Source organism: Achromobacter sp. 46006 (genome assembly GCF_059761975.1).
In genome coordinates, this window is sequence record NZ_JCBANN010000011.1 from 1 (window position 1) to 54,104 (window position 54,104).

The 54,104-nt window shown below is 66.8% G+C and carries 53 protein-coding genes and 1 pseudogene (1 of these 54 running past the window's edge); 15 read left to right on the plus strand and 39 right to left on the minus strand.

Going from position 1 to position 54,104, the window contains the following annotated elements:
* Nucleotides 1–44: 44 nt before the first annotated feature.
* From AC6LKG_RS08310 to petA, 5 genes are all read right to left on the minus strand, one after another.
* Complete coding sequence (locus tag AC6LKG_RS08310) at nt 45–491, minus strand: ClpXP protease specificity-enhancing factor (protein WP_498163878.1); 447 nt, start codon at nt 489–491, stop codon at nt 45–47.
* Between the two features lie 12 nt (nt 492–503).
* A complete protein-coding gene (locus AC6LKG_RS08315) occupies nt 504–1,115 on the minus strand; it encodes a glutathione S-transferase N-terminal domain-containing protein (protein ID WP_006388039.1) in 612 nt (203 codons plus the stop codon).
* Between the two features lie 153 nt (nt 1,116–1,268).
* Nucleotides 1,269–2,120, minus strand: coding sequence for a cytochrome c1 (locus AC6LKG_RS08320; protein ID WP_498163879.1), 852 nt, complete (start codon nt 2,118–2,120; stop codon nt 1,269–1,271).
* A gap of 24 nt (nt 2,121–2,144) precedes the next feature.
* Nucleotides 2,145–3,533 carry a cytochrome b gene (locus AC6LKG_RS08325; RefSeq protein WP_049070550.1) on the minus strand — a complete coding sequence of 463 codons (1,389 nt, stop codon included), beginning with the start codon at nt 3,531–3,533 and terminating at the stop codon, nt 2,145–2,147.
* Nucleotides 3,534–3,608: 75 nt separating this feature from the next.
* Nucleotides 3,609–4,250: a ubiquinol-cytochrome c reductase iron-sulfur subunit gene (gene petA / locus AC6LKG_RS08330; RefSeq protein ID WP_498163880.1), complete on the minus strand. Its 642-nt coding sequence runs from the start codon at nt 4,248–4,250 to the stop codon at nt 3,609–3,611.
* A 140-nt stretch (nt 4,251–4,390) separates the two neighbouring features.
* Between petA and mscL the strand changes: the two genes are divergently transcribed.
* Nucleotides 4,391–4,849, plus strand: coding sequence for a large conductance mechanosensitive channel protein MscL (gene mscL, locus AC6LKG_RS08335; RefSeq protein WP_498163881.1), 459 nt, complete (start codon nt 4,391–4,393; stop codon nt 4,847–4,849).
* A 77-nt stretch (nt 4,850–4,926) separates the two neighbouring features.
* Here the strand turns inward: mscL and AC6LKG_RS08340 are convergent, their stop codons facing one another.
* Nucleotides 4,927–5,703: a Nif3-like dinuclear metal center hexameric protein gene (locus AC6LKG_RS08340; RefSeq protein WP_498163882.1), complete on the minus strand. Its 777-nt coding sequence runs from the start codon at nt 5,701–5,703 to the stop codon at nt 4,927–4,929.
* A gap of 19 nt (nt 5,704–5,722) precedes the next feature.
* On the opposite strand from AC6LKG_RS08340, the gene AC6LKG_RS08345 reads away from it, so the two are divergent.
* Nucleotides 5,723–6,898 (plus strand): trypsin-like peptidase domain-containing protein, encoded by a 1,176-nt coding sequence (locus AC6LKG_RS08345; protein ID WP_498163883.1) that lies wholly within the window; start codon nt 5,723–5,725, stop codon nt 6,896–6,898.
* A 35-nt stretch (nt 6,899–6,933) separates the two neighbouring features.
* Here the strand turns inward: AC6LKG_RS08345 and AC6LKG_RS08350 are convergent, their stop codons facing one another.
* From AC6LKG_RS08350 to AC6LKG_RS08475, 26 genes and pseudogenes are all read right to left on the minus strand, one after another.
* Nucleotides 6,934–7,332 (minus strand): helix-turn-helix domain-containing protein, encoded by a 399-nt coding sequence (locus AC6LKG_RS08350; RefSeq protein WP_498163884.1) that lies wholly within the window; start codon nt 7,330–7,332, stop codon nt 6,934–6,936.
* A gap of 98 nt (nt 7,333–7,430) precedes the next feature.
* Complete coding sequence (tatC, locus tag AC6LKG_RS08355; protein ID WP_498163885.1) at nt 7,431–8,222, minus strand: twin-arginine translocase subunit TatC; 792 nt, start codon at nt 8,220–8,222, stop codon at nt 7,431–7,433.
* Nucleotides 8,219–8,833 carry a Sec-independent protein translocase protein TatB gene (gene tatB, locus AC6LKG_RS08360; protein WP_498163886.1) on the minus strand — a complete coding sequence of 205 codons (615 nt, stop codon included), beginning with the start codon at nt 8,831–8,833 and terminating at the stop codon, nt 8,219–8,221. The genes tatC and tatB overlap by 4 nt, the downstream gene beginning before the upstream one ends.
* Before the next feature lie 67 nt (nt 8,834–8,900).
* Nucleotides 8,901–9,128 carry a Sec-independent protein translocase subunit TatA gene (gene tatA / locus AC6LKG_RS08365; RefSeq protein WP_498163887.1) on the minus strand — a complete coding sequence of 76 codons (228 nt, stop codon included), beginning with the start codon at nt 9,126–9,128 and terminating at the stop codon, nt 8,901–8,903.
* 14 nt (nt 9,129–9,142) lie between these two features.
* Nucleotides 9,143–9,511, minus strand: a complete 369-nt coding sequence (locus AC6LKG_RS08370; protein ID WP_498163888.1) for a histidine triad nucleotide-binding protein — start codon at nt 9,509–9,511, stop codon at nt 9,143–9,145.
* A gap of 15 nt (nt 9,512–9,526) precedes the next feature.
* Entirely contained in the window at nt 9,527–9,877 is a 351-nt protein-coding gene (locus tag AC6LKG_RS08375; protein ID WP_006392326.1) for a phosphoribosyl-ATP diphosphatase, read from the minus strand.
* Complete coding sequence (gene hisI / locus AC6LKG_RS08380; protein ID WP_498163889.1) at nt 9,874–10,278, minus strand: phosphoribosyl-AMP cyclohydrolase; 405 nt, start codon at nt 10,276–10,278, stop codon at nt 9,874–9,876. The genes AC6LKG_RS08375 and hisI overlap by 4 nt, the downstream gene beginning before the upstream one ends.
* 2 nt (nt 10,279–10,280) lie before the next feature.
* A complete protein-coding gene (gene hisF, locus AC6LKG_RS08385) occupies nt 10,281–11,099 on the minus strand; it encodes an imidazole glycerol phosphate synthase subunit HisF (RefSeq protein WP_006388053.1) in 819 nt (272 codons plus the stop codon).
* The gene (hisA, locus tag AC6LKG_RS08390) at nt 11,096–11,836 is read right to left on the minus strand and encodes a 1-(5-phosphoribosyl)-5-[(5-phosphoribosylamino)methylideneamino]imidazole-4-carboxamide isomerase (protein WP_175133386.1); all 741 of its coding nucleotides are present in this window, start codon (nt 11,834–11,836) and stop codon (nt 11,096–11,098) included. Before hisA ends, hisF begins: the two co-directional genes overlap by 4 nt.
* A gap of 57 nt (nt 11,837–11,893) precedes the next feature.
* Nucleotides 11,894–12,592 carry an imidazole glycerol phosphate synthase subunit HisH gene (gene hisH, locus AC6LKG_RS08395; protein WP_498163890.1) on the minus strand — a complete coding sequence of 233 codons (699 nt, stop codon included), beginning with the start codon at nt 12,590–12,592 and terminating at the stop codon, nt 11,894–11,896.
* Nucleotides 12,593–12,629: 37 nt separating this feature from the next.
* Nucleotides 12,630–13,217 carry an imidazoleglycerol-phosphate dehydratase HisB gene (hisB, locus tag AC6LKG_RS08400; RefSeq protein WP_006388056.1) on the minus strand — a complete coding sequence of 196 codons (588 nt, stop codon included), beginning with the start codon at nt 13,215–13,217 and terminating at the stop codon, nt 12,630–12,632.
* A gap of 12 nt (nt 13,218–13,229) precedes the next feature.
* Nucleotides 13,230–14,321: a histidinol-phosphate transaminase gene (gene hisC, locus AC6LKG_RS08405; protein ID WP_498163891.1), complete on the minus strand. Its 1,092-nt coding sequence runs from the start codon at nt 14,319–14,321 to the stop codon at nt 13,230–13,232.
* Nucleotides 14,318–15,622, minus strand: coding sequence for a histidinol dehydrogenase (gene hisD / locus AC6LKG_RS08410; RefSeq protein WP_498163892.1), 1,305 nt, complete (start codon nt 15,620–15,622; stop codon nt 14,318–14,320). Before hisD ends, hisC begins: the two co-directional genes overlap by 4 nt.
* A gap of 48 nt (nt 15,623–15,670) precedes the next feature.
* Entirely contained in the window at nt 15,671–16,345 is a 675-nt protein-coding gene (hisG, locus tag AC6LKG_RS08415) for an ATP phosphoribosyltransferase (RefSeq protein WP_175133382.1), read from the minus strand.
* Entirely contained in the window at nt 16,342–17,622 is a 1,281-nt protein-coding gene (gene murA / locus AC6LKG_RS08420; RefSeq protein WP_498163893.1) for a UDP-N-acetylglucosamine 1-carboxyvinyltransferase, read from the minus strand. Before murA ends, hisG begins: the two co-directional genes overlap by 4 nt.
* 2 nt (nt 17,623–17,624) lie before the next feature.
* On the minus strand, nt 17,625–17,870 hold the full coding sequence (locus AC6LKG_RS08425; RefSeq protein WP_006388061.1) for a BolA family protein: 246 nt from the start codon (nt 17,868–17,870) through the stop codon (nt 17,625–17,627).
* A 5-nt stretch (nt 17,871–17,875) separates the two neighbouring features.
* Nucleotides 17,876–18,688 (minus strand): annotated as a pseudogene (locus AC6LKG_RS08430) (ABC transporter permease).
* A complete protein-coding gene (locus tag AC6LKG_RS08435; RefSeq protein WP_498163894.1) occupies nt 18,685–19,482 on the minus strand; it encodes an ABC transporter ATP-binding protein in 798 nt (265 codons plus the stop codon). Before AC6LKG_RS08435 ends, AC6LKG_RS08430 begins: the two are co-directional and overlap by 4 nt.
* A gap of 174 nt (nt 19,483–19,656) precedes the next feature.
* The gene (locus AC6LKG_RS08440) at nt 19,657–20,286 is read right to left on the minus strand and encodes an MlaC/ttg2D family ABC transporter substrate-binding protein (RefSeq protein WP_498163895.1); all 630 of its coding nucleotides are present in this window, start codon (nt 20,284–20,286) and stop codon (nt 19,657–19,659) included.
* 38 nt (nt 20,287–20,324) lie between these two features.
* Complete coding sequence (locus tag AC6LKG_RS08445; protein WP_498163896.1) at nt 20,325–21,131, minus strand: MlaA family lipoprotein; 807 nt, start codon at nt 21,129–21,131, stop codon at nt 20,325–20,327.
* Between the two features lie 86 nt (nt 21,132–21,217).
* Nucleotides 21,218–21,721, minus strand: a complete 504-nt coding sequence (gene mlaD / locus AC6LKG_RS08450) for an outer membrane lipid asymmetry maintenance protein MlaD (RefSeq protein ID WP_498163897.1) — start codon at nt 21,719–21,721, stop codon at nt 21,218–21,220.
* A gap of 13 nt (nt 21,722–21,734) precedes the next feature.
* Nucleotides 21,735–22,523 (minus strand): lipid asymmetry maintenance ABC transporter permease subunit MlaE, encoded by a 789-nt coding sequence (gene mlaE / locus AC6LKG_RS08455; RefSeq protein ID WP_427991408.1) that lies wholly within the window; start codon nt 22,521–22,523, stop codon nt 21,735–21,737.
* Nucleotides 22,520–23,356, minus strand: coding sequence for an ABC transporter ATP-binding protein (locus AC6LKG_RS08460; protein WP_498163898.1), 837 nt, complete (start codon nt 23,354–23,356; stop codon nt 22,520–22,522). The genes mlaE and AC6LKG_RS08460 overlap by 4 nt, the downstream gene beginning before the upstream one ends.
* 273 nt (nt 23,357–23,629) lie before the next feature.
* Entirely contained in the window at nt 23,630–24,691 is a 1,062-nt protein-coding gene (locus tag AC6LKG_RS08465) for an NAD(P)H-dependent flavin oxidoreductase (protein ID WP_498163899.1), read from the minus strand.
* 19 nt (nt 24,692–24,710) lie between these two features.
* Nucleotides 24,711–25,688, minus strand: coding sequence for a Bug family tripartite tricarboxylate transporter substrate binding protein (locus AC6LKG_RS08470; protein WP_498163900.1), 978 nt, complete (start codon nt 25,686–25,688; stop codon nt 24,711–24,713).
* Nucleotides 25,689–25,708: 20 nt separating this feature from the next.
* Nucleotides 25,709–26,929 (minus strand): YbfB/YjiJ family MFS transporter, encoded by a 1,221-nt coding sequence (locus tag AC6LKG_RS08475; protein ID WP_498163901.1) that lies wholly within the window; start codon nt 26,927–26,929, stop codon nt 25,709–25,711.
* A 65-nt stretch (nt 26,930–26,994) separates the two neighbouring features.
* Between AC6LKG_RS08475 and AC6LKG_RS08480 the strand changes: the two genes are divergently transcribed.
* Nucleotides 26,995–27,867, plus strand: a complete 873-nt coding sequence (locus AC6LKG_RS08480; protein WP_498163902.1) for a LysR family transcriptional regulator — start codon at nt 26,995–26,997, stop codon at nt 27,865–27,867.
* Between the two features lie 17 nt (nt 27,868–27,884).
* Here the strand turns inward: AC6LKG_RS08480 and AC6LKG_RS08485 are convergent, their stop codons facing one another.
* Nucleotides 27,885–28,526, minus strand: a complete 642-nt coding sequence (locus AC6LKG_RS08485; protein WP_175133369.1) for an OmpW/AlkL family protein — start codon at nt 28,524–28,526, stop codon at nt 27,885–27,887.
* Nucleotides 28,527–28,654: 128 nt separating this feature from the next.
* Complete coding sequence (locus tag AC6LKG_RS08490) at nt 28,655–29,572, minus strand: LysR family transcriptional regulator (RefSeq protein ID WP_498163903.1); 918 nt, start codon at nt 29,570–29,572, stop codon at nt 28,655–28,657.
* Nucleotides 29,573–29,830: 258 nt separating this feature from the next.
* On the opposite strand from AC6LKG_RS08490, the gene AC6LKG_RS08495 reads away from it, so the two are divergent.
* The 6 genes from AC6LKG_RS08495 (at nt 29,831) to AC6LKG_RS08520 (ending at nt 35,611) form a co-directional block, all read left to right on the plus strand.
* Complete coding sequence (locus AC6LKG_RS08495) at nt 29,831–30,601, plus strand: 5-oxoprolinase subunit PxpA (protein ID WP_498163904.1); 771 nt, start codon at nt 29,831–29,833, stop codon at nt 30,599–30,601.
* Nucleotides 30,602–30,634: 33 nt separating this feature from the next.
* Entirely contained in the window at nt 30,635–30,877 is a 243-nt protein-coding gene (locus AC6LKG_RS08500; RefSeq protein WP_498163905.1) for an acetyl-CoA carboxylase, read from the plus strand.
* Nucleotides 30,878–30,880: 3 nt separating this feature from the next.
* On the plus strand, nt 30,881–32,269 hold the full coding sequence (locus tag AC6LKG_RS08505; RefSeq protein WP_498163906.1) for an acetyl-CoA carboxylase biotin carboxylase subunit: 1,389 nt from the start codon (nt 30,881–30,883) through the stop codon (nt 32,267–32,269).
* Nucleotides 32,266–33,141 (plus strand): 5-oxoprolinase subunit B family protein, encoded by an 876-nt coding sequence (locus AC6LKG_RS08510; RefSeq protein WP_498163907.1) that lies wholly within the window; start codon nt 32,266–32,268, stop codon nt 33,139–33,141. Before AC6LKG_RS08505 ends, AC6LKG_RS08510 begins: the two co-directional genes overlap by 4 nt.
* Nucleotides 33,131–34,120, plus strand: a complete 990-nt coding sequence (locus tag AC6LKG_RS08515) for a 5-oxoprolinase subunit C family protein (protein ID WP_498163908.1) — start codon at nt 33,131–33,133, stop codon at nt 34,118–34,120. Before AC6LKG_RS08510 ends, AC6LKG_RS08515 begins: the two co-directional genes overlap by 11 nt.
* A 153-nt stretch (nt 34,121–34,273) precedes the next feature.
* Nucleotides 34,274–35,611 carry a purine-cytosine permease family protein gene (locus AC6LKG_RS08520; RefSeq protein ID WP_498163909.1) on the plus strand — a complete coding sequence of 446 codons (1,338 nt, stop codon included), beginning with the start codon at nt 34,274–34,276 and terminating at the stop codon, nt 35,609–35,611.
* Between the two features lie 131 nt (nt 35,612–35,742).
* Here the strand turns inward: AC6LKG_RS08520 and AC6LKG_RS08525 are convergent, their stop codons facing one another.
* From AC6LKG_RS08525 to AC6LKG_RS08535, 3 genes are all read right to left on the minus strand, one after another.
* Nucleotides 35,743–37,209: a glutamate synthase subunit beta gene (locus AC6LKG_RS08525; RefSeq protein WP_498163910.1), complete on the minus strand. Its 1,467-nt coding sequence runs from the start codon at nt 37,207–37,209 to the stop codon at nt 35,743–35,745.
* Nucleotides 37,210–37,217: 8 nt separating this feature from the next.
* Complete coding sequence (locus AC6LKG_RS08530; RefSeq protein WP_498163911.1) at nt 37,218–41,957, minus strand: glutamate synthase-related protein; 4,740 nt, start codon at nt 41,955–41,957, stop codon at nt 37,218–37,220.
* A gap of 358 nt (nt 41,958–42,315) precedes the next feature.
* Nucleotides 42,316–43,125: a transposase gene (locus AC6LKG_RS08535; protein WP_498163912.1), complete on the minus strand. Its 810-nt coding sequence runs from the start codon at nt 43,123–43,125 to the stop codon at nt 42,316–42,318.
* 237 nt (nt 43,126–43,362) lie between these two features.
* On the opposite strand from AC6LKG_RS08535, the gene fghA reads away from it, so the two are divergent.
* The 3 genes from fghA to rpoH all read left to right on the plus strand — a co-directional run bounded on the left by fghA (nt 43,363) and on the right by rpoH (nt 46,067).
* A complete protein-coding gene (gene fghA, locus AC6LKG_RS08540; protein ID WP_498163913.1) occupies nt 43,363–44,226 on the plus strand; it encodes an S-formylglutathione hydrolase in 864 nt (287 codons plus the stop codon).
* A gap of 96 nt (nt 44,227–44,322) precedes the next feature.
* Nucleotides 44,323–45,012 (plus strand): hypothetical protein, encoded by a 690-nt coding sequence (locus tag AC6LKG_RS08545; protein WP_498163914.1) that lies wholly within the window; start codon nt 44,323–44,325, stop codon nt 45,010–45,012.
* Between the two features lie 170 nt (nt 45,013–45,182).
* Nucleotides 45,183–46,067 (plus strand): RNA polymerase sigma factor RpoH, encoded by an 885-nt coding sequence (rpoH, locus tag AC6LKG_RS08550; RefSeq protein ID WP_498163915.1) that lies wholly within the window; start codon nt 45,183–45,185, stop codon nt 46,065–46,067.
* Between the two features lie 329 nt (nt 46,068–46,396).
* Here rpoH and AC6LKG_RS08555 read toward each other — a convergent pair whose 3' ends face one another.
* Nucleotides 46,397–47,191 carry a phosphodiesterase gene (locus AC6LKG_RS08555; RefSeq protein ID WP_498163969.1) on the minus strand — a complete coding sequence of 265 codons (795 nt, stop codon included), beginning with the start codon at nt 47,189–47,191 and terminating at the stop codon, nt 46,397–46,399.
* A 233-nt stretch (nt 47,192–47,424) separates the two neighbouring features.
* Between AC6LKG_RS08555 and AC6LKG_RS08560 the strand changes: the two genes are divergently transcribed.
* Nucleotides 47,425–50,220 carry a cation:proton antiporter gene (locus tag AC6LKG_RS08560; RefSeq protein WP_498163916.1) on the plus strand — a complete coding sequence of 932 codons (2,796 nt, stop codon included), beginning with the start codon at nt 47,425–47,427 and terminating at the stop codon, nt 50,218–50,220.
* A gap of 18 nt (nt 50,221–50,238) precedes the next feature.
* Here the strand turns inward: AC6LKG_RS08560 and AC6LKG_RS08565 are convergent, their stop codons facing one another.
* Nucleotides 50,239–51,042, minus strand: coding sequence for an NUDIX hydrolase (locus tag AC6LKG_RS08565; RefSeq protein WP_498163917.1), 804 nt, complete (start codon nt 51,040–51,042; stop codon nt 50,239–50,241).
* 293 nt (nt 51,043–51,335) lie between these two features.
* Between AC6LKG_RS08565 and coxB the strand changes: the two genes are divergently transcribed.
* Together coxB and ctaD are read left to right on the plus strand one after the other, a co-directional pair.
* Nucleotides 51,336–52,493: a cytochrome c oxidase subunit II gene (gene coxB / locus AC6LKG_RS08570; protein WP_498163918.1), complete on the plus strand. Its 1,158-nt coding sequence runs from the start codon at nt 51,336–51,338 to the stop codon at nt 52,491–52,493.
* A gap of 98 nt (nt 52,494–52,591) precedes the next feature.
* Nucleotides 52,592–54,104: the 5' portion of a cytochrome c oxidase subunit I gene (gene ctaD / locus AC6LKG_RS08575; RefSeq protein WP_498163919.1), read on the plus strand. Its footprint extends 95 nt past the window's final position; the window shows 1,513 of its 1,608 coding nt (coding positions 1–1,513); it begins with the start codon at nt 52,592–52,594; the stop codon falls past the right edge of the window.

Sequence of the window (54,104 nt, forward strand, 5' to 3'; positions counted from 1 at the left end):
GTATCGCATCGCGTGGCGCCGCGATGCGATACCCGGGAAGCGCGCTATTTGACGATCGTCAGGTGCGGACGCTTGGGTTCGTCGTCGCCGCCATCGTCATCCGGCGCGCTGTCGGTGGTGGCCTCGGGCGCGGCGCCGTCTGCCGCATCCCCCGCGGCGCCCGGCGCTGGCGGTTCGTAGGGCTGCACTTCGAAGCCCATGCCTGCGCCGGTTTCCCGCGCGTAGATCGCGCTGACGGCGCCCACCGGCACGTAGACGTTTTCGGTCACGCCGCTGAAACGGGCCTGGAATTCGATGAATTCGTTGCCCAGCACCAGGCGGTTGGTGGCCAGCGTGCCGACGTTCAGGGTGATCTGGCCGTCGCGCACGTGGGCGACGGGCACCATGGTGTGCTCGTCGACCTGCACGGTGATGTACGGCGTGTAGCCGTTATCGGTGCACCATTCGTGCAGCGCGCGGATCAGATACGGTTTGGTCGAAGTTTCACCCATCACGCAACAACCTTAGCGACGCATCACTTTTTCCGAAGGCGTCAGCGCTTCGATGTAGGCCGGGCGCGAGAAGATGCGCTCGGCGTACTTTTGCAGCGGAGCCGCGTTCTTGGGCAGCTCGATGCCGTAGTGGTCCAGGCGCCACAGCAGCGGGGCCACGGCCACGTCGAGCATGGAGAATTCCTCGCCCAGCATGTACTTGTTCTTGAGCAGCATCGGGGCCAGTTGGGCCAGGCGGTCGCGGATGTTCTGGCGGGCGTTGGCCAGCTTCTTCTCGTCGGGCTTGGCGCTGCGGTCTTCCAGCGTCGAGACGTGGACGAACAGCTCTTTCTCGAAGTTGTACAGGAACAGGCGGGTGCGGGCGCGCATGACCGGATCGGCCGGCATGAGTTGCGGATGCGGGAAGCGCTCGTCGATGTACTCGTTGATGATGTTCGACTCGTACAGGACCAGGTCGCGCTCGACCAGAATGGGCACTTGACCGTACGGATTCATCACCGAGATGTCTTCGGGCTTGTTGTACAGGTCGATGTCGCGGATCTCGAAATCCATGCCCTTTTCAAACAACACGAAGCGGCAGCGTTGCGAAAACGGACACGTGGTTCCGGAATAGAGCACCATCATGGCGAAAAATCCTTTATTAAAAACGAAAGGCCAGCGCCCTAATCTAGCAGGCGCTGGCCCCGATTGCCAGGCGGGGGGTAGGCATACAGCCCTAACCCGCCATTATCCACCGCCATGAAAATGGGGGCGGATTAGCCTGGCGGGGCGTTGCGGTTAGCGCACGTGTTTCCAGTAAGAGGCGTTCAGGCGCCACATCACCAGGAAGAACAAGAGCAGGAACAACATGACACCGACGCCGAGCTGGACGCGGAAAGTCTGGACGGGTTCGGCCATCCAGGACATGAACGCGGTCAGGTCGGCGACGTCGTTGTCGTATGTTGCGGTTTGGGCCGGGTTGGCGGCCTTGAATTTGGCCTCGAAGGTGGCATGGCCGTGGTAGTTGGCTACCGGTTCGGCCTTGACCGTGGAAAAACCTTGCGCATCGTACACCGTCGTGACCCGTTCCCACGACTTCGGCGCGCCGTCCTTGCCTTCGACCTCGTGCATCGCCACCGTGGTCAGCTCGCGCGGACCCTGCCGTTCCCACAGCGCATGCGGCATGCCGACGGCCGGGAATACCAGGTTGTTCCAGCCCGTGGCGCGCGAGGTGTCACGGTAGAACGTGCGCAGGTAGGTGTAGATGTAGTCGGAACCCGAGGGGCCGGCGTTGACGGATTTGGCGCGCGCGATCACGGACAGGTCCGGGGGCGTGGTGCCAAACCACTTCTTGGCGTCCTTGGGCGTCATGGCGACAGTCATCATGTCGCCGACTTTCTCGCCGGTGAACAGCAGGCTTTCCTTGATTTGCTGGTCGGTCAGGCCGATGTCCTTGAGCTTGTTGTAGCGCATCGATGAGGCGCTATGGCAGTTCAGACAGTAGTTGACGAACAGCTTGGCGCCGTTTTGCAGCGACGCCATGTCGTTGACGCGGTAAGGCGCCTTGTCCAGCGGATAGCCGCCCTCGGCGGCGAACGTAGCGGTGCACGTGAGCATCAAGGCCACGGCACCAATCAGCTTCTTGATCATGGTCGGTCCGTTATTCTGGTTGGCTCAGTGGGCGTGGAACGTCACGCGGTCGGGCACTTTCTTGAAAGTGCCCAGGCGGCTCCAGACCGGCATCAGGAAGAAGAATGCCAGGTACAGCAGCGTGCCGATCTGCGACGTGATGTTCAACGGCGGACTGGGCGGCTGCGTACCGATGTAGCCGAGCACCAGGAAGTTGACCATGAAGATGCCGTAGATCCACTTGTGCCAGGTGGGGCGGTAGCGGATCGACTTGACCGGCGAATGGTCCAGCCACGGCAGGAAGAACAGGATGACCACGGTGCCGCCCATGGCAACCACGCCCCAGAACTTGGCGTCGATCACGCGCAGCAGCACGGCCACGACGATCAGGATGCCGGGGACGGCGATGCGCATGAAGCCCTTCAGGTTGCTCTTGACGAGCAGCGCGATGGCGCCCAGCACCGAAGCGCCGGCCAGCACCCACGTGAACTCGTCGGTGGTGGCGCGCAGCATCGAGTAGAACGGCGTGAAGTACCAGACCGGGGCGATGTGCGGTGGCGTCTTGAGCGAGTCGGCCGGGATGAAGTTGTTGAACTCCAGGAAGTACCCGCCCATTTCCGGCGCGAAGAACACGATGAAGGCGAACACCAGCAGGAAGCCCGCGACGCCGACCAGGTCGTGCACCGTGTAGAACGGATGGAACGGAATGCCGTCCTTGGGACGTCCGTACTTGTCCTTCGGGCCTTCCTTGATCTCGATGCCGTCCGGGTTGTTCGAACCGACTTCGTGCAGCGCCACCAGGTGCGCCGCCACCAGTCCCACCAGCACCAGCGGAATGGCGATGACGTGGAAGGCGAAGAAGCGGTTCAGCGTGGCGTCGGACACGACGTAGTCGCCGCGGATCCAGATCGACAGCTCGGGGCCGATGAACGGGATGGCCGCGAACAGGTTCACGATCACCTGTGCGCCCCAGTAGGACATCTGGCCCCACGGCAGGAGGTAGCCGAAGAATGCTTCGGCCATCAGACAGAGGAAGATCGCGACGCCGAAGATCCAGACCAGCTCACGCGGCTTGCGGTACGAGCCGTAGAGCAGGCCGCGCAGCATGTGCAGGTAGACGACGACGAAGAACATCGAGGCGCCGGTCGAGTGCATGTAGCGCACCAGCCAGCCCCACGGGACCTCGCGCATGATGTATTCGACCGATTGGAACGCGCGCTCGGCGTCCGGCTTGTAGTGCATGACCAGGAAGATGCCGGTCACGATCTGCAGCACCAGCACGAGCAGTGCCAGGGAGCCGAAGAAATACCAGAAGTTGAAGTTTTTCGGTGCGTAGTACTCGGACAGATGCGCTTTCCAGGTGGAGGTCACCGGGAAGCGCCGGTCCAGCCAGCCCAACAGGCCTGTCGTCTCGACGGTTTTCTCGCCAGCCATGTAACAGCTCCTTCTCTAATACGTGGCGTATTTTGTTTTACTTACGTAATTCGGGAAAAAAGCGCGACGCGAGCGTCAGGCCTTGTTGTCTTCGTCGACGCCCACGATGATGCGGGAGTCGCTGAGATACTGGTACGGCGGAACTTCGAGATTATCGGGAGCGGGCTTGTTCTTGTAGACCCGGCCTGCCAGGTCGAACGTGGAGCCATGGCACGGACAGAGAAACCCGCCTTGCCAGGAGGCGCCCATGCCGCCACCGCCACCCGTTTCGAAGTGGGCGGTGGGCGAGCAGCCCAGATGGGTACAGATGCCAACACAGACGAAGAGCTCGGGCTTGCGCGAGCGGCCTTCGTTTTCTGCGTATTTGGGAGTGAAGCCGGGCCGCTTGGAGTCAGGGTCCGCCAGGAGGGCATCCTGGGTCTTGAGGCCGGCGATCTGTTCGGGAGAGCGGTGGATGATCCAGACCGGCTTGCCACGCCATTCCACGGTTTTCATGGTGCCGACCGGGATGTCGCCGATGTCGACTTCGACAGGGGCGCCGGCGGCGCGGGCTTTTTCAGAAGGGGAAAACGTGCTCACAAGCGGTATGGCCGTTGCGACACCTGCTACGCCACCTACAGCACAGGCGGTGGTTACCCAGAAACGTCGCGAAGGATCGGGCGGCAGCTTTGGATCAACCGCACCGTCATCGTCATGCACCAGCGTATCCTGACTCATCTTCCTATCCTTGTTGATGCGCCCGCTCTACGAGTAGCATCACTTCTGCGGCATCGGCTTCGCGGGAATGTGTAACAACATAGCAACCGCGTATTATAGCGCCAGCCTACTGGTGGGCGTATCACGAAGGGAGTGCTTTTATGAGCAAAGCGACTGGTTTCGTCAAAGAATTCCGGGATTTCGCTGTCAAAGGCAATGCGGTCGACTTGGCGGTTGGTGTGATCATCGGGGCGGCGTTCGGCAAGATCGTCGACTCGCTGGTCAAGGATATCGTCATGCCGCTGGTCAATTTCGTGCTTGGCGGTTCGGTCGATTTCTCGAACAAGTTCCTGGTCTTGTCGATGCCCGCGGGCTATAGCGGCCCGATGACGTATGCCGAGATGACGAAGGCCGGAGCGATCGTTTTTGCCTGGGGGAATTTCCTCACCATCGTCATCAATTTCGTATTGCTGGCGTTTGTGATCTTCTGGATGGTGAAGGCCATCTACAAGGCGCGGACCAAGGCCGAGGAAGCGCCGGCACCGGCGGCGCCGGCGCCTACGCCGGAGGATGTGGCGCTGCTGCGCGAGATCCGGGATCTGTTGAAGAAGCAGCCTTGAGATGAATGCAAGAGCGCCCTGCGGGGCGCTTTTTTTGGTTCAGTGGTTGTTTGTTTGCGGAGGTTGCGGGGGACCGGTCACACCGGGTTGTCCAGGTCCACGAATTCAACCTTGATGCCGAAGCGTTCGGCCACGGCCTGGCCCAGGGCCTGGACGCCGTAGCGTTCGGTGGCGTGGTGACCGGCTCCGAGGAAGGCGACGCCGGTTTCCTGGGCCAGGTGGAAGGTGGATTCGGAGGCTTCGCCGGTGATGTAGGCGGTGGCGCCGGCATCGACGGCGTCGGCCAGCATGCCCTGGGCGCCGCCGGTGCACCAGGCGATGCGGGCGACGGGCTGGTCGGGGTTGCCGACGACCAGCGGCTGGCGGCCGAGGCGTTGCTGGACGCGGGCGGCGAGCTGGCCGAGGGTGGCCAGGCCGGGGGCGGTGCCGAGCCAGACCAGATTGTCGGCGCCACAGGTGCGCGGGGCGCCGTCGTCGCGGCGCTCGGGTTCGAGACCGAGGACGCGGGCCAACTGCGCGTTGTTGCCCAGGGTGGGATGGGCGTCCAGGGGCAGGTGGTAGGCGTACAGGTTGAGGTCGTGCTTCAGGGCCAGCGCCATGCGGGTGCGGCGCGTGCCGATGACACGGCGGTCTTCGTTGCGCCACATCCAGCCGTGATGGACCAGCACGGCGTCGGCGCCGCGCTCGACGGCGACGCGCAACAGCGCTTCGCTGGCGGTGACACCGGTGATAATGTGTGCGACTTCGGATCGACCTTCCACCTGCAGGCCGTTGGGGCAATAGTCCTTGAAACGGCCGGCTTGCAGGGTGTCGTCCAGCCAGGCGGCCAGGACGTGGGAGTCCACTTTACTCATTGCTAGTCCTATCAGAAACATGCGCCGATATTGGCTGATCTTCGCTCAGGCCGTCACGGTCTGCCTCGGTATTCTATTCGTCGTCACCACCTTGCGGCCGGATCTGCTGCGGTTGGGCGGGCCCGGGACCGCGCCGGCGGCGACAATTCAGCCGGTGGCCATGGCGCCAGGCACGGGCGCGCCGCATTCCGCCATGGGGGCGGTGTCGTATGCCGACGGAGTGGCGCGGGCGGCGCCGTCGGTGGTCAACGTCTACACCACCAAGCACGTGGACGTGCCGCTGGTGCCGCTGCCCGACGATCCCATCCTGCGCCAGTTGTTCGGCCAGGTGCCGGGAGTGAGCCGGCGTCAGGCCAGTACCAGCCTGGGGTCGGGCGTGGTGGTCAACCATGATGGCTATGTGCTGACCAATTATCACGTGGTGCAGGCCGCCGATGCCATCGAGGTGGCGCTGGCGGACGGGCGCAAGGATTCAGCCAGGGTGGTGGGCGCGGACCCGGATACCGATCTGGCGGTATTGAAGCTGGCGACCTTGCGCAACCTGCCGGCCGCCACGCTGGCGCCGGACCGCGGCTTGCGCGTGGGTGATGTGGTGCTGGCGATCGGCAATCCATTCGGCGTGGGCCAGACCACCACGCAGGGGATCGTGTCGGCGCTGGGCCGCAATGGCCTGGGGCTGAACACCTACGAGAACTTCATCCAGACCGACGCGGCGATCAACCCGGGCAATTCGGGCGGCGCGCTGGTGGACGCGCGCGGCAATCTGGTGGGGATCAATACCGCGATCTATTCCGAATCGGGCGGGTCGATGGGCATCGGTTTCGCCACGCCGATCGATATCGCGCGCAAGGTCATGGACGAGATCGTCAAGACCGGTGGCGTCAAGCGCGGCTGGTTGGGCGTGGAGCCGCAGGACCTGACGGCCGAGCTGGCGCGCGCGTTCCAGATGGATCGCGATGCCCGCGGCGTGATCATCGCGGGGGTGTTGCGTGACGGCCCGGCCGCCAAGGGGGGCCTGCGGGTTGGCGACATCGTGCAGACGGTGAATGGCAAGCCGATGCGGGACACCTCGGGCCTGCTGGCCGAGATCGCGCAACTGGCGCCGGGGCAGCGCGCCGCGCTGGGCGTGCTGCGCGGCGGCAAGACGGCCGAGGTGACGGTGGTGGTGGGGACGCGGCCGGGCCTGCCGCGCTGACGCGGCGGCCAGCGCGCACCGCGCCGGATCGGCGGCTAGCGGACCGGAGGCTGGCGCGGCGCGGCCGGACGGCGAGGCCGGCACGGCGCGTCGAGTACCAGGCGCACCACCTGCAGCACGCGTTTGCGCGTGGCCTCGGGCTGGTGCCGCAGCAGCGCGCAGATTTCGGCGCAATAGGCATCGGATTGCTCGTCCTGGCGCGGGAGGCAGGCGCCAGCGGCCTGCGCGACCATGCCGTCCGCCAGCCAGGGCACCTGCGTGTCCAGGGCGCGCGCCAGGCGCTGCAGGGTGGCACGGGTCGGCGCGTAGCGCTCTTCGCGCGTGAGGATGCGATGGATGCAGGACTGCGGCACGCCGGAGATGCGCGCGAGCTGGTTCTGGCTTTTGATGCCGCGCCACCGCATCAGGGTGCGCAGGCGTAGGGCGAGCGACATGGCTGCAATGTAAGTTTGCAGCCCGTACCGGACAAGCGGAAACGGTCCGCTTGTGGAACACCGGGGTGCGCGCTGCCCCCGGTGCGTCAGGCGCGGAATCAGTGGCGTTCGGTCAGCGAGCCATCGCCCACGGTTTCATCGGCGCTGGGCTTGGGCGTGACCATGCGCGCGCAGATCAGCCCCAGCTCGTACAGCAGGCACAGCGGCACTGCCAGCATGAACTGGCTGACCACATCGGGCGGCGTCACCACCGCGGCGATGATGAAAGCCCCGACCACCACGTAGCCACGCGCGCTCTTGAGCTTGGACAGTTCCACCACGCCCATGCGCACCAGCAGTACCACCGCCACCGGCACCTCGAAGGTGATGCCGAATGCCATGAACATGGTCATCACGAAGCTCAGGTAGGCCTCGATATCCGGCGCCGGCGTGATCGATTGCGGCGCGAAGGTGGCGATGAAGTGGAAGACCGTGCGGAACACCACGAAATAGCAGAACGCCATGCCCGCGATGAACAGCAGCGTGCTGGAGATGATCAGCGGCAGCGCCAGGCGCTTTTCGTGCTTGTACAGGCCGGGTGCCACGAAGGCCCAGGCCTGGTACAGCACCACCGGCAGCGCCAGGATGAAGGCCGCCATCATGGTGACCTTGACCGGCACCATGAAGGGCGTGATGACGCCGGTGGCGATCATGCGCGTGCCCTGGGGCAGCGAGGCCAGCATGGGCTGGGCCAGCACGTCGTAGATGGCGGATGCGCCGGGGTAGATGAACAGGATGATGAACACCGCCACGACCGCGCCGACGGCGCGCAGCAGGCGGGTGCGCAGTTCGACCAGGTGGGAGATAAAGCTTTCCTGCTGGCCGTCTTCTTGGGTGGCGTCCTGGGTCACGTTGTCGTTCCGGAGGGCGTGGCGGGCTTGGAGGCCGGCGGATGGCCGCCGGCGACGGCGGCGTCGGCCGCGGGCGCCGGGGTGGGCGCGGGTTGCGGTGCGGGAGCGGGTTGGCCGCCGGCCGCGGCGGCGGGCGGGTCCAGGTCCAGGCTCAGGTTGGGGTTGGGCGGCGCGATGGACGGTGACGCTTCGGCCGGTTCGGCCAGCGGCGTCATCAGGGGGCCGGCGTCGGCCGGTGTGGCGGCGGTCTCGGCGTGGGCCTGGGCCGTGGTTTCGGTGCCGCTGGCGATGGCGGGTTTGCCGCTGGCTTCGCGGGCAACCTCGTCGAGCTCGGCGCGGAATTGCTGCACCGGTTCCTGCAGCGCATTGTGGGTGTCGTTCAGCGATTGCTGCACGCCTTGTGCGGCGGTTTCCATCTCGCTCTTGAACTTGCGCAGTTCGTCCAGTTCGATTTCGCGCTGGATGTCGGATTTCACGTCATTGACGTAGCGCTGGGCGCGGCCCAGCAGATGGCCGACCGTGCGGGCGACCTTGGGCAGGCGTTCGGGGCCGATGACGATCAGCGCGATGACGCCGATCACCATCAGTTCAGTGAGGCTGACATCAAACATTCGACGGCCGCTCGGAAATTGAGGCAATGAGGACCGGCGGTTTCAGGCCGGTCCGGGGGCGCAGGGCTCAGGAGTTGGACTTTTCCTTGGCCTGCACGTCGATGGTGTCGCCGGAAACGCGCTGTTGCGCGATCGGCTCGGCCGGCTTGTCGCTGTTGGCTTCCTTCATGCCTTCCTTGAAGCCCTTGACGGCGCCGCCGAGGTCGGACCCGATGTTGCGCAGTTTCTTGGTGCCGAAAATCAGCGCCACGATCACCAGAACGACCAACCAATGCCAAATGCTAAAGCTACCCATGACGGTTCTCCGTATTACGCGGTGGGGGCCATGCGCCCTTTCCAGGGTCGCTGGCCGCCGAGGATGTGGAAATGCAGATGCGGGACTTCCTGGCCGCCTTCGACGCCAGAGTTGATCATGATGCGAAATCCGCCATCGGGGCCCGGGGTGCAACCGTTTTCAGCGGCAAGCCGCGGCGCCAATGCCATCATTCTACCCAACCAACCTGCGTCCTCGGCCGTAATATCCTGCATGGATGTGACATGACGTCGAGGGATCAGCAATAAATGCACCGGCGCGGCCGGGTTGATATCGTGGAATGCAACAAAGTCCTCGTCCTCGTAGACCTTCTTGGACGGGATCTCGCCGGCGGCGATCTTGCAGAAAATACAGTTGGCGCTCATTTTTGCGGTTCCGTGTCAGTCCTGCGGACGGCTGGCCTTCTCGGCCAGGCCCGATAGCCCTTCGCGGCGGGCCAGTTCGGCCAGCACGTCGTCGGGGCGCAGGTTGAAGTGCGTCAGCGCCACCAGGCAATGAAACCACAGGTCGGCGGTTTCGCTGACGATGCGCTCGGGCACGCCGTCCTTGGCGGCCATGACCAGCTCGGTGGCTTCCTCGCCGATCTTCTTGAGGAAGGCGTCGGGGCCCTTGGACAGCAGCTTGGCCGCGTACGAGGCCTTGGGATCGCCGCCGTTCTCGGGGCGGCGGGTCTCCAGGGTGTCGGCGATGCGGGCCAGGACGTCGTGGGCGGTCAGGGGCGAATCGGTCATTTGTAGATCAGCTCGGGGTCTTTCAGCACCGGGTCGACCGTGACCCAGGTGGCCTGGTCGGTCTGGCCTTCCAGGCGGCGGTAGAAGCAGCTGGCGCGGCCCGTGTGGCAGGCGATGCCGCCTTCCTGGTGCACCTTGAGCAGCACCACGTCGCCGTCGCAATCCAGGCGCAGCTCGTGCACCTGCTGCACGTGGCCGGATTCCTCGCCCTTGCGCCACAGGCGCTGGCGCGAGCGCGACCAGTACACCGCGCGGCCGGTGGCGGCGGTCTCGGCCAGCGATTCGCGGTTCATCCAGGCCACCATCATGATCTGGCCGTTGTCGGCGTCCTGCGCGATGGCGGGGATCAGGCCGTTCTCGTCGAAGACGACGTCGGCCATCCAGCCGGGTTCGTTGCTCATCGTCATATCCTTACTTCGATGCCCTGCTCGGCCATGAAGCGCTTGCATTCGCCGACCGTGTGCTGGCCGAAGTGAAAGATGCTGGCGGCCAGCACGGCGCTGGCGCGGCCGGTGGTGACGCCGTCGGCCAGGTGCTGCAGGGTGCCGACGCCGCCCGAGGCGATTACCGGCACCGGCACGGCGTCCGAGACGGTGCGGGTCAATTCGAGGTCGAAGCCCGACTTGGTGCCGTCACGGTCCATGCTGGTCAGCAGGATTTCGCCGGCGCCGTAGGCGGCCATGCGGCGGGCCCAGGCCACGGCGTCCAGCCCGGTGGCCTTGCGGCCGCCGTGGGTGAAAACTTCCCAGCGCGGCGCTTCGCCCGCGGCCGAGACCCGGCGCGCGTCGATCGCCACCACCACGCACTGCGAGCCGTGGTAGTCGGAGGCCGCGCGCACCAGTTCCGGATTGGCCACGGCGGCGCTGTTGATGCTGATCTTGTCGGCGCCGGCGTTCAGCAGGCGCTGGATGTCGGACACCTGACGCACGCCGCCGCCCACCGTCAGGGGGATGAAGACCTGCGAGGCGACCTGCTCGATGATGGGCAGGATCAGGTCGCGGCCGTCGCTGGTGGCGGTGATGTCCAGGAAGGTGAGCTCGTCGGCGCCCTGCTCGTTGTAGCGGCGGGCGATCTCGACGGGATCGCCGGCGTCGGCGAGGTTGACGAAGTTGACGCCCTTGACGACCCGGCCGGCGGTGACGTCAAGGCAGGGAATGATGCGGCGGGTCAGCGCGCTCTGGGCGGGCGCGCCCGCCCCGGAGGTACTGCTGGAGGTGGTCATTTGGCCAATTCGTCGGCGCGGGCCTGCGCCGCCTGGAAGTTGAGCGTGCCTTCGTAGATGCTGCGGCCCAGGATGGCGCCTTCGACGCCCTCTTCCTCGACGGCGCACAGCGCCTCGATGTCCTGGATGCCGGCGATGCCGCCCGAGGCGTACACGGGGATGCGCACGTGCTGCGCCAGGCGCACGGTGGCCTCGACGTTCACGCCCGACAGCATGCCGTCGCGGCCGATGTCGGTATAGATGATGGCTTCGCAGCCGTAGTCCTCGAACTTCTTGGCCAGGTCGAGCACGTCGTGGCGGGTCAGCTTGCTCCAGCCGTCGGTGGCGATCTTGCCGTCGCGGGCGTCCAGGCCGACGATGATCTGGCCGGGGAAGGCGCCGCAGGCGTCCTGCAGGAAGCCCGGGTTCTTGACCGCGGCGGTGCCGATGATCACGTAGGAGATGCCGGCGTCGAGGTAGCGCTCGATGGTGTCGAGGTCGCGGATGCCGCCGCCGATCTGGACGGGGATGTCGTCGCCGACGGCCTCCAGGATGGCCTTGATGGGCGCTTCGTTCTTGGGCTTGCCGGCGACAGCGCCGTTCAGGTCGACCAGGTGCAGGCGGCGGGCGCCCTGTTCGAGCCATTTGGAGGCCATGGAGGCGGGGTCTTCGGAGAACACCGTTGCATCGTCCAGGTCGCCCTGGCGCAGACGCACGCAGCGTCCGTCTTTGAGATCGATGGCGGGGATCAGCAGCATGGTGGGCAGCGGGAAAATATGGGGTTGAACGGGCTGGCGCGCGTCGGCCGGATCGGCTTACGGCTGCCAGTCTACAAAATTGCGATACAGGCGCAAACCGTGCTCGGCGCTCTTCTCGGGGTGGAACTGCACCGCGAAAATGTTAGCTGCCGCCACCGCGCAGGTAAAGGCGACGCCGTAATCGGTTTCACCAACGGTCAGGCTCGCATCGGCCGGGTCGGCGTAGTAACTATGGACGAAATAGAAATGCGTGTCGTCCGGAATGCCGTCCCAGATAGGATGAGAGCGCGTCTGGCGGACTTTGTTCCATCCCATGTGCGGGACTTTCAGCAGTTCGGGGCGGGTGTCGACCGGGCCGGCCCCGCCGGTGTCGGTGGCGCAGGCCGCGTCGTCGGCCGCGACCGGGTCGGCGAAGCGCGGGCCGGCAAAGCGGCGTACCACGCCGGGGAACAGGCCCAGGCACGGGGTGGCGCCTTCTTCGCTGGACTCGAACAGCATCTGTTCGCCCACGCAGACGCCCAGCAGCGGCTTGCCGCGGGCGGCCTTGACGACCGCTTCGCGCAGGCCGGATTCATTCAGGGTGCGCATGCAGTCCGCCATGGCGCCCTGGCCCGGGAACACCACGCGGTCGGCCGCGTCGATTTCATGGGGCTGGTTGCAGATGCGGATGTCCGCGTCCGGGGCGGCGTACTTGAGCGCGCGCGCGACGGAGTGGAAGTTGCCCATTCCGTAGTCGACGATGGCGATAGTGGTCACTTCGGTTTACCTGGTGCGTGGCGGGAGGTCGCGCAGCTTACAGCACGCCCTTGGTCGAGGGGACGACGTCGCCCATGCGCGGGTCGACTTCGATGGCCATGCGCAGCGCGCGGCCACAGGCCTTGAAGACCGTTTCGCATTGGTGGTGGGCGTTGGTGCCGCGCAGGTTGTCGATGTGCAGCGTGATCAGCGCGTGGTTGACCAGGCCCTGGAAGAATTCGCGCGTCAGGTCGACGTCGAAGGCGCCGATGTGCGAGCGCGTGAAGGGGATGTGGTATTCCAGCCCCGGACGGCCCGAGAAATCGACCACCACGCGCGACAGCGCCTCGTCCAGCGGCACGTAGGCGTGGCCATAGCGGCGCAGGCCGGCCTTGGTGCCAACCGCCTTGGCGATGGCCATGCCCAGCGTGATGCCCACGTCTTCCACCGTGTGATGCGCATCGATGTGCAGGTCGCCCTCGGCCTTGATGTCGAGGTCGATCAGGCCGTGGCGCGCGATCTGGTCCAGCATGTGGTCCAGGAAGGGCACGCCCGTGTCGATCGTCTGCTTGCCGGTGCCATCCAGGTTGATGGCCACGCGGATGCGGGTTTCGTTGGTGTTGCGGGTGATCTCTGCGGTACGCATGTCAGGACTCGATTAGGCACTGAGGATGTCTTGCAGTGCCGATAGCAAAGCGGCGTTCTCGTCCGGCGCACCCACCGAGATGCGGAGGCAGCCGGCCAGGAGCGGATGGGCGTTGGAGAAGTTACGAACCAATATTTTGCGCTGTTTCAGGGCAAGATGCACGGCGTTGCCGTCCAGCTTGCCGGAAAAGCGCGCGAGCACGAAGTTGGCGGCGGAAGGGAATACCCTGACGCCAGGCAGCGCCGCCAGGGCCGCGGCCAGCGGCTCGCGGTCGGCGCGCAGGCGCGCGGCCTGCTGGTCCAGCACCGGCTTGTGGCGCAGCACGGTCAGCAGCGCGGCCTGGGTCAGCACGTCCAGGTTGTAGGGCGGACGCACCTTGTCGAGCTCGGCGACCCAGTCGGGATGGCCGGCCAGGTAGCCGAAGCGCAGGCCCGCCAGGCCGATCTTGGACACCGTGCGCATCACCACCACGTTGGGCGCGTCCAGCAGGCGCGGCATCCAGCTGCGGTCGGTGAAGGGCTGGTAGGCCTCGTCCACCACCACCAGGCCGGGGGCGGCTGCGATGATGGCGGCCATGTCGGCGTCCGACCAGGCGCCGCCGGTGGGGTTGTTGGGCACCGCCAGGAACACCACCTTGGGCTGGTGCTCGCGGATCGCCGCCAGCATCGCCGGAAGATCCAGGGACAGATCTTCCGTGAGCGGCACGCCGACGAAGCGGGCGTGGTCGAAGCGGGCCGCCATGTCGAAATAGACGAACGACGGCCACGGCGCCAGCACCACCTCGCCCGGGTTGCAGCAGGCCTGCACCACGATGTGGATCAGTTCGTCCGAGCCGTTGCCGAACAGCACGCCGGCGTCAGCCGGCACGCCGAAGGCCGCTTTCACGGTCTGGCGCAGTTCGGACAGGTCGGCGGCCGGGTAGCGGTTCAGCGGCGTATCGCGCAGCACCCGGGCGAGGTCGTCGCGCACCGCCTCGGGCAGTTCGTAGGGCGATTCCATCGCGTCCAGCTTGATGCAGCCTTCGGCGTGCGCCACCGGATACGCGCTCAGTTCACGGATATCGGGCCGGATTGTGCCGGCGATGCGGCCGGCGACCTCGCTCATGGCTGGTCGATCCGGTATTGGGCACTGGCGGCGTGGGCCTGCAGGCCTTCGCCCAGCGCCAGTTCGGCGGCGATGCGGCCAAGCGTCTGGGCGCCCTGGTGCGAGACCTGGATCAGGCTGGAACGCTTCTGGAAGTCGTACACGCCCAGCGGCGACGAGAAGCGCGCCGTGCGGGAAGTGGGCAGCACGTGGTTCGGGCCGGCGCAGTAGTCGCCCAGGGCTTCCGAGCTGAAGCGGCCCATGAAGATGGCGCCCGCGTGGCGGATCTTCGCGGTCCAGACCTCGGGCTGCTCGGTGGAGATCTCCAGGTGCTCCGGGGCGATGTCGTTGGCGATGCGGCAGGCTTCGTCCAGGTCGCGCACCTGGATCAGCGCGCCGCGGTTGGCCAGGCTGGTGCGCAGGATGTCGGCGCGCGGCATGGTCGGCAGCAGGCGCGCGATGGCAGCCTCGACCTCGCCGATGAAGGCGGCGTCCGGGCACAGCAGGATGGACTGGGCCAGTTCATCGTGTTCGGCCTGCGAGAACAGGTCCATGGCGATCCAGTCGGCCGGCGTCTTGCCGTCGCAGATCACCAGGATTTCGCTGGGGCCGGCGATCATGTCGATGCCAACCACGCCGAACACGCGGCGCTTGGCGGCGGCCACGTAGGCGTTGCCCGGGCCGACGATCTTGTCCACGGCCGGCACGGTGGCGGTGCCGTAGGCCAGCGCGCCCACGGCCTGCGCGCCGCCGATGGCGAACACGCGGTCGACGCCGCTGATGGCGGCGGCGGCCAGCACGATGGGGTTGCGCGCGCCGTCCGGGGTGGGCGTGACCATGACAAGTTCCTGCACGCCGGCGACCTTGGCCGGGATGGCGTTCATCAGCACCGACGACGGATACGCGGCCTTGCCGCCCGGCACGTACAGGCCGACGCGGTCCAGCGCCGTGACCTGCTGGCCCAGCAGCGTGCCGTCGGCCTCGGTGTAGGTCCAGGTCTCGGCGCGCTGGCGCTCGTGGTAGCGGCGCACGCGCTCGGCGGCGGCCTGCAGCGCGTCGCGCTGGGCGGCCGGCAGCGCGGCCAGGGCCGCGTGCCAGTCCGCCTTGGGAATTTCGAGCGTGTCCGCGGACGCGTGCGGCATGCGGTCGAAGCGCTGGGTGTATTCCACCAGCGCGGCGTCGCCGCGGGCGCGTACGTCGGCCAGGATGCCGGCGGCGGCGCGGTCGATGGACTCGTCCTCGGTGGCCTCGAAGGCCAGCAGCTTGGACAGGGCGGATGCGAATCCGGGATCGCGGGAGTCGAGACGATTGATCAGGGCCATGGCGGTCAGGCGGGTGGCGGCGGCCGCGCCGGGGCGCGGCGGCCTGGGTCAGGCGTTGCGGGAAGCGGCGCGCTCGAAAGCGTCCAGCAGCGGTTGCAGGCGTTCGCCGCGGGTCTTGAGCGCGGCCTGGTTGACGATCAGGCGCGAGGAGATCGGCATGATGTCCTCGACCGCGACCAGGTCGTTGGCGCGCAGCGTGCCGCCCGTGGACACCAGGTCCACGATGCAGTCGGCCAGGCCCACCAGCGGCGCCAGTTCCATCGAACCATACAGCTTGATGATGTCGACGTACACACCCTTGGCGGCAAAGTGTTCACGGGCTGACTGCACGTACTTGGTGGCCACGCGCAGGCGCGCGCCCTGGTGCACCGCGGCTTCGTAGTCGAAACCGTTGCGCACGGCCACGGCCAGGCGGCACTTGGCGATGTTCAGGTCGATCGGCTGGTACAGGCCGCCGGGCTGCTGCGCGGCATGCTCGATCAGCACGTCCTTGCCCGCTATGCCGAGGTCGGCCGCGCCGTACTGCACGTACGTCGGCACGTCGGAAGCGCGCACGATGATCAGGCGCAGGCCGGGATCGCTGGTCGGCAGGATCAGCTTGCGCGAGCTTTCGGGGTTCTCGGGTACCTCGATGCCGGCTTCCGCCAGCAGAGGCATGGTTTCTTCGAAGATGCGCCCCTTGGACAGAGCCAGGGTCAGGGGGGCGAGCGGGGCATTGCTCATGCCGGTTCCTTGCCGCTAGTGCGTTCAGCAACGCGTTGAATATTGGCGCCCAGGGCGCGCAGCTTGACTTCCATCCGATCGTAGCCGCGATCCAGGTGGTAGATGCGGTCGACCAGCGTATCGCCATCGGCGGCCAGGCCGGCGATGACCAGGCTGGCCGAGGCCCGCAGGTCGGTGGCCATGACCGTCGCGCCCGACAGGCGGGCGATGCCGCGGACGATGGCGGTGTGGCCGTCGATGTCGATGTCCGCGCCCATGCGGCGCAGTTCCTGCACGTGCATGTAGCGGTTCTCGAAAATCGTTTCGACGATCACCGAGGTGCCTTCGGCCACCGTGTTCAGTGCCATCAACTGGGCCTGCATGTCGGTGGCGAAGCCCGGGTATTCGTGGGTCCGGAAGCCTACGGCCTTGGGGCGCCTGGACATGGCGCCGCGGATCCAGTCGGGGCCGGTCTCGATGGCCAGGCCGGCCTCGGCCAGCTTGTCGAGCGTGGCGCCGAGGATGCCGGGATCGGTGTTGCGCAGCACGATGTCGCCGCCTGCCGCGCCCACGGCGCACAGGAAGGTGCCTGCCTCGATGCGGTCGGAGATCACGCGGTGTTCGGCGCTGTGCAGGCGCTCGACGCCGTCGATCACGATGCGGTCGGTGCCGTGGCCCTGGATGCGGGCGCCCATCTTGATGAGCAGTTCGGCCAGGTCCACCACTTCGGGCTCGCGCGCGGCATTTTCCAGCACGGTCTGGCCCTCGGCCAGCACCGCGGCCATCAGCAGATTCTCGGTGCCGGTGACGGTGACCATGTCGGTGCGGATCGAGGCGCCCTTCAGGCGCTTGGCGCGCGCCACCACGAAGCCGTGTTCGATGCTGATGTCGGCGCCCAGCGCCGCCAGGCCCTTGATGTGCTGGTCCACCGGCCGCTGGCCGATGGTGCAGCCGCCCGGCAGGCTGACGCGGGCTTCGCCGAAGCGCGCCACCAGCGGGCCCAGCACCAGGATCGAGGCGCGCATGGTCTTGACCAGGTCGTACGGCGCTTCGAGGCTGTCGACGCGGTCGGCCTGCAGGGTCACGATGCCGTCGTTGCCGCGCTCGGCGCGCACGCCCATGCGGCCCAGCAGGCGCAGCATGGTGGCGGTGTCGTTCAGGTGCGGCACATTGGCGATGGTCAGCGGGTCCGCCGTCAGCAGGCCGGCGCACAGGATCGGCAGGGCCGAATTCTTGGCGCCGGAGATGGTGACTTCGCCGTGCAGGCGCGCGCCGCCGGTAATGCGTAGCTTGTCCATGGTCACTTGCCCGCCTGGGCGTATTCGGCGGGGGTCAGGGTGCGCATCGACAGGGCGTGGATTTCGGCCTTCATGCGGTCGCCCAGCGCGGCGTAGACAAGCTGGTGGCGTTGGATCAGGCGCTTGCCTTCGAAGGCCGCGCTGACGATGACCGCGTCGAAATGCGAGCCGTCGCCCTGTACGTCGAGGTGTTCACAGGGCAGGCCGTCCGCGATGTATTGGCGGACTTGCGCGGGAGTGGGAAGCATGGACGTCAGTTCCTGAGTTTGTAGCCGCTGGCCAGGAGCCGCAGCGCATAGATCGAAAGCGCGAGGAACACCCCCGTCACCACCGCCAGGCTGCGCCAGGGGGAGACGTCCGACACCGAGAAGAATCCGTAGCGGAAGCCGTCGATGGTGTAGAAGATGGGGTTCCAGTGGGACACGCCCTGCCAGAAGGCCGGGAGCGTGTGGATGGAATAGAACACGCCGGACAGGAAGGTGGCCGGCATGATGAGGAAGTTCTGGAAGGCCGCCAATTAGTCGAATTTCTCGGACCACAGGCCGGCGATCAGGCCCAGCACGCCCATGATGCCGCAGGCCAGCACCGCGAACACCAGCAGCCACAGTGGGTTGGACGGCACCAGCGAGACGAAGAACAGCGCCACCAGCCACACGCACAGGCCCACGGCCAGGCCGCGCACCACGGCCGCCAGCACGTAGGCGGCGAACATGTCGCGGTGCGACAGCGGCGGCAGCAGCATGAACACCAGGTTGCCGGTGATGCGGCTCTGGATCAGCGACGACGACGGGTTGGCGAAGGCGTTCTGCAGCATGCTCATCATCATGAGCCCGGGGATCAGGAACGCGGTGTACGGCACGCTGCCGTAGACCATGACGCGCCCTTCCAGCACGTGGGCGAACACCAGCAGGTACAGCAGCGCGGTGATGACGGGCGCGGCGATGGTCTGGAAGCTGACCTTCCAGAAGCGCAGCAATTCCTTGCGCAGCAGGGTCGGAAAGCCCGAGCCTGCATCCAGGCGCGGCTGCACCAGCGGCTGGCTGGCGTTGGTGGCGGACTGCGTCATTGCGGCATCTCTTCGGGTTGCGGGGCGTCGTCCTGGTGCATGATGCGCACGAAGGCGTCTTCGAGGTCGACGCCGCCGACGCGGGCCAGCAGCGCCTGGGTGGTGTCCAGCGCCACGATGCGCCCGCCCTTGAGCATGGCGATGCGGCCGCACAGGGCTTCCGCTTCTTCCAGGTAGTGGGTGGTCAGCATGATGGTGTGGCCGGCCTTGTTCAGGCGCGAGATGAATTCCCAGAGCGTGCGGCGCAGGTCGACGTCGACGCCCGCGGTGGGCTCGTCCAGCACGATGACCGGCGGGCGGTGCACCAGCGCCTGTGCCACCAGCACGCGGCGCTTCATGCCGCCGGACAGCGCGCGCATGTTCGCGTTGGCCTTGTCGGCCAGGCCCAGGTTGAAGAGGATTTCGTCGATCCAGTCGTCGTTCTTGCGCAGGCCGAAGTAGCCCGACTGGATGCGCAGCGTCTCGCGCACGGTGAAGAATGGGTCGTAGACCAGTTCCTGTGGCACCACGCCCAGGGCCCGCCGTGCCGACTTGTAGTCGGCCACGACGTCGTAGCCACAGACGGTGGCGCGGCCGGTGGTGGCGTGCGCCAGTCCGGCCAGGATCGAGATCAGGGTGGTCTTGCCGGCGCCGTTGGGGCCGAGCAGGCCGAAGAACTCGCCGTGCTCGATGTTCAGGCTGACGTTGTCGAGCGCCTGGAAACCGGCGCCGGGCGCGCGCCCGGTGAGCCTGTCCCAGCCGCTGCGGCGCGGCGAGTAGATTTTGGAGACGTTCTCAAGACTGACGGCAGACATGACGGCGGCGAGGGGGCCCGGCAAAGAGCGAATTGATCATTATATAAGCGCCCTGCTACGCGAGGCGCCGATAGCCCCGGAGGGCGTGGGGGCGTGGCGCGATGGTCCGTCCCCAAATGACAGGCCCGGCGGACCGCAGGGGCGCGCCGGGCCGGGGCAAGCCGGACGGGATCGTTACTGGTTGCGCTGGTTCAGCGCCGCGATCAGGCCGTCGATACCGTTCTGGTTGATCTGCTGGGCGAACTGGTTGCGGTAGTTCTCGATCAGCCAGATGCCTTCGACGTTCATGTCGTAGATCTTCCAGCCCTGGGGCGTTTTTTCCAGGCGGTAGTCGACGCCGGTCGGCTGGCCGTTGGACTGGCTGATGAGCGTGCGCACGACCACATCGTCGGCCTTGGGGTCGCCGCGGAACGGCAGGGCCGTGATCTTGGTGCTGGACGTGACACGGGTCAGCGCGCCGCTGTAGGTGCGCACCAGCGTGCCGCGGAACGCCTCGGCCAGGGCCGTCTTCTGCTGCTCGGTGGCCTGGCGCCAGTAGCGGCCGGCCGCCAGGCGCGTGGTCTTCTGGAAGTTGACGTAGGGCAGGATGTGCTCGTTGACGACCTGGTTGATGAGAGCCGTGTTGCCCGCCTTGGCGGCGCCGTCGGCCTTCAGGACGTCCAGGGTCTCATTGGCCGCGGCCAGCACGAACTGGTCCGGCGCGCCGTGGGCGTCGGGTTGCGCCTGCGCGGCGGCGCTGGCCGCCAGACCCAGCAGGCCGGCAAAGGCCAGGCGCTGGAGCAGGGGGAAAAAGGAAAACCGCATGGAAACTCCTTGCTGTACTGAAAACGCGACCCAATAGCTTACTTGGTTGCGGGATTCGCCACCGGCGCGGGGGCACCCTTGGCCTGGCCGGCGTCGGTGTCCTCGTTGTCCTCGTAGTTGGGCAGGTTGGATTCGTCATCGGCGCGCTGGCCGTTCACCATGGCGGCGCGGCGCTGCAGATAGGCATCGCGCACGAAGCTGTACGGGTCGAGCGCCACGCGGTCGACGGTGTCGGTGGCGTTGAGCAGGCTGGCACGGGTGTCGACCACTTCCAGTCCCCACAGCGAGTTGCGCAGCGGCACGTTGTCGATGGCGCTCACGCCCATGTAGCCATACATGCGGCCCTGCCAGTCGCCGACCAGGCCGACGCCGTCGCGCACGCTGGACGCGCCGAAGAACGGCAGCACCAGGTACGGGCCCTGGCTGAAGCCCCAGACGCCCAGCGTGGTGCCGAAGTCGTTCGGGATCTTGCGCGCGCCGTTGGCCGAAGCGACGTCGAAGCAGCCGCCCACGCCCATGGTGGTGTTGAACAGGAAGCGGCCGAGGGTGTTGACAAAGTCGTGGCCGCGGCCTTGCAGGAAGCTGTTGGTGCCCGACCAGAGGTCGCCGACGTTGCTGAAGATGTTGTGGACACAGCTACGCACCGGCTCCGGGGTGACGTAGGTATAGGCCTGCGCCACCGGCTTGAAGACCGCGCGGTCGACGGTGTCGTTGAACTTGTAGACGCCGCGGTTGAAGCCTTCCCAGGGATCGCGCGGATCGGGCTGTTGCGGCGCGGCGCAACCCGCCATCAGCGCACCGGCCGCGGCGATGGTGGCGATTCGGGAGAGAGCGTTCTTGTTCATGATCAGGGCATCCCTATCAACAGAATTGTATTCTTATTGCAGCGTGCGTCAAGCACCGGGGTGTTGCCGGGCGTGACGGATCCTCTTTAATTTGCCGGCGCTTTCGCATCCGGCGCGCCCGCCGTGTTCGTGCCTTCCTTCTCGGCCGATCCGTACAGGAACTTGCTGATCAGCTGTTCCAGCACGATGGCGCTCTGGGTATAGCGGATCTTGCCGCCATCGGCCAGGTTGTCTTCTTCGCTTCCCGGGGTCAGGCCCAGGTACTGCTCGCCGAGCAGGCCTGACGTGAGGATGGCGGCGGAAGAGTCCTTGGGAAACTGGTAGGCGGTTTCCAGGTTGATGGCGACCACCGCCTGGAAGGTCTTGTCGTCAAAGGAAATCTTGGCGATCCGCCCTACCACGACCCCGGCGCTTTTCACGGGGGCGCGCACCTTGAGGCCGCCTACGTTATCGAAATTGGCCGTCAGCGTATAGGTGGGCGCGAAAGAAAAGGTGCTCAAGTTGCCAGCGCGCAACGCCAGGAACGCCAGCGCGGCCGCGCCCAGCAAGACGAACAGGCCTACCCAGAAATCGGTTTTTTCACGAGACATGATCGATCCGTAATCAGTTTCCAAACATCAAGGCGGTGAGCAGGAAGTCCAGCCCCAGCACCGCCAGCGAACCCACCACGACCGTGCGGGTGGTGGCGCGGGCGACGCCTTCGGGCGTGGGTTTGGCCTGCCAGCCTTCGTAAAGCGCCACCAGCGTCACCGTGACGCCGAATACCAGGCTCTTGATGACGCCGTTCAGGACGTCGTCCCATACATCGACGCCACCCTGCATCTGCGACCAGAAGGCGCCGGCGTCGACGCCGATCATCAGCACGCCGACCACCCAGCCGCCCATGATGCCGACCATGGAGAACACGGCAGCCAGGATCGGCATGGCGATGATGCCGCCCCACAGGCGCGGCACCAGCACGCGGCGCATCGGGTCGACCGCCATGACTTCCATGGCGGACAGTTGTTCGCCAGCCTTCATCAGACCGATCTCGGCGGTCAGCGAGGTGCCGGCGCGGCCGGCGAACAGCAGCGCCGTCACTACCGGGCCCAGTTCGCGCACCAGCGACAGCGCCACCAGCAGGCCGAGCGATTCCTCGGCGCCGTAGCGGTTCAGCGTGTAGTAGCCCTGCAGGCCCAGCACGAAGCCGACGAACATGCCGGACACGGCGATGATCAGCAGCGAGTAGTTGCCGATGAAATGGATCTGCTGCGACACCAGCCGCGGCCGCGACAGCGCGATGCCGCTGCGCGCCAGCATGGCGCCGAAGAACCGGGTGAAGTAGCCGATGCCGGCGATGCGGGTGCGCACCCAGCCGCCCAGCGCGCCTACCGCGTTGTTGGATCCGCTCATGCCTTGCGCCCTTGTTGTTGCGACAGCCACTGCCGGAAAGCCGGCGTTTCAGGGTACTGGAACGCGACCGGGCCGTCGGGCTCGCCCTTGAGGAATTGCTGCACGTAGGGGTCCGGGGAGGCCGACAGGCTGTCCGGCGTGCCGGCGGCCTTGAGCTGACCCTGTCCCACCAGGTAGACCTGGTCGGCGATGGCGAACGACTCGTGCACGTCATGGGTGATCAGCACCGAGGCGCAGCCCAGGCGGTCGGCCAGGCTGCGGATCAGGCGGGCGGTGATGCCCAGCGAGATCGGGTCGAGCCCGGCAAAAGGTTCGTCGTACAGGATCAGTTCGGGCTCCAGCACGATCGCGCGAGCCAGCGCCACCCGGCGCGCCATGCCGCCCGAGATCTCGGCTACCTTCAAGTGGGCGGCGGCACGCAGCCCGACGGCGTCGAGCTTGTCGAGCACGCGGGCGGTGAGGTCGGCCTCGGTCAGGCTGGTATGTTCGCGCAGCGGGAAGGCGACGTTCTCGAATACGTTCAGGTCGGTGAACAGCGCGCCCTGCTGGAACAGCACGCCCATGCGCTTGCGCAGCGCCTGCAGTCCGGCGGGCGTGGCCTGGCCGATGTCCTGGCCGAACGCCAGCACGGTGCCCTGCTGCGCGGTGAGCTGCCCGGTGGCAGCCCGCAGCAGCGTGGTCTTGCCCGAGCCCGAGCCGCCCATGATGGCGACCACCTGGCCCGAACGCGCTTCCATGGAAATGTCGCGCAAGACGGTGAAATCACCGTAGCCTAGCGTCACACCTTCCAGGCGCAGGGCGAATTCCGGGGTGCTGCGGGTTAGATCGGGCATGGGCAACGAACGGGTGTTTCGGTGGCGGATGCCCTGCCGCCGCGCTCATGCGCGGGCGGGGATCCGGCCGGCGCGAGCGAGACGGGCTGCGTCGGGAAGCGCCCTGTTACTCATAAGCCGGGGACGCGAGAATACCAGTCGTTCCCGGCGGCGAGGGGCCATTGTAGCCCGATGAATTGTCACCGCAGTGGGATATGGCTGTCCGTGGAACAGTGTTTTCGCTTGGGGGAACAATCCGGGGACGCTCCGGATCCTGCCAGGCAAGGCCGGGCGTCAGCCCAGGCCGCGCGCGGCGGCGGTCTCGCGCGCCAGCCGTGCCACCAGCGCGGCCGTGCTTTCGCGCCGGGCGAGCGGCGCGCCCTGGCCGGCCCATAGTGACAGGACGGCGATGTTGCCGGCCTTGCCGCCTGCCGTGCGCATCGGGCGGGTCAGCGCATTCTGCAGCGGGTACGGCAGGATATCGTCCGATAGTTGCTCAGCGTCGCGCATGAAGGCATTCACGATGCCGCGCGCCGGCCGGCCGGAAAAGGCCCGGGTGATGCGCGACTGTTCCGGCAGGGAGGCCGGCAGTACCGCCTTGTAGGCCTCGCCGATGCCGGCTTCGTCCGTGGTCAGGAATGCCGTCCCCATTTGTGCGGCGTCCGCGCCCAGGGCCAGCGCGGCGGCGATGCCGCGGCCGTCCATGATGCCGCCGGAGGCGATCACCGGGATCGACACCGCATCGGCCACCTGCGGCACCAGGGCCATGGTGCCGATCAGCGAATGCTCGAAATCGTCCAGGAAGGTGCCGCGATGTCCGCCCGCCTCGGCCCCTTGGGCCACGACGGCGTCGACCCCGTCCTGCTCCAGGGCCACGGCTTCGCGCACGGTGGTGGCGGTGCCGACCGTCAGGATGCCCAGTTCGCGGCAGCGCGCCAGCACGTCCGCCGGCAGGCGTCCGAAGGTGAAGCTCAGGACCGCCGGCCGCACGCGCAGCACGGCCTCGATCTGACCGGGCAGCGGATCGGCCTGCGGGCCGGGCGCCACCGGCGCCGGCAGTCCCAACTGGGCGTGGTAGCGCGCCAGCAGGTCCAGCATGCGGCTGGCGTCGCCCTTGAAGGGCTGCTCGGGCAACGCCGCGAACAGGTTGATGCCGAACGGCCGATCGGTGCGCGCGCGGATCGCGGCGGCGGCCGCCTCGATCTGTTCGGGCGTCATGTAGGCCGCACCCAGCGAACCCAGGACACCCGCCTTCGATGCCTCCGACACCAGCTCCACCGTTGTCGCGCCGCCGGCCATGGGCGCCTGGATGACGGGGTGGTCAAGCTTGAGCAGATCGGAAAGACGGGATGTCATGGGGATACTCCTGGTTGGCTTACTGGAGCTGGATATTTCCAGCCTTGATGACTTGCGCCCACTTGACCGTTTCGTTCTTGATGAAGGCGCCGAATTGCTCGGGCGTACCGCCGCCGGCCTGGCTGCCGGTGTCGGCGATGGCCTTCTGCACGTCGGCTTCCTTCAGGATACGGTTGAACTCGGCGTTGAGCTTGGCGATGATGGGCGCCGGGGTGCCGGCGGGGGCGACGATGCCCTGCCAGTTGTACGACTCGAAGCCGGGCAGGCCGGATTCGGCCATGGTCGGCACGTCCGGCAGCACCGCCAGGCGCTGGGCCGACGTCACCGCGATCGGGTGGATCTTCTTGCCCTGGATGGCGGGCAGCGCCGAATAGCCCATCTCGAACATCATCGAGATATGGCCGCCCATCAGGTCGGTCGCGGCCAGGCTGCCGCCCTTGTAGGGCACGTGCACGATGTCGATCTTGGCCTGCTCGCGGAACATCTCGCCGGACAGATGGTGCGCGCCGCCCACGCCGGACGAGCCGAACGACAGCTTGCCCGGCTGCTTCTTGGCCAGGGCGATCAGGTCGGCCAGGGACTTGACCGGCAGTTCGTTGTTGACGCTCAGCACCAGCGGGCTGGTTTCGATCAGGATGATGGGTGCCAGATCCTTTTGCGGGTCGTACGGCATGTCCTTCATCAGCGACGGGTTGACCGCCATCGGCGCCAGGTTGCCGGTGCCGATGGTATAGCCGTCGGGGGCGGCCTTGGCGATCAGGTTGGTGCCGACCACGCCGCCCGCGCCCGCCTTGTTCTCGACCACGATCGGCTGGCCCAGCGACTCGCCCAGCTTGCGCGCCAGCAGGCGCACGCGGGTATCGGCGAAGCCGCCCGGGGCGTACGGCACGATCATGGTGATGGGCTTGGCGGGCCAGTCGGTTGCCTGGGCGTGGGCGGTGCCGCCGAGAACGGCGCAGGTGGCCAGGGCGGCGATCAGGGGACGGAACGGTTTCATGCTGGGGTGACTCCTCATTCTTAATGTGATGGTTCCTGGGAACCCATCGCATTATGCCCAGCGTTGCCGCCCTCGGCGCTGATTTTTCCCAAGCGCCAGGCCGATAGCGCCAGCAGCACCGCGCCGCCGGCCAGCACTTGCGGCAGTGTCGCGCCCCAGCGAGCGGCGCCCGAGGCCAGCAGCGGCCCCACGATTTGCCCGGCGGCGAACGCCGAGGTCATCACGGCGGCGGCCCGCGGCGCGGCGGCGCCGGCCAGGCGCTGGGCAGCCAGCATGCCCGATTGCGTGATGACCATGAATGTGCCGCCCACCAGCAGCGCCGCGACGATGACCGCGGCCATGTTGTGCCACAGCGCGACAGCCAGCATGCCCAATGCCATCACTGCCTGCGCACCGCGCCACACTGTCTTGTCGTCGGGGGCCTGGGCCACGCGCGGCGCCAGCAGGCAGGACAGCGCGGCGGCCAGCCCGAACAACGGCCAGGCCCAGCCGAACACCGCCGGATCGGCAATGATCTGGCGCGCCATGGCGGGCAGGAAGGTGGCGGGGATGATGTAGCCGGCGCCGAATACGCCATAGTGCAGCGCCAGCCGGCCGAGGCCCGAGGGCAGCGGCCCCGGCGCCGCCGCCGCGCCCAGGGGATGGGCCGCTGCCGGCCGCTTCAGCCCGGCCCAGGCCAGCGCCGATAGCGCCAGGGTCAGCGCGCCCAGCGCGGTCCAGTTGGCATTGGCGCCGGCGCCCGTGGCCATCAGCGCCAGGCAGGCCAGGCCTGTCAGCGCGATGCCGGCGCCGACCCCGGCATAGGTGATGGCCGATACCGCTGGCGCGCGCGGGTCGCCGGGCCCGACGGGACGCGCCGCCGCCACGCAGATGAAGGCGCTGGCGCTGCCGTAGCCGGCCGCCAGCCGCAGCAGGCTCCAGGCCAGGATGCCATGGCACCACGGCATGGCCAGTGTCAGCAGCGCCACGGCCAGCAGGCTGGCGGCCAGTGTCGCGCGCGGGTGCCGCGGCGGCCGCGCCGCGGCGGCCAGGGCGCCCAGCAGGTAGCCGGCGTAATTGGCCGAGGCCAGCCAACTGCCCTGCGCCAGCGACAGGCCGGCTTCCTGCGCCATCAGCGGCCAGACCGGCGTGAAGGCGAAACGGCCGATGCCCATGGCGGCCGCCAGCGCCAGCGCGGCCGGCAAGGCCAGGGCGAAGGCGCCACGCGGGCGGGCGGGATCAGGGTGGAGAACGCTTGACATGCTTCCCACTCTACGGCTGTACTAATATCTTGAATAGTGAATTATTAAGAACAAGAGTTCTTGAAATGAGAAACTTGGATCTCGACGCGCTGCAGATCTTCAAGGCCGTGGCCGATCATGGTGGCGTGGCGCGTGCCGCGGCCCACCTGAATCGGGTGCAGTCGAACGTGTCCACGCGCCTCAAACAGTTGGAAGCCACGCTGGAGGCGCCGCTGTTCCGGCGGCAGAACCGGCGCCTGGTGCTGTCGGAACAGGGTCGCGTGCTGCTGTCCTACGCCGACCGGCTGCTGCGCCTGTCGGCTGAAGCCCAGGCGGCGGTGCGCGACGGCGCGCCGCAAGGCCTGCTGCGCGTGGGCACCATGGAAAGCACGGCCGCTGCGCGTCTGCCGCCAATCCTGGCGGCCTATCACGCGGCCTGGCCGCAGGTGCGCATCGAGCTGGTCACGGGCACCTCGGGTGCGCTGGCCGCCAAGGTGCGCAACTACGAGATCGAAGCCGCCTTCGTGGCGCGGCCGTTCGAGGCGCAGGGGTTGGCGCAGCAGCCGGCGTTCGACGAAGAACTGGCCCTGATCTCGCCGCTGGCCTGGCCGGCGATCCGTGGGCCCCGGGACGTGGGCGAACGCAGCGTGATCGCGTTCGCCGCGGGCTGTTCGTATCGCCGCATCCTCGAATCGTGGTTCGGCCAGGATGGCGTGGCGCCGGGCAAGGTGATGGAATTCGCGTCGTACCATGCCATCGTCGCGTGCGTGGCGGCAGGTTCGGGCGTGGCGATCGTGCCGCGTTCGGTGCTGGCGTTGCTGGGGGCGGAGCCGTCGTTGCGCGTGACGCCGCTGTCCGGCAAGCACGGCCACGCACAGACGCGATTGATCTGGCGCGCGGACGACGAAACGCCTGCATTGCAGGCGTTGCGGCAGCTACTGGCGCAGCGGCGCCAGTAGCCCGTGGCAGGGAGCAATCAGAAGCGGTAACCGACGCCCAGCGTGGCAACCCAGGGGTTGATGCGGGCGGTGCCGATGTGTTCGCCGTTGAGCTTCACCTTCGACTTGATGTCGATGTAGCGGATGTCGGCGTTCATGAACCAGCGTTCGTTGATCTTGATGTCCGCGCCCAGTTGCGCGGCCACGCCCCAGGAATCGCCCATCTTCAGGTCGGAACCCTTGAGCGCGCCTTCGGCCTTGGTGTCGAAGAACTTGGTGTAGTTGATGCCGACGCCGATGTACGGCTGCACCATGCTGTCGGGCAGGATGTGCCATTGCAGGCTGAGGGTCGGCGGCAGTTGCTTGCTGGAACCGATCTTGCCCAGGCCGCTGCCGCGCACGTCGTGCTGGAACGGCCAGGCGCCCAGCAGTTCGATGCCGATGTTGCGCGTGGCCATGTAGGCCAGCGTGAAGCTGGGACGCACGTTGTTGCTGGCATCGAGCTTGACGCTGCCATCGAGCACCGTGCCGTTGTTGGAGGCCGGACGCACCTGGGTCGCGCCGACCCGGAACAGGATGTCGCCGGCCTCGTGGGCGTGGGCGGGGGCGGCAAGCATCAGGGTGGCGCCGCAGGCGGTGGCCAGGGCAAGGGCGCGGGTGCGCCGATACATCGCGAACATTTCCTCTCTCCGTGTATTGCGTGAATGCAGGCATTCAGGTTCGCAGAGGTGGGAAAAGCCGGTCTTGACGTGTATCAAGCGGCGACATGGCGCGTGGCGGTGGCGCCACAATCGCGCGTCAATCAGACTCAACGCAGGTTGTCAGTGCCGCGCGGTACGGCGTAAGCGTGGCGGAAATAGTCGCGCACGGCGCGCATCGGGCCGGTGATGTCGGCGCCCTTGCGCCAGGCCAGGCCCACGTTCATCGGCGGGATCGGGTCCTTCAACTGGATGGTCTCGATGCGGCGGCCTTCCAGCGACCAGGGACGATAGACCATGTCCGAGAGCACCGCCACGCCGCCGCCATTGGCCACCATGCTGCGCACGGCCTCCACCGACGAGGTGCGCAGGCGCACGTCGGGGCGGAATGGCGTCTCGCTCCAGTAGCGCAACGCGGTGTGCGCGGCCTCGTCGACGGTCAGCATGATGAACGGTTCGTGCGCTACGTCTTCCAGCGTCACGGTGTCGCGCGCCAGCAGCGGGTGGCGCGCCGGCACCCACAGCCGTCGCGGCGAGCCGAAGAAGTGCTCGACCGCCAGTTCCGGGTTCACCACGTTCGAGGTCAGCAGCACCGCCATGTCATAGCGGTGCGCGATCAGGCCTTCCTCGATGGCGTTGCGGTTGAGTTCGTGCAACTGGATGTCCAGGTTGGGGTAGAGCTGCGACAGGCGCTGCAGGTGGTATGGCAGGAAGTAGCCGATGACCGTATAGGACGCCGCCAGCAGCAGGCGCCCGCTCTCGCGCCCATCGGCGCTGGGCATGCGCAGCGCCTCGTCGACCGACGACAGGATGTTGTAGGCATGGTTGAGAAAGCCGCGTCCGGTCTCGGTCAGCGCCACGCCGCTGGCGCTGCGCAGGAATAGCGGCGAGCCGACGATTTCCTCAAGCTCGCGGATCGCCGTGGTGACGGCTGATTGCGAGATGGCGAGCTGGATCGCCGCCTGCGAGATCTGCCCGAGTTCGGCGGCCGCGACGAAATACTTGAGTTGCCGAAGCGTGAGCGACATGGATTAATTATCTGATTTATAGATGGCTTGCCGACAGAATATCTGTTTATCCGCGCCACCAGGGTGCGTCAAATGTCAGGGAAATCCCTGAAATTTCATAGCAATCGACGAAGCGCCCGAATTTGGTGCCCAGCGTGGTGCATCTGAAATTCAGATAAAAGCCGATCCAAAAAAAGAACTTTTTATCCCTATGCCGCTTCGCTACTGTGCAGGCATTGCGCGGGCCACCGGTCCGCGAGTGGAAGGAGATCCTGTTTCATGAGCAAGGCGACGATAGACCTGAACTCCGATATGGGCGAGGGCTTTGGTTCCTGGAAGATCGGCGATGACGTGGACGACGCCATCATGCCGCTGATCAGCTCGGCCAACATCGCCACCGGCTTTCACGCCGGCGACCCCAACATCATGAACCGCACCGTGGTGATGGCGCGCGAGCATGGCATCGGCATCGGCGCGCATCCCGGCTTTCGCGACCTGGTCGGCTTCGGCCGCCGCGACCTGAACGAGAACGCCGAGGGCCTGGTCAACGACATCGTCTACCAGGTTGGCGCGCTGCGAGAATTCGCCCGCCTCCATGGCCTGCGGCTGCAGCACGTCAAGCCGCATGGCGCGTTGTACATGCGCGCCGCGCGCGACGAAACGCTGTCGCGCCGCCTGGTGCAGACGCTGCGCGACCTGGAGCCCACGCTGATGCTGTATTGCATGGAGAACTCGCTGACCTGCAAGGTGGCGCGCGAGCTGGGCCTGCCGGTGGTGCGCGAGTTCTATGCCGACCGCGACTACGACGCCAGCGGCTCGATCGTGTTCACGCGCTACACCCAGGCGCTCGATCCGGAGCAGGTGGCCGACAAGGTGCTGCGGGCGTGCACCGAAGGCAGGGTGCGCACCGTGGAGGGGCGCGACATCGCCATCGATTTCGATTCCGTCTGCATCCACAGCGACACCCCCGGCGCGCTGGCGCTGGTGCAGGCGACGCGAGCGCGCCTTGAGGCGCACGGCATCCGCATCGTGCCGCCGCAACTGTCCTGACCCCGCATTTCCAAACATTCCAAGGAGAAAACCATGTCGCAGCAAGAGATCCAGAGCCCCCTGCCCGGCACCTTCTATCGCCGTCCCAGTCCCGACGCCGCGCCGTTCGTCGAGGTCGGCGTCGCCATCAAGCCTGGCGACGTGGTCGGCATCGTCGAGGTGATGAAGCAGTTCAACCAGATCGAGGCCGAGGTCGGCGGCGTGGTCGCCGAGATCCTGGTGGCCGATGGCGACCCGGTCGAACCCGGCCAGGCGCTGCTGCGGATCGAGGGCTGAGGCATGGGCGTGCATTCCTTTTACCGGCCGCGCCGCATCCAGACCCTTTTGGTCGCCAATCGGGGCGAGATCGCCTTGCGCGTGATCCGCGCCGCGCGCGAACTGGGCATGCGCACGGTGGCGGTCTACAGCGACGCGGACCGCGATGCGCTGGCCGTGCGCCTGGCCGACGCGGCGGTGCACGTCGGGCCGGCCCACGCCACCCGCAGTTACCTCAATGCCGAGGCGCTGCTGGCGGCGGCCCGCGAGAGCGGCGCCGATGCGATCCATCCCGGCTACGGCTTCCTGGCCGAGAACGCCGATTTCTCGCAGGCCGTGACCGATGCCGGCCTGGTGTTCGTCGGCCCCGACGCCCGCACCATCCGCAGCATGGGCGACAAGGCGGCCGCGCGCGCCTGCGCCAAGGCGGCGGGGGTGCCCACGGTGCCGGGCAGCGAGGGCGTGGTCGGATCGCTGGACGAGGCCCTGAGCCATGCGGCGCAGATCGGCTATCCCCTGATGATCAAGGCCAGTGCCGGCGGCGGCGGCCGCGGCATCCGCGTGGCGGCCGACGAGGCGCAGCTGCGCGAGGCCATCCCCATGGCCCAGGCTGAAGCGCGCGCCGCGTTCGGCGACGGCGGCGTCTACCTGGAGCGCTACCTGCCGCGCGCCCGCCATATCGAGGTGCAGGTGCTGGGCGACGGCGAGCGCGCGGTGCACCTGTTCGAGCGCGAATGCTCGCTGCAGCGCCGCCGCCAGAAGGTGTTCGAGGAAGCGCCGTCGCCGGCGCTGAGCCCCGCGCTGCGCCAGGCGCTGTGCGAATCGGCGCTGCGCCTGACCGAATCGGTGGGCTATCGCGGCGCCGGCACGCTGGAATACCTGTACGACGAGGCCCGCGGCGAGTTCTACTTCATCGAGATGAACACGCGCATCCAGGTTGAGCATCCGATCACCGAAGCCATCACCGGCATCGACCTGGTGCGCGAGATGCTGCGCATCGCCGACGGCGAGCCGCTGCGCCTGAAGCAATCGGACATCGTCATGCGCGGCGCCGCCATCGAATGCCGCCTGAACGCCGAAGACCCGGCACGCAACTTCGCGCCTGGTCCCGGCACCGTGTCGCATGTGCGCTGGCCGGCCGGACCGGGGGTGCGCATCGACTCGATGGTGTATGCCGGCAGCGTGGTGCCGCCCTACTACGATTCGCTGCTGGCCAAGCTGATCGTATGGGACGAGGACCGCGACGCCGCGCTGGCACGCATGGCGCGCGCGCTGGACGAAACCGAATTCGAGGGCGTGCCGTCGACGCTGGCCCTGCATCGCGCCCTGGTGGCCGACGCGGGCGTGCTGGCGGGCGACTATCACACCAACTATCTGGAAAGCTGGATGCAGCAGCGGGAGGGGACCCAATGACGGTGCGCTACACCCATGGCGGCGATGAATTCATCTTCGCCGAGATCAGCGAGTCGATGTCGCTGGCCGCGTTCTTCAAGGGCATGGCGATCACGCGCGCGCTGCGCGAACGCGCCGTGCCTGGCGTGAGCGAGATCTGCCCGGCCAACGCCTCGTACCAGATCCGCTACGACCCCGAGCAGGTCGCGCCCGAGGCCATGCTGGCCATCCTGCGCGAGATCGAGGCCACCATCGACCTGGACAACCTGCGGCTGGACACCCGCGTCATCGAGGTGCCGGTGCTCTACAACGATCCCTGGACCCACGAGACGCTGATGCGCTTTCGCGAGCGCCACCAGGACCCGGATTCCACCGACCTGGAATACGCCGCGCGCATCAACGGCTTTGCCGATACCGACGAATTCATCGCGGCGCATTCCAGCGCGCCCTGGTTCGTGTCGATGGTGGGCTTCGTGGCCGGCCTGCCCTTCATGTTCCAGATGGTCGAGCGCGAACGCCAGCTCGAAGTGCCCAAGTACCTGCGGCCGCGCACCGACACGCCCAAGCACACGGTGGGACATGGCGGTTGCTTCGCCTGCATCTATTCCGTGCGCGGCGCGGGCGGCTACCAGATGTTCGGCGTGACACCGGCGCCGATCTTCGAGCCGGCCCAGCGCCAGGCGCACCTGCGCGACTCGATGGTGTTCTTCCGCCCCGGCGATATCGTCAAGTTCACGCCGATCAGCCGCGCCGACTACGACACCGCGGTGGCCGAGGTCGAGGCCGGCACCTTCCAGCTCAACATCCGTCCGGTGTCGTTCTCGCTGTCCGAATTCATGGCGGCGCCCGAACAGTACAACGCCCGCCTTCTGGAGACGCTCCATGTCGCATGACGAACCGCTCATCGAAGTGATCAAGCCCGGGCTGGCGACGTCGGTCCAGGATCGTGGCCGCCAGGGCTACTACCACCTGGGCATTCCGCCCTCGGGCGCGCTGGACCAGTACGCGCTGGCCGCGGCCAACCTGTTGGTGGGCAACCCCGAGGATGCGGCGGTGCTGGAATGCACGCTGATGGGCCCCGAACTGCGCTTCACCCGCGCCGCGGTGATCGCTGTCACCGGCGCCACCATGATGCCCAGGATCGATGGCCAGGCACAGGCCTGCAACACCGCGCTGGCGGTGCCGGCCGGCGCCCGGCTGTCGTTCGATTTCGTGCAGGCCGGCGCGCGCGCCTGCCTGGCGATTGCCGGCGGCATCGACGTGCCCGAAGTACTGGGCAGCCGCTCGACCTACACGCTGGGCGCCATTGGCGGCTTCGAGGGCCGCCGCCTGCGGGCCGGCGACCGCCTGCGCGTGGGCGCGCCGCGTGCGGGGGCGCGGGTCGGCCGCGCGCTGCCGGCGGCGCTCGCCAGCGAGTGTCCGAAGGAGCAGATGCTGCGCGTGGTGCCGGGCCTGTACGACCATCGCCTGATGCCGGAATCGTCCGCCTCGTTCTACGAGGACGCCTGGAGCGTGACCTCGGAAGCCGACCGCATCGGCTACCGCTACAAGAAAGGCCGCGCCCTGAAGTTCCAGCCGCGCGAGCAACCGTTCGGCGCGGGCGCCGATCCGTCCAACATCGTCGATGCCTGCTATCCCATCGGTTCGATCCAGGTGCCGGCGGGGGTGGAGCCCATCATCCTGCACCGCGATGCGGTGTCCGGCGGCGGCTACGCCATGATCGGCACCGTGATCAGCGCGGATCTCGACAAGGTCGGCCAGATGCAGCCCAACCAGCAGGCCCGTTTCGAGCGGGTCACGCTGGAGACGGCTTTGCAGGCCCGCAAGGACTACCGCGCCCGCCTCGAGCGGCTGCGCGCCGCCCTGGGCTGATCCCCGCCCCGCTTTCCCGTTGATTGCTGCTTTCCCTCCGGCCCGTTCCGACGGGCCGGACGGGCGCGCTCGCGCCTGTGCATTTGAGTTTCACACGCTGCACGCCGTACTCGTCCGCATTCCGCGGTTCTTCAGCACGTCAGGAGAGCCTTCATGGCCAACCTTGCTTCCAGCTCCACGTCCTCCGACCGGGACACTTCCCTAGCCACCGTGGCCGATGCCGACCGCATGGGCCGATTCCCGCTCACCATGGCCTGGTGGGCCGTGTGCAGCGCCATTTTCTACATCGTGGTCGGCGCCACGCTGGCGCTCAACTACGGCGCCCGCAACGCCATCATCGGCATGGTGCTGTCGGTGATTTCCTATGGCCTGGTCAACGCCGTCATATCGCGCTATGCGATACGCACCGGCCAGTCGGTGGCCCTGTTCTCGCGCGCCGTGTTTGGCACTTCCGGCGCGGCGCTGGCCACCCTGATCTTCTTTGCCACCGCCATCTACTACGCCGTGTTCGAAGGCTCGGTGATGGCGGTCGCCGCGCATCACATGTTCCCGGCCGTGCCCTACTGGGCCTTCGCGCTGCTGGTGGTCGTCTACAGCGTGCTGCTGATCTTCGGCAGCGTGCAGCACTGGCTCGACAAGTTCAATGGCGTGCTGCTGCCGTTCTACCTGGGCGGCCTGCTGCTGGCGGTGGTGCTGGCCACGCGCGAATACGGCTACAGCGATGCCTGGCTGGCGTTCGGCCCGGCCAGCGGGCCGGTGGCGGGCGGCTGGTGGGATGCCTACGTGTACTACATGGGCGTGTGGATCCTGATGATGTTCACCTTCGACTACGCCCGCTTCGGCCGGCGCGAGGACGCGCGCTATCACGGCCGCTACAACTTCGGCATGCCGTTCTACCTGGTGACCTTCCTGCTCAATGGCGTGGCCGGCATCTACCTGGTCGCCATCATTCCTGGCGACGGCGCCTTGAGCGAAGTGTCGGTGGTGCTGGCGCTGCTCAAGCTGATGGGGCTGGGCGGCCTGTTCTTCGTCTGGGTGACGCAGACCCGCATCAACACCGCCAACTATTACCTGGCCACCATCAATATGCAGGCCTTCTTCGCGCGCTTCGGCCTGGGCCGCTGGCCCAAGGCGGCATGGGCGGTGGTGGTGGGCCTGGTGTCGTACGCGCTGATGCTGTTCGACGTGTTCGCCTATCTGCTGCAGGCGCTGGCCTACCAGGGCATCTTCGTGGTGGCCTGGGTCGCGGTGGCGCTGGTGCATATCCTGGCGGTGGACGAGGCCGCGCCGGCGCCGGGCGGCGGCAGCGCCTACAACCGCCGTGGCCTGGGTGCCTGGTTCGCTGGCGCGGCCAGCGGCCTGGTGTTGATGCACATGAGCGGCCTGGCCGCGAGCTTCGCCGCGCCGGCCAGTTTCGTGGTGGCGGCCGCGGCCTACTGGCTGGGGCAGGCCGCGGTATCGGGCCCGCGCATGCAGCGCGGCGGTGCCTAGGGCGTACCGCGTTCAAAGGCGTGTCGCGCGGGGGCGCCAGCGGCCGCGCGATCGTCGCAGCCGGCGCGCCAAGAAGCAAAACGGCCGGCTCCCGCAAGGGAGCCGGCCGTCGCCGTCTGGGGGGGCGCCGGTCAGCGCGGCAGTTCGGAACTGCCCATCAGGTAGGCATCCACCGAGCGCGCGCACTGGCGGCCTTCGCGGATGGCCCAGACCACCAGGGACTGGCCACGGCGCATGTCGCCGGCGGTGAAGACCTTTTCCACGTTGGTGCGGTAATCGTCGGTGTTGGCGCGCACGTTGCCGCGCGCATCGCGATCGACGCCGAAGGCGTCGAGCACGGTCTGCACCGGCGACACGAAGCCCATGGCCAGCAGCACCAGATCAGCCTTGATCTCGAATTCCGAGCCTTCGACTTCGCGCATCTTCATCTGGCCGGTCGATTCGTCCTTGAACCATTCGACGCGGGCGCCGACCAGCTTTTCGACCTTGCCGTTGCTGCCCTTGAGCAGCTTGGTGGTCACCGACCAGTCGCGCTCGCAGCCTTCCTCGTGCGAGGAAGAGGTGCGCAGCTTCAGAGGCCAGTACGGCCAGGTCATGGCCTTGTTTTCGGATTCGGGCGGCTGCGGCATCAATTCGAACTGCGTGACCGAAGCGGCGCCGTGGCGATTGCTGGTGCCGACGCAGTCGGAACCGGTGTCGCCGCCGCCGATCACCACCACGTGCTTGCCCTTGGCCAGCGTCTGGTTGGCCAGGCGGTCGCCGGCCACGGCCTTGTTCTGCTGGCGCAGGAAGTCCATGGCGAAGTACACACCCGACAGCTCGCGGCCCGGCACCGGCAGGTCGCGCGGGGTTTCCGAGCCGCCGCTCATCACCACGGCGTCGAATTCGGCCAGCAGCGATTCGGGCGTGCGCACCGTGAGGCCGTCGGCCACGGGGTCGGACGGATTGCCGATATAGGTCGAGGGCGCGAATTCCACGCCTTCGGCTTCCATCTGCGAGATGCGGCGGTCGATCTGGTGCTTTTCCAGCTTGAAATCGGGGATGCCGTAGCGCAGCAGGCCGCCGATGCGGTCGCTTTTCTCGAACAGCGTCACCGAGTGGCCGGCACGCGCCAGTTGCTGCGAGCAGGCCAGGCCGGCGGGGCCGGAACCGACCACGGCGACCTTCTTGCCGGTCTTGCGCGCCGGCACCTGCGGCGTGACCCAGCCTTCTTCCCAGCCCTTGTCGATGATGGCGTGCTCGATGGACTTGATGCCCACGGCGTCGCTGTTGATGTTCAAGGTACAGGCGGCTTCGCACGGCGCCGGGCAGATGCGGCCGGTGAATTCCGGGAAGTTGTTGGTGGAATGCAGCACATCCAGCGCGCGGCGCCAGTCCTGCTTGTACACCAGGTCATTCCAGTCGGGGATGATGTTGTTGACCGGGCAGCCGTTGTTGCAGAACGGAATGCCGCAGTCCATGCAGCGCGCCGCCTGCTGCTTGGCCTGGTCGTCGGTCAGGTGCAGCACGAATTCGCGCCAGTTCTTCAGTCGCTTCTGCGGGGCCTCGGAGGCCTCCTGCAGGCGCTGGTATTCCATAAAACCGGTAATCTTTCCCATGGTATCCCTCACGCAGCCAGTTGTTGCGGGTTGGCTGCACGCCACATTTCACCCAATGCGCGGCGGTAGTCCGTCGGCATGATCTTTACGAATTTGCCGCGCGAGGCCTCCCAGTCGCCCAGGATCTCGCGGGCGCGGAAGCTGCCGGTGTAGCGGAAGTGGTCTTCCACCAGGCGGCGCAGGATGGCTTCATCCGTTTCGCGCTCGCCACCGCGCTGCGCGCTGTGCCAGACATCGATGTTGTTCTGCGCCTGTTGCTCGGCATGGGGCAGCACGGCTTCCAGTTCGACCATCGACAGGTTGGCGCGTTGCTTGAGCGTGCGCTCCGGATCCCACACGTAGGCCACGCCTCCGGACATGCCGGCGGCGAAGTTGCGGCCGGTGGCGCCCAGCACCACCACGGTGCCGCCCGTCATGTATTCGCAGCCGTGGTCGCCGGTGCCTTCCACGACTGTGGCGGCGCCCGAATTGCGCACCGCGAAGCGTTCGCCGGCCACGCCGTTGAAGAAGGCCTCGCCCGCCAGCGCGCCGTACAGGACGGTGTTGCCGGCGATGATGTGGTCGGGGCCGAAGCCACGGAAGTCGTTGGGCGAGCGCACGATGATGCGGCCGCCCGAGAGGCCCTTGCCGACGTAGTCGTTGCCTTCGCCCACCAGGTCCATGGTGATGCCATGGGCCAGGAACGCGCCGAAGCTTTGGCCGGCCGTGCCGTTGCACTGGATGTGGATGGTGTCATCCGGCAGGCCGTCGTGGCCGTAGCGCGCCGCCACCGCGCCAGACAGCATGGCGCCGATGGTGCGGTTGCGGTTGCGCACCGGCACGATGAACGAGACCTTCTCGCCCCGCTCCAGCGCCGGCTTGCTGCGCTCGATCAGTTGGTGGTCCAGCGCGCCGGCCAGGCCGTGGTCCTGCGTTTCGGTCTGGCGCACTTCGGCGTCGGACTGGGTCTGATGGAAGACGCGGGTGAAATCCAGGCCTTGCGCCTTCCAATGGTCCACGCCCGAGCGCATGTCGAGCAGGTCGGCGCGGCCGATCAAGTCGTCGAACTTGCGGATGCCCAATTGGGCCATGATCTCGCGAACTTCCTCGGCGATGAAGAAGAAGAAATTGACGACGTGTTCGGGCTTGCCCTGGAACTTCTTGCGCAGTTCAGGATCCTGCGTGGCCACGCCCACCGGGCAGGTGTTCAGGTGGCACTTGCGCATCATGATGCAGCCTTCGACGACCAGCGGCGCCGTGGCGAAGCCGAATTCATCGGCGCCCAGCAGTGCGCCGATGACGACGTCGCGGCCGGTCTTCATCTGGCCGTCGGCCTGCACGCGGATGCGGCTGCGCAGGCGGTTCAGCACCAGCGTCTGCTGGGTTTCGGCCAGGCCCAGTTCCCATGGCGTGCCAACGTGCTTGATGGACGACACCGGCGAGGCGCCCGTGCCGCCGTCGTGGCCGGCGATCACGACGTGGTCGGCCTTGGCCTTGGCGACGCCCGCGGCCACCGTGCCGACGCCGACTTCCGACACCAGCTTGACCGAGATCGAGGCCTTGGCGTTGACGTTCTTCAGGTCATGGATCAGTTGCGCCAGGTCTTCGATCGAGTAGATGTCGTGGTGCGGCGGCGGCGAGATCAGGCCCACGCCCGGCACCGAGTAGCGCAGCTTGGCGATGTATTCCGAGACCTTGTGGCCGGGCAACTGGCCGCCTTCGCCGGGCTTGGCGCCCTGCGCCATCTTGATCTGGATCTGGTCGGCCGACGACAGGTATTCGGCGGTGACGCCGAAGCGGCCCGAGGCCACCTGCTTGATCTTCGAGCGCAGCGAGTCGCCCTTCTTGAGCGCGACGTCGGCTTCGATGCGGTCCGAGCCCAGCACCGAGGCCAGCGTGTCGCCGTCCTTGATGCCGCTGCGGCCTTCGCGCATCTCGGCGCGGTAGCGCAGTTCGTCTTCGCCGCCTTCGCCGGTGTTGGACTTGCCGCCGATGCGGTTCATGGCCACGGCCAGCACCGAGTGCGCTTCGGTCGAAATCGAGCCTAGCGACATGGCGCCGGTGGCGAAGCGCTTGACGATCTCCTTGGCCGGTTCGACGTCATCGAGCGGAATGGCGCGCGACGGATCGAAGCGGAACTCGAACAGGCCGCGCAGCGTCATGTGGCGGCGGCTCTGGTCGTTGATGATCTGCGCGTACTCCTTGTACGTGCGGTAGTTGTTGGCGCGCGAGGCGTGCTGCAGCTTGGCGATGGAGTCGGGCGTCCACATGTGCTCTTCGCCGCGCACGCGGTAGGCGTATTCGCCGCCGGCTTCCAGGTCGTTGGCCAGGACCGGGTCGCTGCCGAACGCGGCGCGGTGCTGGCGCAGCGCTTCCTCGGCCACCTGGAAGATGCCGATGCCTTCGATGTTGGAGGCGGTGCCGGTGAAGTACTTGTTGACCAGGCTGCTCTGCAGGCCGACCGCTTCGAAGATCTGGGCGCCGGTGTAGGACATGTAGGTGGAGATGCCCATCTTGGACATCACCTTGTTCAGGCCCTTGCCGATTGCCTTGATGAAGTTCTTGACGGCCTTTTCCGGGTCGCTCATCTTGCCCAGCGATTCCAGCGCCAGGTAGGGGTGGATGGCTTCGGCGCCATAGCCGCCCAGCAGCGCGAAGTGGTGCACTTCGCGGGCCGAGCCGGTTTCCACCACCAGGCCGGTGTTGGTACGCAGGCCGGCGCGGATCAGGTGCTGGTGCACCGCCGAGGTGGCCAGCAGCGCCGGAATCGCCACGCGCTCGCTGTCGACCAGGCGGTCGGACACGATCAGGATGTTGTAGCCGCTTTGCACCGCGTCCACAGCGCGCGCGCACAGCGCCGCCACGCGGGCCTCGATGCCCTCGGAACCCCAGGCGGCCGGATAGGTGATATCAAGTTCGTAGCTGCGGAATTTCTTGCCCGTCACCTGCTCGATGTCGCGGATCTGCGCCATGGCGGCGAAATCCAGCACCGGCTGCGACACTTCCAGGCGCAGCGGCGGGTTGACGTTGTTGATGTCCAGCAGGTTGGGCTTGGGGCCGATGAACGATACCAGCGACATCACCATCTGCTCGCGGATCGGGTCGATCGGCGGGTTGGTGACCTGGGCGAACAACTGGCGGAAATAGTTGTAGAACGGCTTGGCGCGGTCGGACAGCACGGCCAGCGGGGCGTCGTTGCCCATCGAGCCGATCACTTCCTCGCCGGTCGAGGCCATGGGTTCCAGGATGAATTTGTAGTCTTCCTGGGTCCAGCCGAAGGCCTGCTGGCGATCCAGCAGCGACACCGAAGATTGCGTGGCGACGGCGGCCTGGCGCGGGGCCGGCAGCGATTCCAGCTTGATCTGCAGGCGTTCGATCCACTGGCGGTATGGACGGCTGTTGGCCAGTTGCAGCTTGATCTCGGCGTCGTCGATGATGCGGCCTTGTTCCAGGTCGATCAGGAACATCTTGCCTGGCTGCAGGCGCCACTTCTTGACGATGCGGTTCTCGGGGATCGACAGGGTGCCGGCTTCCGAGGCCAGGATGACCATGTCGTCATCGGTCACCAGGTAGCGCGCCGGGCGCAGGCCATTGCGATCGAGCGTGGCGCCGATCTGGCGGCCGTCGGTGAAGGCGACCGCGGCGGGGCCGTCCCACGGCTCCATCATGGCGGCGTGGTATTCGTAGAAGGCGCGGCGGCTCTCGTCCATCTGCGTGTGCTGTTCCCAGGCTTCCGGGATCATCATCATCATGGCGTGGGCCAGCGAGTAGCCCGAGTTCACCAGCAGTTCCAGGCAGTTGTCGAACGTGGCGGTGTCCGACTGGCCTTCGTAGACGATGGGGTACAGCTTCTTCAGGTCATCGCCCAGCACCGCCGACTGCATCATGCCTTCGCGGGCGCGCAGCCAGTTGAAGTTGCCCTTGACCGTGTTGATTTCGCCGTTGTGGGCGATCATGCGGTACGGGTGGGCCAGCGGCCAGGCCGGGAAGGTGTTGGTCGAGAAACGTTGGTGCACCAGCGCCAGCGCCGACACGGTGCGCGGATCGGCCAGGTCGCGGTAGTAGCGGCCGACCTGGTCGGCCAGCAGCAGGCCCTTGTAGACCACGGTGCGCACCGAGGCCGAGGGCACGAAGTATTCCTTGCCGTGCGCCAGGTGCATATTCTGGATGGCGTGGCTGGCAGTCTTGCGGATCACGTACAGCTTGCGTTCCAGCGCGTCGGGCACCATCACGTCGGCGCCGCGGCCGATGAACAATTGGCGGATCACGGGTTCGCAGTCGCGCACGGTGGGCGACATCGGCATGTCGACGTCCACCGGCACGTCGCGCCAGCCCAGCACCACCTGGCCTTCGGCGCGCACCGAGCGCTCCAGTTCCTGTTCGCAGGCCAGGCGAGAGGCGGTTTCCTTGGGCAGAAACACCATCGCCACGCCGTACTCGCCGGGCGGCGGCAGGGTGATGCCGTGCTGGGCGAATTCGTCGCGGTAGAGTGTGTCGGGAATCTGGATCAGGATGCCGGCGCCGTCGCCCATCAGCTTGTCCGCGCCCACCGCGCCGCGGTGATCCAGGTTTTCCAGGATCTTCAGGCCCTGCTGGATGATGGCGTGGCTTTTCTTGCCCTTGATGTGCGCCACGAACCCCACGCCACAGGCGTCATGTTCGTTCTTGGGATGGTACAGGCCCTGGGCAGGCGGCAGGCCGATGCGGCTGGCGTCGATCGGGGTCGCCTTGGGGGTGGGACAGGATTCGTTCGGGAGGATTTGGGGCATGGCGTGCTCCGCAGTAAAGACTGCGTTCTAATGTTGCAGTGCAGGAACGGACAATACCCCCACGCGCAGTAGGGCGCAACAGAAACATAAGGGGTGTGACCCTAATTTATAGGATGCACTGCCATAGGGCATTAATAAGGGGACGCAACAACGGGCTTGTAAATAAAGGCTGTATGAACCGCATCTGGCGCCATGGCCTGGTCCGCGGGGGTGAGATCCCTATTTTTCCCTTTATACGTCCCTATTTATTGTGATGTTTTCGGCTGCGTGAAAGGGGCGGCCAGGCCTGCAATGGGTGGCATCGCCGGATTCCGCGGGCGCGTCGGGCGGGCATGAAAAAGCGCCCGAAGGCGCTGTGTCAGGAAGTGGAGTTGGAGCCGGTGCCCGGACCGGGTCCGTTGCCAGAGCCGGCAGGCGCCAGCGGCGAGGCGGGTGCGGTTGCCGGGGCCGTATCGGTGTCGGCGCTGGCCGGCGCGGCCGGCTTCTTGCGCGGACGTCCGCGTTGGCCGGGCGCCACGCGGCGGCTGGCGGTATGGGCCAGGCTGGCGATGAAGTTCGGGCCGCCCAGCGCCCATTGCCCGGACACGGCCTGATCGATGCGCTGGGTTTCCTCGCGCGACAGGCCGTCCTGCAGACGCTTGCGATAATTGGCCTGGCGGTCGAACGGCGTGTTGCCGCAGGCCCAGTAGTCGGCGTGGTCGGATTGCCATTGGGCCGGCGCGGCTGTGGTGTTGCCGGTGTGGCTGGAGGCCGAGGACCACGGCCAGGAGTCGGGATCTTGCGAGGCGCCGCTGCGTACCGGGTAGGTTTCCAGCCAGACCAGCGCCGGCAGGACCCAGGCGCCGGGCTCGAGCAAGGCCGAACGATAGCGGCCGGCGAACACCCGGCCGCCGCGCAGGCGCGCAGCCAGGTTGCGGCCCAGGGTCTGCATCAGGCGCGGCAGCCCTTCTTCGTCGGCCGGCGTGGCCAGCAACAGGATGCGATCGTTGGCCAGCAGCCAGCCATGCACCGAGACGCGATGGCGTTGGGCGGATTCGCCCAGCCACGTGGCGAGCTGGTTGAGGATATCGGCCGGGGCGGGCTGCGACGGCGCCGCCAGCGGCTGGATGAAATTGGCCTGCACCAGTTGGGGCAGCCCAGGGGCGTACAGACGGGGCAGACGGGCCATAGTGTCAGGGCTTGCGCTTCCGGAAGAACGGGTTGTCTTCTCTCACGTATATAAATAGTGCCACGGTGGGCGCTGGTCAAGCCCCGTAAGCACAATATGGGCACGGAATCGATACTTTTTGTGGGAAGGACTCCGTTTCGGGCAGGTTAACATTCGGCGACGGATCGTCGTACCGTGGATATACCCTAATCCCGCCCGAATTCCCTTCCCTCTCTTTCAGACCCGGAGACCCCCGCCATGCCCGCCGCCCTGGAACTCATTTCCCAGCATCGTTGTTTCGGCGGCTCGCAGCGCTATTACCGCCACCAGTCGGCCGAGATCGGCCTGCCGATGCGGTTCTCGGTATTCGTGCCGCCCCAGGCCGAGCAGGGGCCGGTGCCGGTGCTGTTCTACCTGGCGGGCCTGACCTGCACCGAAGAAACCTTCATGATCAAGGCTGGCGCCCAGCGCCTGGCGGCCGAACTCGGGGTGATGCTGGTGGCGCCCGACACCAGCCCGCGCGGCGCCAACGTGCCAGGCGAAGAGGAAAGCTGGGATCTCGGCACGGGCGCCGGCTTCTACCTGGATGCCACCACCGGCCCCTGGCGCAATCACTACCGCATGGACAGCTACGTGACGCGCGAACTGCATGCCATCGTCACCAGCGCCCTGCCGGGCGATGCCACGCGGACCGGCATCTTCGGGCACTCGATGGGCGGCCACGGCGCCCTGGTGCTGGCGTTGCGCAACCCCGGCAAGTTCCGCTCGGTCTCGGCCTTCGCGCCGATCGCCGCGCCCAGCCTGTGCCCCTGGGGTAAGAAGGCATTCGGCGCCTACCTGGGCGACAACCCCGACGACTGGGCCGGCTACGACGCTTCGGCGCTGATGCGGGGCCTGCGCCAGCCGTTTCCCGCCGGCATCCTGATCGACCAGGGCATGGCCGACCAGTTTTTGGCCGAGCAGTTGTATCCCGAGGTATTCGAGGCCGCCTGCGCCGCCGCCGGCCAGCCGCTGGAACTGCGCCGCCAGGAAGGTTACGACCACGGCTATTACTTCATCTCGACGTTCATCGAGGATCACATCCGGTTTCACGTCGAGCGGCTTGGAAAACCGGCCCCCTGACGCCCCGCTTTTATACTGGGCGCCCTGCCGTGGCAGGCCCGGGACGCCTGGCGCCCGGCGCCCGGCCATGGCTTTCCCTGCATAGGACCGCCTGATTTGATCAACGGAATCGCTCCCTTCGTGTGGATCCTGCTGGCCGCGGTGGTCGTGTTCCTCCCGGGCCTGGCGATGCTGTTGGGCCGGGGCGGCCCGCGTGACGAACGCGGCCGGCGCACTTTCAAGGTGCGCCCGGTGCGGCGCCTGTTCGGCCTGATGCTGCTGTTGCTGGGCGGGGTGTCGGGGCTGCTGGCCTTGTCGCTGGTGCAATTTTTCCGCCTGACCACCGACGAACCCGTGGCCCGCATCGAGGTGCGGCAGCAGGCCGAAGGCCAGTTCCAGGTCAGAGCCAGCGCGCCGGGCGTGGGCGACAAGCAGTACGTGCTCTACGGCGACCAGTGGCAGATCGATGCACGGGTGGTGCGCTGGCGTTTGCCCGCCCTGGTGGCCGGCGCGCCGCCGCTGTACCGCCTGGAGCGCTTGTCTGGCCGGTATAGCGATGCCGCGCGCGAAGCCTCGGCCACGAAGTCGGTCCATGCGCTGGATGACTGGCCGGCGCCGGACCTGGGCTCGCTCAAGCAAAGTTTTCCGAACTGGTTTCCGTTCGTCGATGTCCAATTCGGCAGCGCGGCCTACATGCCGCTGTTCGACGGCGCGAAGTACCAGGTTTATATGGATCCGCGCGGCGCGCTGTTCGTGCGCCCCGATGGCGAGGCCACCGCGGCCGGCCTGAAACGCCTGGGCTGGTAGGCCGGCGCGGCGGACCGGACCGGCACCGCCTTCCCGTGCGCATTTAAAATGGGGACGCGTCTTCGGTCGGAAACTTTGACGCGCCGCAATAGTCGAATTAGCACTCCCTTTACTAGAGTGCTAACATCGAATCCATGTCTTTACCCCTTCGCCTTCCGGAGACCGCCGCAATGAAGCAACCCAGTACCTCGTTGGCCACGTCCGGCAACGCCCTGGCGTTGGCCATCGCCAATCCGGGCGCGCTCGGCACCATCGACGCCTACATCTCGGCCGTGAACCGCCTGCCGGTCCTGTCGGCCGAACGTGAAACCGAACTCGGCCGCCGCCTGCGCGACAGCGAAGACCTGGGCGCCGCGCGCGAACTGGTGCTGTCGCACCTGCGCCTGGTGGTGTCGGTGGCGCGCCAGTACCTGGGCTATGGATTGCCCCATGCCGACCTGATCCAGGAAGGCAACGTCGGCCTGATGAAGGCCGTCAAGCGCTTCGATCCCGAGCGCGGCGTGCGCCTGGTGTCGTTCGCCGTCCACTGGATCAAGGCCGAAATCCACGAATACATCATCCGCAACTGGCGCCTGGTCAAGGTGGCCACCACCAAGGCGCAGCGCAAGCTGTTCTTCAACCTGCGCAGCATGCGCCCGGACGGCCAGACGCTGGATCCGGAACAGGTCGACCACATCGCGCGCGAACTCAACGTGCGCCGCGAAGACGTCAGCGAAATGGAAGTGCGCCTGTCCGGCCGCGACATGTCGCTCGAAAACCAGGACGACGATGACGACAGCTACGCGCCCATCGCCTACCTGTCAGACGATGGCCGCCAGGAGCCGACCCGCGTGTTGGAACGCGCGGCGCGCGACCAGTTGCAAAGCGCCGGTCTGTCGAGCGCGCTGGAAGCGCTCGATCCGCGCTCGCGCCGCATCGTCGAAGCGCGCTGGCTGCAGGACGACGGCGGCGCCACGCTGCACGAACTGGCACAGGAGTTCGGCGTGTCGGCCGAACGCATCCGCCAGATCGAGGCCGCCGCATTGAAGAAGATGCGCGGCAACCTGGCCGCCTGATTCCCTGCCGCATGGATGCCAAGGGCCGCGAAATCGCGGCCCTTTTCTTTGCTCCGCCGGCCGCGCTCGGCCATGCGCAGGAACGGTGACGGCCGTCGTCGCGAAGCGCCAATAAATTGATACAAATTCGCCGCGAAATAACGCGCGATTTCAGAAACTTAATGAAGCGCACACCGCCTAACTTCACGTAGACCGCGAACTTTGGTTGGCAGTCTTGTCATCCGTCTCGGCTTCTCCTCTTTCCCCTCCCCTATGAGACGGATGCTTGCGGGGCACCACGCATATGGTGCCCCGTTTTTTATTGGGCGCGAGAAATGCGGGCGGCCTGTTCAGGCCGCTTGCGCACTGTCCGGCCCGGCTTGCGCCGCATGCCACAGCGCGTCCTGCACGAGCCGCACGCCGGTGGCCATGGAGCCGTCCTGGTAGAGCTTGATCCAGCGGTAGCCGGGCGCCAGGTTGTCAACCACGTGCTTGCCGTCGCGGATGCTGAACTGGAAGCAGGTGGAGGGCGTAGCCAGCATGCGCAGGTTGTGGCGGCGGCGGTCGAATTCATGGTGTACGTGGCCCCACAGCAGCACCCGCACTTGCGGCCAGCGCGTCAGCAGTTTGAACAGCGCTTGCGGGTTGTCGATCATCATCGAGTCATGCCAATGGCTGTCGATCTGCATCGGGTTGTGGTGCATGGCCAGCAGGGTATGCCGGCTAGGCGCGTCGGCCAACGCGGCTTCCAGCAGGTCCAGTTGGCTGTCGGGCAGGTGGCCGGCGTTCGAGCCGGGCACGGTGGTGTCCAGCGAGATCACGCGCCAGGCGCCCACGTCGCTGACCGGCGCCGACCAGTCGGGCAGTTCCTGACGCATGGCGGCCGGCAGGTCGTGGTTGCCGGGCAGGCAGCGGATCCGGGCACCTTCGAGCGCCGGCGCGGCTCCCAGGATGGTGGCCAGGCGTCGGTAGGCGGCGGGTTCGCCATCCTGGGACAGGTCGCCGGTGGCCAGGAGCAGGTCGGGGTGCTTGCCGTCGGCTTCGATCTGGCGCAGCACGGCACGCAGGCTGGCGTCGGTGTTGACGCCCAGCATCACGGTGTCGGGTTCGCCGAACAGATGGCAATCGGTCAATTGGACGAGCATGGCCGGGGCATCGTTGCGGCGGGCCAGGGTGTGGACGCGTGCCAAGTGCGGCTCCTGCGAAGTTTCTGCACGGGTCCCTACCTTACCGAAAAAACGCGTCCCGGCGCGCATCGGGCGGCCCGATCGGGGTAACGAAACGTGCGCCGCAACCGCCGTTCACCGGAATCGGCCGGAAAACCCGCTATTCTTGTGAAACTTCTCACAAGCTTCACGATCGGGACGCGGCGTTTTCCATGGATGTAGGGTTTCTCGTATTCGGCCTGGCCGGTCTGCTGACCCTGGTGTGCTTCATGCCGCCGCTGGCCGGCCGCCTCAAGCTGCCGTATTCGGTGCTGCTGGCGATCGTCGGTTGCCTGCTGGGGATCATCGTCCACGTCCATGGCTGGGCGCCCAGCTGGATCGCCGATTTCCTGGACTCGCTGGAACGCTTCGAAATCTCCTCCGAGACCTTCCTGATGGTGTTCCTGCCGGTGCTGCTGTTCGAGACCGCGCTGTCGATGAACGTGCGGCGCCTGATGGACGATATCGGCCCGATCCTGATGATGGCGATCGTGGCGGTGGTGGTATGCACCGTGGTGGTCGGCGTGACGCTGGACGCCATTTCTTCCTATGGCCTGGTGGTCTGCCTGCTGCTGGGCGCCATCGTGGCCACGACCGATCCGGTGGCCGTGGTCGGCATTTTCCGCGAAGTGGGCGCGCCCAAGCGCCTGACGACGCTGGTGGAAGGCGAAAGCCTGTTCAATGACGCCGCGTCCATTGCCCTGTATTCGGTGCTGCTGGCCGTGCTTGGCGGCCATGGCGAACTCAGCGTCAACGGCATTTTCAACGACTTCATCGTGCACTTCATCGGTGGCGGCCTTGCCGGCTACGCCATGGGGCGGTTGGCCTGTTTCCTGTTTGCCTGGCTGCGTGGCTTTCCCACCGCCGAGATCACGCTGACACTGACGCTGGCCTACCTGTCGTTCTTCATTTCCGAGCATTATCTGAACGTGTCGGGCGTGGTCGCCACCGTGATCGCCGGCCTGGTGGTCGGATCGACCGGCCGTACCCGCATGTCGCCAACCACCTTCGAATACCTGTCGAGCGCCTGGGAACAGTTCGGCTTCTGGGCCAACTCGCTGATCTTCCTGTTCGCGGCCATGCTGATTCCCAGGCTGATGGCGGCGGCCGACTGGCAGGAACTGGTGCTGGTGGCGGTGGTGTTCGTGGCGACGCTGGTGGCGCGCGCGATCGTGGTCTTCGGCCTGCTGCCGCTGCTGGGCCTGACCCGGCTGGGCACCAAGGTCAGCAACCCCTATAAGGCGGTGATGCTGTGGGGCGGCCTGCGCGGCGCGGTGTCGCTGGCGCTGGCGCTGGCCGTGACCGAGCAGACCGGCGTGCCCGAAGAGGCGCGCCAGTTCATCGCCGTGGCCACCACCGGCTTCGTGCTGCTGACCCTGTTCGTCAACGGCATCAGCCTGCGGCCGCTGATCCGCATGCTGGGGTTGAACCAGTTGTCGCCGGTTGAACGCACCATCCGCAACCAGGCGCTGGCGGTGGCGCTGGAAGACCTGCAGGGCAAGACCGACGAGGTGGCCAAGACCGAGCATATCGGCACCGAAGTGCGTGACCGCATCCGCGCCGTGTTCGATGCCAGCCTGACCAGCGTGCACGACGGCCAGGTCAGCCAGATGAGCGACGAGCAGCGCGTGTCCGTGGGGCTGGCGATCGTGGCGCAGCGCGAGGAGGAAATGTTCTTCGACATCCTCAAGGCGCAGATCGTCGACTGGCGCATGGCGGAAACGCTGCTGGCGCGGGCAGAACGGCTGGAGGATGCGATCCGCATGGGCGGGGTGCCGGGCTTCGAGCGCGCCATCGTGGCCGATGTGCGCTATTCCACCGGGTTCAGGCTGGCTTTGCGGCTGCACTACCTGTTCGGCTTCCAGGGCTGGCTGGCGCGCGAGCTGGGCCAGCGCTTCGCTAACCTGATGAGCAAGCGATCGGTGGCGCAGCGCCTGATCGTGTTCGCGCGCGAGCAGATTTCACCGTTGCTGGGCGAGACCGCCACGCAGCGTATCGTGACGCTGCACCAGCGCCGGCTGGACCTGATCGAGAACGCCATGCAGGCGCTGAACCTGCAGTATCCGTCGTACGCGCAGTGGTTGCAGGAAAGCTATCTGGGCCGGGTGGCGCGCGAGCTGGAACGGATCCGCTACCGCGACATGCTGGAGCAGTTCCTGATCAGCGGCGAGGTCTACGCCGACCTGATGGCGCAGTTGAAGAGCCGCTGGGCCCACATCGACACCCATCCGCCGCTGGACATCGAAATGAGCGCGGCCGAGCTGATCAAGCGCGTGCCGCTGTTCGAGGGACTGTCGGCCGATTCACTGCGCGCCATCAGCAAGCTGCTCAAGCCGCGCCTGTCGCTGCCGGACCAGCGGGTGCTGACCAAGGGCCGGCATGGCGAGGAAATGTGCTTCGTGGCGTCGGGCGCGGTGGCGGTGCACCTGCCGGACAACACCATGATCGAGCTGGGCAGCGGCGAGTTCTTCGGCGAACTCGGCCTGCTGGGCGAGCAACAGATCGCGCCCGAGGTGACATCCCTGGGCTACAGCAAGCTGCTGATGCTGTCGTCGCGCGACTTCCACGCCCTGCTGGCGCGCGACGAGCACCTGCGCGAGCGCATCCAGGTGGTGGCCAAGCAGCGCTTGCGCGCCATCGAGGTCTGGAAGCAGTTCTCGCAGGCCAATGCGGCGCAGGCGCCCGTCCAGGCGCCGGTGCCCTCGCCGGCGCAGGCGGCGGAAGCGGCCGAGGCCGCGGGGGTGGCCGCCGACAGCGAGCTGGATACGCGCGCGGTGCAGGCGCTGCGGGCAGCGGACCCGGGCGCGCCGCGGCAGGTCGAAACGCATTCCGCCATGCCGCGGCAGGTCGAGACGCGGCCGACCGAAAGCCCGCCGGGCTCGCCGCAACAGGTCGAGACACGCCAGCCCGGGGTTCTCCCGCCCGAAACACGGGATACGGGCGCCGCGCCCGGGGGCGCCAGCGCCTGAGGGGGGCTGCGCGCCGGCTCAGATCTCGCCGGCCGCGCGGCGCCGCATGATGTCTTCGAGGATCACCAGGGCCGCCTCCAGCGTGAATTCACCGTCGGCCACGCGGCGCACCACCGTGTCGACATCGGCTGCGGCGATTTCCATGACTTCGCCATCTCGGTTGGCGGGGCGGGCGTCGGCCGCCAGTACACAGGTACTGGTGAGCACGTCTTCGACCTGATAGCCCTCCGGCAGGCGGCGGTGGATGCGCAGAATGGTGCGCAGCGGCGTGCGCTGCGCCAGATCGGGCGCGTCCAGGCCGGCCTCCTCGCCGCATTCGCGCACCAGCGCGGCTTCCTGTGACTCGCCACTGCCAGCCAGTCCGCCGACCAGGGTGTCCCACATGCCGGGGTCGGTGGATTTGCTGAGCGCGCGGCGGGCGATCCAGATGCGGCCGTCCGGCGTCCAGGCGTTCAAGTGCACGGCCTTGGTCAGCAGGCCCAATGGCCGCACCGCGGCGCGTTCGATGACGCCAAGCGCGCTGTCGCCGTCCAGGACGTCCAGCAGTTCATCGCGCCAGCCGCGCAGGCAGTTGGCCTGGCGCAACAGTTGCGCGGCTTGTTCCAGCACGGCATCGAGCGCCGCGCCGGGGGCCAGGGCCGCACCGATGCGCAGCGCGTCGGCGTCGGCCTGGATGTGGGCGGCGCCTTGCAATGCGTCGCAGGCCGCGTGCGTGGCCCAGCCGCAACGCCGCCCAGCTATGTATAGCGGGTGCGCACCCACGGGGGCGGGTTCCTGGGCGCGCGCGCCCAGCGCGGCATACAGATCGGACAGTTTGGGCATTGTGAGGCGCCGTTAATAAGACTGTCCGCGATTTTATGCCACCCCTGTTTACCCTGGTACGCAACGGATGCGCGCAAATGGGGGCGGGCGGTATGAATTCAAGAGCACAAACTTACATCCATTTGCGCGTCCGCTATAATCCGCCAGTTTCTTTGTGATTTCGAGTGGGAACGCGGGGGCCGCTCTATCTCCCCCTGCCTAACCCTGCCATCTAATAATTGCGCGTAGTCCTGTTGCAGTGACATCCGTGCCAACAGGCGACAAGGGCCCTCGCGCCGTGTTTCGAGGTAAGCATGAAGAAGTGGAGAGGGATACTGGGCGCTTGTGCGCTGCTGATTGGCAGCACGGCCATCGCTCAGGTGCAGGACATGCCCGGCGGCCCGAAGGTCAATCAGCTGAACCTGCATGAAGGCGTCACGCAGATCACGCGCGATGTCATGTGGTTGCACTGGCTACTGCTCACGATCTGTATCGTGATCTTCGTGGGCGTCTTCGGAGTGATGTTCTACTCCATCTGGGCGCACCGGAAATCCCGCGGGCACAAGGCCGCGACCTTCCACGAACACCTCGGCGTGGAAGTGGCCTGGACGGTCATCCCCTTCATCATCGTCATCGCCATGGCGCTGCCGGCCACCAAGACGGTCGTCGCCATGAAAGACACTTCCAGCGCCGACCTGACCATCAAGGTCACCGGCTACCAGTGGAAGTGGGGCTACGAGTATCTCGATGGCCCCGCCGCCGGCGTCAAGTTCCTCGCCACCCTGTCGACGCCGCGGGCCCAGATCGAGGGCCGCGAACCGAAGGGCGAGTTCTACCTGATGGAAACGGACAACCACATGGTGGTGCCCGTGGACAAGAAGGTACGCGTCGTCCTGACCGCCGCCGACGTCATCCACTCGTGGATGATCCCCGACTTCGGCGTCAAGCAGGACGCCATCCCCGGTTTCCTGCGCGACGCCTGGTTCCGCGCCGAAAAGCCCGGTATCTACCGTGGCCAGTGCGCCGAACTGTGCGGCAAGGACCACGCCTTCATGCCCATCGTCGTGGAAGTCCTGGCGCAAGCGGACTACGATAAGTGGGTTGAGGACCAAAAGAAGAAGATGGCGGCAAACGCCGACGATCCCAATAAAGAGTGGACGGAAGCCGAGCTGGTTGCCCGTGGCGAGAAGGTCTTCGCCGCCAATTGCGTGGCCTGTCACCAGGCCAACGGCAAGGGCATCCCGGGCAGCTTCCCCGCCCTCGATGGAGACAAGGTTGTGCTGGGCCCGAAAGCCGTCCAGATCAACACCGTGCTGAAGGGCAAGCCTGGCACCGCGATGGCGGCGTTCGGTCCCCAGCTCAATGATGTCGAGATCGCCGCGGTCATCAGCTATACGCGCCATGCCTGGAGCAACGCCGGCAAGGGGCAGGACCCGACAGTGATGCCGAAGGAAGTGGCGGCCGCGCGTTGATCGCGCCCGTTTCCCAACGCAGAGCTGGTTCCGTTTAGTCAGAGATACCCTGCCGGTTCCGTGGATCGGGGCCGGCACTCAGCAGGAAGGAGTCCATCATGAGCAGCGTCACTGTAGACCACGTGTCGCCGGGCCACGGCCACGGTCACGATGACCACCACCACGCCATGCCCACAGGCTGGCGCCGCTGGCTTTTCGCCACCAACCACAAAGACATCGGGACGATGTATCTCATCTTCTCGTTCGTCATGCTGCTCGAAGGCGGCACGCTGGCGCTGCTGCTGCGTACCGAGCTGTTCGAGCCGGGCCTGCAGTTCTTCCGCCCCGAACTGTTCAACCAGTTCACCACCATGCACGGGCTGATCATGGTGTTCGGCGCCATCATGCCGGCGTTCGTGGGCTTCGCGAACTGGATGATCCCGATGCAGATCGGCGCGTCCGACATGGCCTTCGCCCGCATGAACAACTTCAGCTTCTGGCTGCTGCCGGTGGCTGCGATCATGCTGACGGCCTCGTTCTTCGTGCCGGGCGGCGCCACCGCCGCCGGCTGGACGCTGTACGCGCCGCTGTCGCTGCAGATGGGCCCGGGCATGGACCTGGCCATCTTCGCCATGCACATCATGGGCGCGTCCTCGATCATGGGCGCCATCAACATCATCGTGACCGTGCTGAACATGCGCGCGCCCGGCATGACGCTGATGAAGATGCCGCTGTTCTGCTGGACCTGGCTGATCACCGCGTTCCTGCTGCTGGCCGTGATGCCGGTGCTGGCCGCCGCCATTACCATGGTGCTGACCGACCGCCACTTCGGGACCGGCTTCTTCAACGCCGCCGCCGGCGGCGACCCGGTGCTGTACCAGCACGTGTTCTGGTTCTTCGGGCACCCCGAGGTCTACATCATGATCCTGCCGGCGTTCGGCATCGTGTCGGCCATCGTGCCCGCGTTCGCCCGCAAGAAGCTGTTCGGCTACGCCTCGATGGTGTATGCCACCGCCTCGATCGCCGTGCTGTCGTTCATCGTCTGGGCCCACCACATGTTCACGACGGGCATGCCGGTGACCGGCCAGTTGTACTTCATGTACGCCACCATGCTCATCTCCATCCCGACCGGGGTGAAGGTGTTCAACTGGGTCGCCACCATGTGGCGCGGCTCGATGACCTTCGAGACGCCGATGCTGTTCTCGATCGGCTTCATCTTCGTGTTCACCATGGGCGGCTTCACCGGCCTGATCCTGTCGGTGGCGCCGATCGACATCCAGGTGCATGACACCTATTACGTGGTGGCCCACTTCCACTACGTGCTGGTGGCCGGCTCGCTGTTCGCGCTGTTCGCCGGCACCTACTACTGGCTGCCCAAGTGGACCGGCCGCATGTACAGCGAAAAGCTGGGCAAGCTGCATTTCTGGTCGACGCTGATCTCGTTCAACGTGACCTTCTTCCCGATGCACTTCCTGGGCCTGGCCGGCATGCCGCGCCGCTACGCCGACTACGCCGCGCAGTTCACCACCTTCCACCAGATCGCCACCATCGGCGCCTTCTGGTTTGGCCTGTCGCAATTGATCTTCCTGTGGGCGGTGCTGCGTTGCTACATGGGCAAGGGCGAGAAGGCCA

Coding starts and splice junctions, on each gene's coding strand:
- tatA (WP_498163887.1), bottom strand. CDS start 9,128: ATGGGTAGCTTTAGCATTTGGCATTGGTTGGTCGTTCTGGTGATCGTG.
- AC6LKG_RS08440 (WP_498163895.1), bottom strand. CDS start 20,286: ATGCGGTTTTCCTTTTTCCCCCTGCTCCAGCGCCTGGCCTTTGCCGGC.
- AC6LKG_RS08445 (WP_498163896.1), bottom strand. CDS start 21,131: ATGAACAAGAACGCTCTCTCCCGAATCGCCACCATCGCCGCGGCCGGT.
- mscL (WP_498163881.1), top strand. CDS start 4,391: ATGAGCAAAGCGACTGGTTTCGTCAAAGAATTCCGGGATTTCGCTGTC.
- hisB (WP_006388056.1), bottom strand. CDS start 13,217: ATGCGTACCGCAGAGATCACCCGCAACACCAACGAAACCCGCATCCGC.
- AC6LKG_RS08465 (WP_498163899.1), bottom strand. CDS start 24,691: ATGACATCCCGTCTTTCCGATCTGCTCAAGCTTGACCACCCCGTCATC.
- AC6LKG_RS08505 (WP_498163906.1), top strand. CDS start 30,881: ATGGGCGTGCATTCCTTTTACCGGCCGCGCCGCATCCAGACCCTTTTG.
- AC6LKG_RS08435 (WP_498163894.1), bottom strand. CDS start 19,482: ATGTCTGCCGTCAGTCTTGAGAACGTCTCCAAAATCTACTCGCCGCGC.
- AC6LKG_RS08320 (WP_498163879.1), bottom strand. CDS start 2,120: ATGATCAAGAAGCTGATTGGTGCCGTGGCCTTGATGCTCACGTGCACC.
- AC6LKG_RS08560 (WP_498163916.1), top strand. CDS start 47,425: ATGGATGTAGGGTTTCTCGTATTCGGCCTGGCCGGTCTGCTGACCCTG.
- mlaE (WP_427991408.1), bottom strand. CDS start 22,523: ATGAGCGGATCCAACAACGCGGTAGGCGCGCTGGGCGGCTGGGTGCGC.
- hisA (WP_175133386.1), bottom strand. CDS start 11,836: ATGCTGCTGATCCCCGCCATCGATCTCAAAGACGGACGCTGCGTGCGT.
- AC6LKG_RS08340 (WP_498163882.1), bottom strand. CDS start 5,703: ATGAGTAAAGTGGACTCCCACGTCCTGGCCGCCTGGCTGGACGACACC.
- AC6LKG_RS08530 (WP_498163911.1), bottom strand. CDS start 41,957: ATGCCCCAAATCCTCCCGAACGAATCCTGTCCCACCCCCAAGGCGACC.
- AC6LKG_RS08555 (WP_498163969.1), bottom strand. CDS start 47,191: ATGCTCGTCCAATTGACCGATTGCCATCTGTTCGGCGAACCCGACACC.
- fghA (WP_498163913.1), top strand. CDS start 43,363: ATGCCCGCCGCCCTGGAACTCATTTCCCAGCATCGTTGTTTCGGCGGC.
- AC6LKG_RS08515 (WP_498163908.1), top strand. CDS start 33,131: ATGTCGCATGACGAACCGCTCATCGAAGTGATCAAGCCCGGGCTGGCG.
- AC6LKG_RS08565 (WP_498163917.1), bottom strand. CDS start 51,042: ATGCCCAAACTGTCCGATCTGTATGCCGCGCTGGGCGCGCGCGCCCAG.
- AC6LKG_RS08485 (WP_175133369.1), bottom strand. CDS start 28,526: ATGTTCGCGATGTATCGGCGCACCCGCGCCCTTGCCCTGGCCACCGCC.
- AC6LKG_RS08315 (WP_006388039.1), bottom strand. CDS start 1,115: ATGATGGTGCTCTATTCCGGAACCACGTGTCCGTTTTCGCAACGCTGC.
- AC6LKG_RS08520 (WP_498163909.1), top strand. CDS start 34,274: ATGGCCAACCTTGCTTCCAGCTCCACGTCCTCCGACCGGGACACTTCC.
- mlaD (WP_498163897.1), bottom strand. CDS start 21,721: ATGTCTCGTGAAAAAACCGATTTCTGGGTAGGCCTGTTCGTCTTGCTG.
- rpoH (WP_498163915.1), top strand. CDS start 45,183: ATGAAGCAACCCAGTACCTCGTTGGCCACGTCCGGCAACGCCCTGGCG.
- murA (WP_498163893.1), bottom strand. CDS start 17,622: ATGGACAAGCTACGCATTACCGGCGGCGCGCGCCTGCACGGCGAAGTC.
- AC6LKG_RS08345 (WP_498163883.1), top strand. CDS start 5,723: ATGCGCCGATATTGGCTGATCTTCGCTCAGGCCGTCACGGTCTGCCTC.
- hisD (WP_498163892.1), bottom strand. CDS start 15,622: ATGGCCCTGATCAATCGTCTCGACTCCCGCGATCCCGGATTCGCATCC.
- AC6LKG_RS08470 (WP_498163900.1), bottom strand. CDS start 25,688: ATGAAACCGTTCCGTCCCCTGATCGCCGCCCTGGCCACCTGCGCCGTT.
- hisC (WP_498163891.1), bottom strand. CDS start 14,321: ATGAGCGAGGTCGCCGGCCGCATCGCCGGCACAATCCGGCCCGATATC.
- AC6LKG_RS08475 (WP_498163901.1), bottom strand. CDS start 26,929: ATGTCAAGCGTTCTCCACCCTGATCCCGCCCGCCCGCGTGGCGCCTTC.
- AC6LKG_RS08370 (WP_498163888.1), bottom strand. CDS start 9,511: ATGAGCGCCAACTGTATTTTCTGCAAGATCGCCGCCGGCGAGATCCCG.
- AC6LKG_RS08310 (WP_498163878.1), bottom strand. CDS start 491: ATGGGTGAAACTTCGACCAAACCGTATCTGATCCGCGCGCTGCACGAA.
- petA (WP_498163880.1), bottom strand. CDS start 4,250: ATGAGTCAGGATACGCTGGTGCATGACGATGACGGTGCGGTTGATCCA.
- hisG (WP_175133382.1), bottom strand. CDS start 16,345: ATGAGCAATGCCCCGCTCGCCCCCCTGACCCTGGCTCTGTCCAAGGGG.
- AC6LKG_RS08480 (WP_498163902.1), top strand. CDS start 26,995: ATGAGAAACTTGGATCTCGACGCGCTGCAGATCTTCAAGGCCGTGGCC.
- AC6LKG_RS08350 (WP_498163884.1), bottom strand. CDS start 7,332: ATGTCGCTCGCCCTACGCCTGCGCACCCTGATGCGGTGGCGCGGCATC.
- coxB (WP_498163918.1), top strand. CDS start 51,336: ATGAAGAAGTGGAGAGGGATACTGGGCGCTTGTGCGCTGCTGATTGGC.
- AC6LKG_RS08425 (WP_006388061.1), bottom strand. CDS start 17,870: ATGCTTCCCACTCCCGCGCAAGTCCGCCAATACATCGCGGACGGCCTG.
- AC6LKG_RS08325 (WP_049070550.1), bottom strand. CDS start 3,533: ATGGCTGGCGAGAAAACCGTCGAGACGACAGGCCTGTTGGGCTGGCTG.
- hisF (WP_006388053.1), bottom strand. CDS start 11,099: ATGACCACCTCCAGCAGTACCTCCGGGGCGGGCGCGCCCGCCCAGAGC.
- hisI (WP_498163889.1), bottom strand. CDS start 10,278: ATGAGCAACGAACCCGGCTGGATGGCCGACGTCGTCTTCGACGAGAAC.
- AC6LKG_RS08490 (WP_498163903.1), bottom strand. CDS start 29,572: ATGTCGCTCACGCTTCGGCAACTCAAGTATTTCGTCGCGGCCGCCGAA.
- AC6LKG_RS08375 (WP_006392326.1), bottom strand. CDS start 9,877: ATGACCGATTCGCCCCTGACCGCCCACGACGTCCTGGCCCGCATCGCC.
- AC6LKG_RS08460 (WP_498163898.1), bottom strand. CDS start 23,356: ATGCCCGATCTAACCCGCAGCACCCCGGAATTCGCCCTGCGCCTGGAA.
- AC6LKG_RS08510 (WP_498163907.1), top strand. CDS start 32,266: ATGACGGTGCGCTACACCCATGGCGGCGATGAATTCATCTTCGCCGAG.
- AC6LKG_RS08535 (WP_498163912.1), bottom strand. CDS start 43,125: ATGGCCCGTCTGCCCCGTCTGTACGCCCCTGGGCTGCCCCAACTGGTG.
- AC6LKG_RS08525 (WP_498163910.1), bottom strand. CDS start 37,209: ATGGGAAAGATTACCGGTTTTATGGAATACCAGCGCCTGCAGGAGGCC.
- tatB (WP_498163886.1), bottom strand. CDS start 8,833: ATGTTTGATGTCAGCCTCACTGAACTGATGGTGATCGGCGTCATCGCG.
- AC6LKG_RS08495 (WP_498163904.1), top strand. CDS start 29,831: ATGAGCAAGGCGACGATAGACCTGAACTCCGATATGGGCGAGGGCTTT.
- AC6LKG_RS08500 (WP_498163905.1), top strand. CDS start 30,635: ATGTCGCAGCAAGAGATCCAGAGCCCCCTGCCCGGCACCTTCTATCGC.